Genomic DNA, 55570 nt, shown 5'->3' with positions numbered 1-55570 from the left:
GTCGGTCGTCGGGGAGGCGGGCGACGGCGAGCAGGCCGTCGCCCAGGCCCTGGCTCTGCGCCCGGACGTGGTGCTGATGGACGTACGCATGCCGGGCACGACCGGCGTCGAGGCGACCGGGCGGATCGTGCGGGAGTGGCCGGGTCCGGGGCCGGTGCCGCGCGTGCTGGTGCTGACCACGTTCGACCTGGACGAGTACGTGCACGCGGCCCTGCGTGCCGGGGCCGTCGGTTTTCTGCTGAAGAACAGCCGGCCCGAGCAGCTCGCCGAGGCGCTGCGCGCGGCGGCCGCGGGCGAGCCGGTCCTCGCCCCCACCGTCGCCCGGCGCCTGATCGACACGGTCACGGCGCTGCCGCCCGCGCTCCTGTCGGCGGCGCCCGCACCCGGGCCGGCGGACGTGACGCTGACCGAGCGCGAGGTCCAGGTCCTGGTGCTGGTCGCGCGCGGACTGTCGAACGCCCGGATCGCGGCGGAGCTGGGACTGAGCGAGGCGACGGTGAAGAGCCGGGTCAACCGCATCCTGACCCGGCTGGGCCTGGACAACCGGGTCCAGGCGGCCCTGTACGCCCACCGGTCCGGTCTCGCCTGACCTCCGCCACGGCCGAGCCGATCCGCGTGGCCGGCTCCCCGGGCCGGTGGTCCGAGGGGCGCGCACCACGCCCCGGACGGGCCGGGGTGCGGTGCGCGCCCGGGTACGGCGCGGCCGGGTCAGCCGACGGTGACGGTGAACGGTCCGGCGAGGACCGTGTAGCCGTCGTCGGCGAGGTAGTACACGTCGTACGTGCCCGCGCCGCCGAACGAGCCGGTGGAGAAGGTCAGGGCGCCACTGGCGTTCGGGGCGTAGGCCCAGGTGCGGGACGACTGCTTGCCCGGGGTCTCGCCCGCCGGGTAGACGCCGATCCAGTTCTTGGCGTTCGCCTGGGCCGCCGACGGCACCGCGTAGCGGAAGGTGACGTTGCCGCCGGACGTGACCGCGTTCAGGCCGGCGGTGAGCGTCGGCGTGGTCGCGGTGGACGGGGCGAACGCGGCGTTGAGCGGGGTGGCGTACGTGTCGTTGGCCGTCAGGCCGGGCAGACCGAGGGCGGCCTCGATGGTGCGGGCGATGCCGTAGTGGTCGTAGTGGGCCGGGCTGCTGGTGCCGGACGGGACCGTGCCCTGGGAGCCGACGAGGGTGGTGGCCACGTGGTCGTAGCCCTCGTTCTGGCTCTCGTCCCAGGTCAGGATGAGCAGCGAGCGGTCCTGGGTCCAGGCCGGGGAGGCGAGGACCGGGGCGAGGGTCTGCTTCAGCCAGCCGTCCTGGGTCTTCAGGCTGGTGGCGCTGCCGTTGCCGGAGGCCTCGCCGTCGTAGTAGTCGTCGGCGGCGATCCAGGAGAAGTCCGGCGTGGTGGCGGCGGACTTCAGGTCGGTGGTCAGCTGCGTGGTGTCGAACAGGTGGGCCGCGCAGCGCGACGCGTTGCCGCTGATGTCGGTGTAGTTGATGAAGGGCGCGTCGTCGGGCTGGTAGTAACTGTCGTTGTTGTTCTTGGTGTTGCAGGGCGTGCCCATGCCCTGCTCGTAGGCCTTCCAGGTCTTGCCGGCCGCCTCGACGGTGTCACCGAGGTTGCGCTCGGGGGAGTTGATGTTCGGGAAGTACGTGGCGCCCCGGGCGTAGGTGTCGCCGCCGGCGACGGCGAGGTAGTTCTCGTCGCTCGGGTGGTAGACGGCGTGGTGGTCGGTGAGCGTGGCGCCCTGGGCCATGAGGCTGTGCATGTACGGCGTGTCCGCCGGGTCGTTCATGACCTCGGAGTAGTCGGTGTTCTCCATCATGACCGTGAACACGTGGTCGTAGCCCGGGACGTTGGAGACGGGAGGCGTGGGCGGGGCGGGCGCGGCGACCGGGGTGTCCAGGGTGAGGGAAAGGTTGTCGAGGTAGCCGGTCTCGTGCGACGTCGACAGGAACTCCACCTCCACCTGCACGGACCGGGTGCCGACGGGGACCGCGCCCGTGGTGCTGCGGGCGAGGAACTCGGTGGCGAGGCCGCGGTCGGAGGCGGAGACCGTCGGCAGCTTGGCGGGGGTGCCGAGGGGGTGGCCGGCGCCGTCGTGGAAGTGCAGGCTCACCGCGACGTACCCGCCGTAGGTGGTCCAGCCGCCGAGCCAGCCGGACAGGTCGTAGTGCACAGTGCCCGCGTCGATGGCCGTGGCGGCCGAGCGGACGTCGACGGTCTGGGTCATCGCTCCGTCGCCGAAGTTGCCCGGACCGAAGAAGGCCTTGCCGGGTGCCTGGCCGTCACCGGGCAGGCCGAAGGAGGCGACCGAGTGGCACATGACGTCGGGGCTGCCCGCCTCGGTGGTCCAGCCGGGCACCGTGGTGGCGGCCGACCAGTCACCGGTGCAGTAACCACCGCTCTCCGCATCGCCGTTGACGATGAGATTGCCGCTGTTCCCGGTCGCCTGCGCGGGTGCGGGGGCGGAGACGATCAGTGCGCCGAGGAGGGCGAGCAGCCCGCCGAGGGATCTCCAGCGCAGTCGCATGCGTAGTACCTCGTCCCGTTGGTGAGAATGCCGTGCACGGCTGTCGCCGCGCGGCCTGACCGTGCGCATCGAACGGGACATGAGTAGTGGCCGCCGCTGTCGAGCGGAAGAACCATGACCAAACTTGACCAGACAAGTTCAAGGCAAGCGGGCGGGATTCCCCGGTCACGCCCGGGCCTGCGCGCGGGATCCGCGCGCCGCGCCGGCCACGAACATCGGCCATTTCGTTGAGGTTTGAATAAGAATCCCTACATAATCCTTATTTGCGGTATGCCCCATTTACCCGTTTATCCTGGGCGGCCCGGCACCCCTCCGGCAGAGTCCCCTGCCGACACCCGATGCCGAAAGGAGACGGACCCGCCATGCACCGCGCGCAGCTGTCCGCCCTCATCTCCCGAATCCGCCGGGCCGGTGCCGCCGAGGCCGCGCGGGCGACCGTCGCGGCCGGGCTGACCTGGCAGACCTGTGTGACGCTGCTGCACGTCTCCGCCCCGTACGCGGGCGCCGTCGCGGCCCTGCTCGTGGTCGAGACGACGGTGGTGGCGACGGTCGGCGCCGCCGGGCGCTACGCCGCCGGATGCCTGCTCGGCGTCCTCCTGGCGGTGCCCGGAGCGCTGTACGCCGGGCCCGGCATGGCCGGACTCGCACTCGTCGTCTTCGTCTCCGCGCTGCTGGCCCGGCACGGGTTCCTCGGCCACCACGGCGTGCACGTCCCGATGACCGCCGTGCTCACGTTCGCCCTGGTGCACGGCCGCCACCCCGGCGAGCTGGTCACCCATCTCGCGGAGATCGCGGTCGGCGTCGCCTTCGGCCTGGGCTGCAGCGCGCTGCTCATCCCCGCCGTGCGCGTGCGGTCGGCCGAGCGGGCGCTGGAGGACCTGCGGCTGCTGGTCGCCCGGCACCTCGACGGCCTGGCCGACGCGGTCGTACGCCGCGAACGGCCGCGGACCGTGCTCGGACCGTCCTGGGAGGACGACCTCGGCACGGTACTCGGCCGGGCCCGCACCGCCGTGGACGAGGCACACGAGAGCATGCGCTGGAACCTGCGGCCGACCGCCCGGCGCCGCCGCTGGCACCTGGACGACCGGGTACTGGGGACGCTCACCGGCGTCGCCGGGCAGGTGACGACGACGGGCCGGCTCCTCGACACGGAGTCTGGCGCGGCCGAGGACCGCGGCTTCTCGCGGCCGTACGCGCGCCTGCTGCGGACGACCGCCCTGTGCGCCTACTCCTGCCGGGGCGGCCGGCCGCACCCCGCGCTGCCCGCCGCCCGGCACGCCCTCGCCCGGCTCGGCACCCCCGCCCGCGACCACCCACCCACGGCAGGCACGGAGCAGCGCCTCCTACGGCCCCTGGAGTCGGCCCTGACCTCCCTGTCCGAACCTGCGCCCGCCCCCGCCCGCCGGTCCCTCCGGATCCTCCACCCGCTACGGCACACCCCGCGACGATGACCCATCCCACCCATCACACCCCGGACCACCCCGCCGACCTGCGGGAAACCACCACCGGAGCCGTCGTACCGCGCCCACCGCGGGCCACCCCGTCGCCCTGGCCGCGCCGGTTCCGCCCGCGCGGACTCCTCGTCCCCGCTCCGGTGCTGCTCATGGCGGTCGTCACGGTCATCGACGTGCTCACCCCGGACTGGCTGCACATCGCGCCCGTACTGGCGGCGGTCCCCGTGCTGGCGGCCGTACTGCTCTCCCGGCGGGCCACGGCCATGCTCGCGGGCACCGTGCTCGTGATCACGGTGCTGCTCCAGTGGGAGGCGGGCAGCCTCGGGCATCCGGACGCGGTCGTCACCCTCGCCAGCCTGTTCGTCGTGGGCCTCACCTCGCTGGCCGCGTGCACGCTGCGGCAGCGCCGGGAACGGCAGCTGCGCCAGGTGCGCTCCGTCGCCGAGACCGCGCAGCGCGCCCTGATGCATCCGCTCCCCCGGCGGATCGGCTCGCTCGCGCTGTCCGGGGTGTACCTGCCGGCGGAGTCGGAGGCCCGGATCGGCGGCGACTTCTACGAGGCCCTGCGCACCCCGTACGGCACCCGGATCCTGATCGGCGACGTGCGAGGCAAGGGACTGCCGGCCGTCGGCGCCACCTCGACCCTGCTCAGCGCGTTCCGCGAACTCGCCTACCGCGAACCGTCGTTGACGCGGGCGGCGGAGCAACTGGACGCGCGGGCCCGCCGGCACATCGCCGCACTGGACGGCGCACCGGACCCGGAGTCGTCCGCCGGCCCCGAGCCGGGCGCCCTGTTCACGGAGCGGTTCGCGACGGCGCTGCTGGTGGAGTTCCCGCCCGGCGAGGCCGTGGCCCGCATCGTGCACTGCGGCCACCCCGAGCCCTACGTCGTGCGCGGGAGCGAGGTGTGCCTGTGCGCGCCCGAACAGCCGGGCGCGCCGCTCGGACTCGGCGATCTGCTGGACACCCCGCTCGCCGCGCAGGACGTACCGTTCCGCCCGGGTGACCGTCTCGTCCTCTACACCGACGGCTTCATCGAGGGTCGCGACCGCCGGGGCCGCTTCCACGATCTGGCGGCCCGGGTGCGCGCGCACGCGGGCCGGCCGCTGGAGGCGATGGTGGCCGCCCTGCGCCGTGACCTCCTGCACCACGTCGACGGCGACCTCGGCGACGACGCGGCCCTGGTGGCCCTGGAACGACTGGCGTGACGGCGCCGGTCAGCGGGCCACAGCGGCTGCCAGGGCGCCCGCGGCCAGGGCGAGGAACAGCCCCGGGAAGGCGATGGTGCGCAACACCCGCGCCCTGACGTGGGCGATCACCGCCCCGACGTAGAAGAGCACGAGACCGGCACCGGCCGCGATCCCGAGGGGGCGCGCTCCGAGCAGCCCGAGGAGCAGCCCGGCCGCTCCGGCGGCCTTCAGCGCGGCGAGCGCGGGGAGCCAGGTGCGCGGTACGCCGACCTCGGCCGAGTTGGCGAGCACGAACCGCGCCCGCGCGACGTCGGCGGCGGCGATGCCCGCGTTGGCCAGCACGGCCGCACAGGTGAGCGTCACATCGGTGATGTCCATGTCCCCACCCTCACCGGGCGCTCGCCGTGCCGTCCAATACCAGCATCTATAACTCAAAGGAATGGTTAGCCTGTGGGCATGGACATCGACACGCGTCTGCTGCGCTCGTTCCTGGCGGTCGCCGAGGAGGGCAGCCTCACCCGTGCCGCCGAGCGCGTGTTCGTGTCCCAGCCGGCGCTGACCAAGCAGATCCGGCAGCTGGAGAACCAGCTCGGGGTGCGGCTCTTCGACCGCTCGCACGCCGGGATGGCAGCGACCGACGCGGGGCGTGAACTCGCGCGCCGCACCCCGCGGTTGCTCGCCGCCTGGGACGACGCCCTGCGGGCCGCACGGGCGACCGGCCGACGGTCCGCGCGGGTGCTGCGGGTGGGGTTCGTGGCCAGCGCCGCCAACGAGGCGACGCAGGACGTCGTCGCCGAGTTCGCCCGCCGTCGGCCCGGCTGGCGGGCCGAGCTGCGGCAGGCGTCCTGGACGAACCCGAGCGCGGGGCTGGCCGACGGCGAGGTGGACGCGGCACTGCTCCGGCTGCCGTTCCCGGGCCAGGACGCGCTGCGTGTGGAGGTGCTCTTCCGTGAGGCGCGCTGGGTGGCGCTGCCGAGCGGGCATCCGCTGGCGGGGCGCGACGAGATCGCCTTCCGGGAGCTGTGGGACGAGCCGTTCGTCGCCGCTCCGGAGCAGACCGGGGCGTGGCGCGACCACTGGCTGGCCGCCGACGAGCGGGAGGGCCGGCCGGTCAGGATCGGCGCGGTCACCGAGCAGCCCGACGACTGGCTGAGCGCCATCGCGAGCGGCTACGGCATCGCCCTCGCGCCCGAGTCCGCCGCGCGCTTCTACGCCCGCCCCGGCGTGGTCTACCGGCCGGTCACCGGGGTGAGTCCGACCCGGGTGGGCGTGGCCTGGGCACCGGCCGACGACCGCAGTCCGGTCGTACGGGACTTCGTGCGCTGCTGCCTCGACCTCGCGCGCACGCCGTGACCCGTGCGGGAGCGGGAGTCGGTGCTTCCTGTCGTTCTCGCCCAGCTTCCCCACGAGGTCCTGCGCCTTGTCGACGGCGGTGTCGATCTTGGCGCTGTGCTTGCCGTCGGCGCGGTCGTCGATGAAGTCACCGGCCTTCTCCAGACCGCCGGCGATCTTGTCGCCGTGCTCCTCGGGCGGCGTTCGCGGCACTGCGGCGGCGTGTCGGGAGCAATCGGGAGGCGTGGGCGGGGTGTTGGGTGGATCCGACGCCGCGCCAGGGCCGTCGCTCGAGCCGGCGCGGACACGCGATCCCCGTCCGCACGGCGAGGGGCCACCGTGCGGACGGGGTACACACCGGGTCGGCCGGCAGGCAGGCGTGCGGGTGAGGTCGGCCCGTAGGGGGCGCCGAGGGGTCGGGCCCGCGGGAGCAGGGGCCCCAACCCGAACGAGACGGGGACCTGTTCGGTCCGTTCCGATGGAGGACGTGTCAGCCGGACGGCGCGGTGGCGTGGCCCGTCTGTGCGGAGATCATGCCCGCGCACAGGCCACGGCCCGCCAGGGTCTGCGCGATGCGCGGGATCGCGGCGAGCGTGTTGGGCGGCCACTCGTGCAGGAGGATCACCTGGCCGTCGGTCAGCCGGGAGACGGCCTGCACGATGGCGTCGGTGCTCGCACCGTTCCAGTCCTGCGAGTCGGCGTCCCAGATCACCTGCCTCAGGCCGTACTTGGCGGCCACCCCCTGCACCGTGCCGTCGGTCTCGCCGTACGGGGGGCGGAACAGCTTCGGCGTCCCGCCGCCGGCCGCCGCGATCGCCTGCTGGGTGCGGGAGATCTCGGAGTCGATCCGCGCCTGGCTCAGCCGGGTCAGATGCGGATGCGTGTAGCTGTGGTCGCCGATCCACATCCCGGCGGCAGCCTCGGACCGGACCTGCGCGGGGTAGGCGGCCGCGTACTGCCCCTCGTTGAACATCGTGGCCCGCAGGCCGTACCGCCCGAGGGCCGCCAGCAGCGCCGGAGTGTGCGCGTCGGACGGGCCGTCGTCGAAGGTGAGTCCGACATACGCGGAGCAGGTGGCCGCGTGCGACGGGGCGGCTCCGACGATGAGCGTAGCGGCGAGGGCCAGTGCGGCGACGGCGGCGGTCACCGCCGGACGTAACGCGAGCTGTCGTGCGGTCCTCACGACGACACCGTGATATTGGAGTTGCCGCTGCTCTGGTACCCCTCGGTCGCGAGGATCATGTAGTACGCGAAGCTGCCGAGGGGCATCCCGGCGCGGGCCCAGGCGTCGAAGTGGTTGCCGGTGGTGATGGTGCCGCCGGTGCGCTTCGACTGCCGCACGCTCCAGTACTGGTTGAAGGTCCTGGTGCCCTCGACGGACGGGGCGTTGTACCGCGTCGTCTGGTAGATGTCGTACGTTCCGCCGTCACTGGTGACACTGCCCTTGTACGTCCCCGTGGGCCGGTAGGTGCCCCAGTTGTCGACGATGTAGTACTCCACGAGCGGGTTCGACGTCCAGCCGTAGAGCGACAGGTAGCCGTTGCCGGACGGGTTGAAGCTGCCGGAGTAGGTCACGTTCCTGCGGGCGCCGGTGCTCCAGCCCTTGCCGGCCACGAAGTTGCCGGTGTTGCGCCAGCTGGTGCTGTAGTTGCCACCGGAGCCCAGGGTCATCGAGACCGTGCCCTGCGCGTCGGTCCAGAACGAGTAGTAGAAGCCGTTGTCGGTGCCGGTCTGGTTCGTGGTGACGACCGTGGCGGCACGGGCGGTGCCGGGCAGGGCCAGTCCGGCCGCGGTGCCGAGCAGCAGCGCGCAGGCGGCCCTGCGGCTCGTCGCATGGTCGAGCGGATTCATGTCGTACGTCCTCCTTGTGCGACGGGTGGGGTGTGACGTGATGGGGAGTGTTGGCCTGACCATGCCATCTGTCAACACTTTCGGTCGATATTTCGAAACATTCGTCTGCGTCCTAGCGCGACCGTCGCTACGTGTCCGCTGATGAATCGGCATGAGTGAGGAGATCCCTCAAGGAACATCCCGGAGCACTCCATGGAGACGCCGAAGTCCCCACACTGGGTTTCGAATGTTTCGACGACACAGGAGCTGCGCCGCGTGACGGCCGGACCCGAGGCCCACGGGCCCGGCCATGTCCGGCGCTGCCCCTTCGAGAGCGACCCCGCCGACAGGCCCTTGCTCGGCACCGTACGATCCGCCGCACCGTGGCGCAGGCCGACGAGGAGATCGCCGAGACGCTGGAGCGGGCGCTGCGCCGACGGGGCGACGAAGTGACCGACCGATCGCCGCGTCCGCCCGACCCGTCCTCCGTCGGCGGCCACCGGCTGCTCGCCCGGCTGGGCGAGGGCGGCATGCGCGTGGTCCGGCCGGGCCGTACGGAGTCCGGGGCGCTCGCCGCCGTCACGGTGGTCCAGGCGCGGTTCGCGCACGACGAGGAGTCCCGCGTCCGGTTCCGGCGTGAGGTGCGGGCCGCCCGGAAGACGGCGAGTCCGTGGCCGGTGCGGGTGACCGGCGAGGACGCCGAGGCCGAACAGCCCTGGCCGGCAACGGCGTTCGAGCCGGGCCCCGCCCACGCGGACGCCGTCCGCCGGCACGGTCCACTGCCGGCGCGCAGCCGGTCGTCCACTGCGGGCGCTCGCCCGGCGGGCCGCCGCCCGCGCCCGGGCCTGCGCGCTGCCGGGTCACGGGCACGGCCGCCGCGACGGAGCCGGTGCCGGTCCTCACCCCGCGTTCCTCCGGCGCGGCGGACGAGGGCTGGCGGTTCTCGGCCACCTTGATCGACCCGGACCGCCTCTACTCGGCCGCCGGATTCGTCCGGGCCTACGAGAGGCGGTTCGCCGTGCACAGGGTTCCGGCCGGTGCCGCCGGGGCCTTCGACGCGGCGGGCCCGATCACCACCGCCATGGCCGCCGTCGGCACCGGCCGCGTGGACCCGGGCACGGTGGCGCCGGTGTCCCTCGGCCGGTACCAGTCACATCCGTCGCCCGGCGTCCGTCAGTGCAGCGGAAGACGGAGAGCGGAACGGGCGGGAGGTCGTACGTGTGGATGTGTACGAGGCGGTGACGAGCCGGCGGGCGGTGCGGGCCTTCACGGGCGAGCCGGTTCCGCGTGCGGTGCTGGAACGGGTCCTGGCCGCCGCCGCGCGCTCGCCCTCGGGCGGCAACCTCCAGCCGTGGCGCGTCTACGTGCTCACCGGTGCCCCGCTGGCGGAGCTGAGGAAACGCACCGCGAAGCGGGTCGCCGCCGGTGATCCCGGTGACGAGCGCGCGTACCGGATGTATCCGCCGGACCCGAAGGCGCCGTACGGGCAGCGCCGGTCGGCGGCGGCCGCCCAGCGTTTCGGGGCGCTCGGGATCCGACGCGAGGACGCGGCGGCCCGCCGGGCGGAGGTCGCCGCCAACTGGCGGTGCTTCGGCGCCCCTTGTCTGCTGCTGTGCTACATCGACCGCGCCATGGGCGCGCCACAGTGGGCCGACGTCGGGATGTATCTCCAGACGGTGATGGTGCTGCTGCGGGCCGAGGGGCTGCACAGCTGTGCGCAGATGGCCTGGTCGGTGTACCACCGCACGGTCGCCGAGGTCGTCGCGCCGGCGGAGGACCTGATCCTGTTCGCGGGCCTGTCGATCGGCCACGAGGACGTGTCGGTGCCATACGCCCGCATCGACCGGGCGCCGCTCGCGCAGACGGTCACGTTCCTGGACGACGACGGGCCGGCGCCGCCCGTTCGCCCGGCCCGCTCCTGAGCACGCGCGGGCGCGTTGCACGAGCCGCTTCCCCGCCCGGAGCTTACGGTTTCCCTCAATGTGACCGACCGTCAGCACAGGTGGCGGAGAGGAGCCGTGAGCGGTGGAGGGCGATACGGGCCGGCGGGCGGCGGAGCCGGGCGGACGGCGGCGGGCGGGGAGCGTGCTGGGCAGCCGGCCCGGGTACACGGTGCGACTGCCGACCTCCGCGCGCACCCGGCCGGAGCCGGTGGCCGAGCGGACGGTGCCGTGGCTGCGGGTCGCCGCCGCCTACGCCTGGCGGCTCGTTCTGGTCGGCATCGTCGTCTACGGCGTCTTCAGCGTCCTCGGCAGCTTCGAGCTCATCGCGGTGGCCCTCTTCCTCGCGCTGATCGTGACCTCGGTGCTGCGCCCGCTGACGGATCTGCTCGACAGGGTGCTGCCGCGTAAGCTGGCCGTCGCCGTCGCACTGGTGGGCAGCATCCTGGTCCTGCTGGCGCTGCTCGCCCTGGTGGGCAACGCGGTGGCGGGCGAGTCGGGGCGATTGGCGGGCGAGTTCCGGGGCGGTGTGCACCGGATCGAGCAGTGGTTGCGGCGGCCGCCGTTCCGGCTGAGCCCCGGCCGGTTGTCCGAGTTGCAGAGCCAGGTGACGCACTACATCTCGACCCACCGTTCCACCCTGTTCAGCAACGCCGTCAGCGGGCTGAGCCGGGCGGTGGAGGTGGTCACCGCAGGCGCGCTCGCGCTGTTCGCCTCGGTGTTCTTCATCCACTCCGGCGAGCGTCTGTGGGGCTGGATGCGGGACGAGCTGCTGCCGAGCGCCGCCCGTCCCGCCTGGGACCGGGCGGGACGGGCGGCCTGGCGGGCCTTCGCCGGTTACACGCGCGGCATCATCATCGTGGCGGCCACCAATGCCGTGCTCGTCGGAATCGCGCTGCTCGCCCTGCGGGTGCCGCTGGCGCTGCCGCTCACCCTGCTGGAGTTCTTCGCCGCGTTCGTGCCGCTGGTGGGCTCTCCGGTGGCGCTGGCCGTCGCCACGGTCGTCGCGCTGGCGGGACGCGGACCGCTGACGGCCGCGGCCGTCCTGGCGCTGATCGTGGTGATCGGCCAGTTGGAGGGGCATGTGCTGCATCCGCTGGTGATGAGCTGGGCGGTTCGGCTGCATCCGCTGGTCGTCGCCGTGTCGGTCATCGCGGGGAGCATCGTCGCGGGAGTGATCGGCGCGGTCGTGGCCGTACCGCTGATCTCGGTCGTCTGGGCGGTACTGCGGGCGCTGCGAGCGGTGCCGCCGCCCGGCCCGACTCACCTTTGAGGCAGGGGATGCACCGACGATCCGAACACGGGATCAGTTGTTCGCTGGAACAGGTGATCGTCGCTCAGGAGATCGCCGAGGCGGCAGTGACACAACCATACTTACGGTGTGCGAGCGACGGGCTGCAGACCGTGGTCGACGCACAGGTCCCACATTCGGAAACACCGCAAGGAGCAGTACGACCATGAACCTTCTCACCGACATCCTCGCCGGACTCGCCCACTTCGTCGGGTGGCTGGTCTGACGCCGCGAGGCGTGTGACGAAGCGCGGCGCCGTCTCCTCGTCCCAAGGAGGCGGCGCCGCCGTGGTATTGGCACACAGCTACACGTGTAACGGACGGTTGCAGGGACCACGCACCCTCCCCCGCTCTTTCCGCAGGTCAAGGTTACACGTGCAACAACACACTACTCCCGGACCGCCGGCACCGGCGCGACTCCGGGCCGCCCGTGCCGAGTTGGACACGGATCCGGGCATTCCCTCATCAGAATGAGGGGCGCATATCGGGCACGGCGAGGGGCAGTCACGATCACGTTGTCGTCACCTCCGAAAGGACCGCGTACATGCGCCTTCGTACCGCCCTGGCCTGCGCCGTCGGCTCCCTGGCTCTGATCGTGACCCTGCCGACGCCGGCCTTCGCGGCGACCGGATCCTTCCAGTACTCGTACACCGGCCTCGGCGGAGCCCGGCACGTCGAGAACTTGACCGACCCGCCGAGCGGGGCGTGCCTCAACCTCCCCGGGACGGCCGAGGAACCCGGCTACGCGCCCAAGAACCGGACGGACGCCACCGCCATCGTCTTCCTCGACCCGGACTGCGAAGGCGACACCTACTACGTCATGAACCCCGGGAAGGTCCTGGGCGACCGTCTCAAGCTCCGCTCGGTCGTCTTCTCCTGACTGCGCCGTGACGGGGGTGGATCCGTCCTGCCCCCGTCACGGCAACAGCCCGGAGAACGCGGTCAGTCCGGTGTCGGAGTCCGCTCACCCCGTCGAAAGGACCTTCAGCCGGTCGGTCGAGCCGTTGAACCGGTCGCGGTCCCCGACGGTGTTCCCGGTCGAGGTGTACTGCCACATCGTGTACGTCTTCCAGCCCGCCGGCAGTGTCCCGGCGCTCGAGGAGTAATGGGCGATCCACAGCGGGTTGTTCGCCGCGAAGCCGCCGTAGTTCCCGGTGCACTCGGTCCACCAGTTGGTCGCCGTGTAGATGACGGCGTAGCGTCCCGTGCGGGACTTGTACCGGTTCAGGAAGTCGCGGATCCAACTGACCATCGCGCTCTTGGACTTGCCGTAGCAGTCGTCGCCGTACGGGTTCCACTCGATGTCGAGCGCGCCGGGCAGGGTCTTGCCGTCCTTGGACCAGCCGCCGCCGTGGCCGACGAAGTAGTCGGCCTGAGCGGCGCCGCCGGAGGAGTCCGGGGTCGCGAAGTGGTACGCGCCCCGGATCATGCCGGTGCTGTACGGACCGTTGTACTGCTGGGTGAAAGAGGGGTTCCGGTAGCTCGTCCCCTCGGTGGCCTTGGTGTACGCCCATCTGACCCCGCCGCTCCACAGGGTGGACCAGGCCACGTTGCCCTGATAGCTGGAGACGTCCACCCCCTCGGTCTGGGTCGCGCGGGGCACGGTCGACGAGTCGTCCGTGTTGCCGTCGCCTGCGTCGGAGGTGCTGCCGTCGTGGGCGAGGACGCCCATGCCCATGTACGCGGTGCCGCGCGGCGGTACGTAGGGGGCCGGCGCGGACAGCGCCGATGGGACGGACGCGCACAGGAGAAGGCCGGTCAGGGCCCCTGTGAGGGCCGGACGGGTCAGGCTGCGCTGGAAGAGGATGGAGGTTCGCACGTCTGTCATCTGACACGCAGTCGGGCGGCCCCGCACGCCGGAAGCCGCCCAACACGGCCATCCCGGGCCCTGCTTGGTCCATACGGGTGGCCCGACGATCGTACGGCGGACGGTCGCAGAGGTGGCCCGAGCCGCCTCCGCGACCGCCCGCCGCGGGATCGGTCACGACCGGCCGTCGTCAGCCGTCGCCGGCTGTCGTCGGCCGCCGGGCTGTCGTCAGCCGTCGATACGGTGCTGCGCCCAGAAGGACGCGAGGTCGGTGCTGGTGGCCGCCTGGGCCGCCGCCTTGAACTCGGCCGTGGTCGACACGCCGTACCAGTGCGCGCTCGCGTAGTCCTTCAGCAGCTTGGTCATGGCGGTGTCGCCGAGGACGCGGCGCAGGTCGTGCAGGGCGCACTTGCCGTAGCCGTAGACGACGGTGGAGTAGCGCGAGGAGTGGGCGTCCCAGTAGGCCATGGAGTTGGTGATCTTCTCGTCGGACGAGGCCCAGGAGACGCTGTTCCAGCAGTTGCTGCCGGCCTTGCCGAGGGCGAGGTCGGTGGCGTAGTCGGTGAACGCCTCGTCCAGCCAGGGGCTGTTGTACTCGTCGTCGCCGACGATGCCGTACCACCACTGGTGCCCGATCTCGTGCGTGAGCGCGGTGTTGCTGACCACGTCCAGGACGAACCCCGGATACTCCATGCCGCCGAACCAGTAGTTGTTGTCGAGCACGGCGTCCAGCTCGCCGTAGGGGTAGGCGCCGAAGCGGCCCGCGTGGGCGTCCACGGCGCTCTTCGCGGTGCTGAGCATGGACTGGGCGTCGGCGGAGCTGATGCCCGGGACGGAGTAGACGTTCACCGCGACGCCTGCGTTCGAGGTGCCGGAGATCTTGGTGAAGGGTCCGGCGGCCCAGGCGAAGTCACGCACCGCGGACGCCGTCGCCGTCGTCACCGTACGGCCGCCCGCGCCGGGGGTGTCGGCGGAGGTGCCGGTGGCCGGGACCAGCAGGCTGCTGGGGTGGTCCAGGGTCACCTTGAAGTCGGCGGCCAGGGAGTAGAAGGACTCGCCGTTGTTCGTGTACGGATCCAGGTGCCAGCCGGAGCTGTCGCGGACGGCGAGGACGGGCAGGGCGTTGCCGATGAAGCTGTAGGCGCCGTCGTGGCCGAAGCGGTCGGCGCCGCTGGGCACCGTGATGCCGAGGTCGAAGCCGATGGTGGCGCTCTGGCCCTGGGCGAGCGGCGCCGGCAGGTCGACCTTGAGGGCGGTGCAGCCCACGGTGGGCGCCTCCGCGGTGCCGCCGGTGACGCCCGTGACCTGGATCGGCATGGCGTCGCACGTGCCGTGGTAGTTGTCCCACAGCCGCAGATAGACCTCGTTCAGGGCGGCGGCCGAGGCGTTGGTGAAGGTCACGCTCTCGTGCCCGGTCCACCGGGTGCCGGTCGTGTCGCCGCTGAGGTTCACGGTGTACGACGGCGTGGCCGGGGTGCGGGTGGAGTCGCCCGGCGGTGCGGTGCCGCCGGAGGTGTCGAGCGCGATGTCGTCCAGCACGAAGCTGGTCTGGAGGCTGGCGTCCTCGGTGCCGGTGAAGGAGAGGGTGACGGTCTGTCCGGCGTACGCCGACACGTCGAACGACTTCTTCACGTAGCCGGTGTTCTTGTCGAGATTCGAGTACGTGGCCAGCTTCGTGCTGCCGATCCTGGCCGTGAGCGTGTCGTAGGCGACGGACGACGTGGTCTCGGCGGTGTCGATGTGCAGCCAGAAGGTGAGGGTGGCCTTGTCGCACCCGGCCGGGACGGTGACGCTCTGGCTCACACTGTCGGTGTGGGTGCTGCCGGTGCCGTCCAGCCAGGCGTAGGAGCTGCCGCCGTGGGCGGTCTGTCCGGAGCGGCTGGTGATCGTGCCGGCCGAGGATGGCGTCCACGACGATGTGCCGTTCTCGAAGCCGCCGTTGCCGACGACCTGTGCCGGAGTGCAGGCGGCGGCCGGGCGCGGGGCCCGGTGCGGGGCCGGCCGGGCTGCGGCGGCGGGGCTTGCGGGGAGGACGAGGGCGGCCAGCGCGGCGACGGTGAGCGCACCGGCGCCGAGGGCCTTGTGGGGGGTCGGTCTCACACGCTGCTCCTTTGCGGCGGCCGGGATCCCGGCCTGCTCGATGGCGGCCGGCCGGCTGGGGTGCGCCGGCGCGGCCGCGGAGGGGCGAACCGTCGGACTGTCGAATCGTCGAATCGTCGAATCGTCAAAAGACTGTCAGATTTGACCGGACCATGCCAGAAGGCGCCTGAGTGGCGTCGGGACGTCCCGGATCAGGCCGTGCGCACCGTCACGAACAGCGCCGACAGACGCGTGCCGTCCGGCGCCTGCCAGCAGCGGGACACATGGCCGACGGCGCCCTCGGGGGACACCGGCGGGTCCTCCTGCGGGACGGGGGTCAGGACCCGGTGCACCTGGAGGACCGTGCCGTGCGGAGCGGGAAGGCGGGTGCCGTGCTCGTCGTCGACCGGGGCCGGGGTGAAGCTGTCCAGGGCGAAGGGAACTCCGGTGCGGGACCGGGCCACCTCGTGGTCGGGGGCGCTGTCGATGCTCTGGGCCTGCGCCTGGGCCCGGCCGTCGATGAGCCTCAGGAGCTCGGCGGCCAGCACCGGGTCGTGGCAGCCGTCGTAGGCCCAGCGCCTGCCCAGCACACCGTGCTCCATCGTGCCGACCAGGGCGTGCTCCGCGCCGGCCAGCGGTGCGCCGCGGTACGTCAACGGGACGAGGTAGGCGGTCGGTTCGGGGGTGGAGGTGTCCGTGGCCACCATGAACTCGATCCCGACCTCGCCCGCCGGGTCGTCCAGCCGGAAGCCGCCGGACTTGGTCAGCACCGGGGCGTCCGGACCGCCGCGGTACCAGGGGCGGGAGGGCAGCCAGTCGGTGAGCAGCTCCAGCTTCGTGGGCTTGAGCGTGGTGTGGTGGATGATGGCCATGAGGCGCCTCTCCTCCGTCGCGCGGTCGCTGTCCCCGCAGCTTCGCACACCGTTCCCGCAGGCCACCCACCGGGCCGGGCCAACGCCGGCGTCAACTCCGGCCAAGGATTGGCGAGTTCCCCCGTCACCGGCCCGCACACCCCCGCGCCGCGCTCGTGCGCGGTCCGTACGGCGAGCGGGACGAGGGACTCGGGGACGCCGTAGGCGAGACGGCAGAACCGCTGCGGCGGCCGGCGGCCCGTCCAGGCCGGCCGGGTGAACGCCCCCGACGTAGGTGGACCAGTGCCCTTCGAAGGTGACGGTGAGGTCGGCGAGGCGGGCATAGCCGGGGCCGGGTGGACGCCCGGGTTCAGGACGACGGTGGTCGCGCCCAGTCGGCGGATCTCCCGCACCAGCCGGCGGCAGGCGGGCAGGCCCTCACGGATGGCGGTCACCCGGTCGAGGAACCGGCCGTCGGCGGCGGACCAGGCCAGGTGCCGCCGCACGTCCTCGGTGATCCGGTCCCGGTCCCGGATGCCGTAGCCGGTGTCGACGTACCCGAGTAGCCGGGCGCCGGCCGCCCGCAGTGACCCGGCGACGCCCGTGAACGCGGGGTCCGGGGCGGCCCCCGGTCCGTCGGCCGGGTTGAGGACGACCGCGTAGGTGCGGGCGGCCACGGCGATCAGCCGGTGCCAGGCGCCGGGGTCCTCGGCCGGGTGCACGTACAGCGGGATCAGGAGGCTCATGGCACCGGTCCGCTGTCCGCCATGGCCGCCCACAGCGCGTCGAGGGCGTCGGTCAGGCCGTGGACGGGTCGGCGGCCGAGGGCGCGCTCCGGTCAACCGGGCCGCGTACGTGGACACCTACGGCCCCACGGTCGGCCACGACATGTGCAAGTCGCCCGCGGACCGCTGGATCGAGCCGCTCCGGCCCGCCGCGCCCGCCGCCCCGGCCCACCCCAACGCCAGGGGCGAACAGGCCATGGCCCAAGCGGTCCTGGACCGGCTGGACCGGCACCGCGGGCGCGGCTGAGCGCACGGCGGCCTCCGCGCCCGCGTCGGCGGAGGCCGCCGCCTCGGCGGTCAGCCGCCCAGTGCGCCGCGCACCACGGCCTCGGCCTCCTCCTGGACCCGGGCGAGGTGAGCGGGGCCGAGGAAGGACTCGGCGTAGACCTTGTAGACGTCCTCGGTGCCCGAAGGGCGGGCCGCGAACCAGGCGTTGTCCGTGGTGACCTTGATCCCGCCGATCGCGGCGCCGTTGCCGGGCGCCTCGGTGAGCACGGCCGTGACGGGCTCGCCGCCGAGGGTGTCAGCGGTGACCTGGGCCGGGGACAACGTGCCCAGCAGCGCCTTCTGTTCGCGGGTCGCGGGCGCGTCGACGCGGGCGTAGGCGGGCGTGCCGAAGCGGACGGTCAGGCCGGCGTAGTGCTCCGACGGGGTCCGGTCCGTGACGGCCGTGATCTCGGAGGCGAGCAGGGCGAGGAGGATGCCGTCCTTGTCGGTGGTCCACACCGAGCCGTCGCGGCGCAGGAAGGACGCGCCGGCCGACTCCTCGCCACCGAACCCCAGTGAGCCGCCGGCCAGTCCGTCCACGAACCACTTGAACCCGACCGGGACTTCGACCAGCGGCCGGCCGAGGTCGGCGGCGACCCGGTCGATCATCGTGGAGGAGACGAGCGTCTTCCCGACGCCCGCGGCGGCGGGCCAGCGCTCGCGGTGCCGGTAGAGGTAGTCGATGGCGACCGCGAGGTAGTGGTTGGGGTTCATCAGGCCCGCGTCCGGGGTGACGATGCCGTGCCGGTCGGCGTCGGCGTCGTTGCCGGTGGCGATGCGGAAGCGGTCGCGCTGCTCGATGAGGGAGGCCATCGCGTGGGGCGAGGAGCAGTCCATGCGGATCTGGCCGTCCCAGTCCAGCGTCATGAACCGCCAGGTGGGGTCGGTGTGCGGATGGACCACGGTCAGGTCGATGCGGTGCTCTTCGGCGATGCGGCCCCAGTAGGCGACGGAGGCGCCGCCGAGCGGGTCGGCGCCGATGCGCACGCCGGCCGCGCGGATCGCGTCCAGGTCCAGCACGCTCGGCAGATCGCCGACGTAGGCGCCGAGGAAGTCGTACCGTCCGGTCGTCCCGGCGGCGAGAGCACGGGCGTACGGCAGCCGGCGCACGTCCTTCAGGCCGCCGGTGATGATCTGGTTGGCCCGGTCCTGGATCCAGGAGGTGGCGTCGGAGGCGGCCGGGCCGCCGCTCGGCGGGTTGTACTTGAAGCCGCCGTCGGCGGGCGGGTTGTGCGAGGGGGTGACCACGACGCCGTCGGCGAGACCGGAGGCGCGGCCGCGGTTGTGGGTGAGGACGGCGTGCGAGACGGCCGGGGTGGGCGTGTAGCCGTCGGCGCTGTCGATCAGGACGCTCACGCCGTTGGCCGCGAACACCTCCAGCGCGGTGACCTTCGCGGGCTCCGACAGGGCGTGGGTGTCGGCACCCAGGAAGAGCGGGCCGTCGGTGCCCTGCTCCGCGCGGTACTCGCAGATGGCCTGGCTCGTGGCCGCGATGTGGTCCTCGTTGAAGGCGCTCGCCAGGGACGAGCCCCGGTGCCCGGAGGTGCCGAACGCGACCCGCTGTCCCGGGTCGGCCGGATCCGGGTGGAGCGCGTAGTACGCCGTGACCAGCCGGGCCACGTCGACCAGGTCCTCGGGCTCGGCCGGCCGGCCCGCTCGCTCGTGCGACATGAGTCCTTGTTCCTCCGCGTCGCTGTGATCGATGCCGGTGTGATCGATCGCTCGCCGCCCATCCTTCCCCGTCAGGACCCTGGCCCGCGAGTACACCCCGCCGCGTGCGCCGCGCTCCGCCGGTCCTCGCCCGGGAGCGGCGCGGCAGGCCGCCGGGCCGCGCTCCGGTGTCCCGGGAGCCGCGTCCGGCGGCCTGCCGGCTGATGGTGTGTCAGCCGATGTGGTAACTGTCCCCGTACGTCTTCCAGTCGAGCGGGGTGTTCAGGTCGAGGTTGCCCTTGCGCAGGAAGACCCGCTGCTCGGTGTCGACACGGCTGGTGTCGCTGTGTGCCTCCTCCTGCTTCATGGCCCACACCCGGGCGTCGAGGAAGGCGTTCAGGTACGTCGTCTCGTCGCCGCCCTGCGCCGGCGGCTCGGCGCTGCGCAGCGCGCGCTTGCGGATGTTGCTGAAGCTGGTGGGGTCGCCGCCGTCGCCGTGCATGACGATGGCGTCGTAGTAGCAGAACTGGCCGAGCGCGCGCAGGCCGTCCGTCTTGCCCTGGGCGACCGCGGGGTTGAAGTAGACGCGGTCGCGCTCGTCGTTCTGGCACTGCTGGAAGACGGTGTCCTTGGCCGCCCTGCGCCAGTCGTCGGGGTAGTCCGGGTCGAGGCCGGCGTGCGAGTCGCTGCCGTTGACCTTGCGCAGGGCGGGCAGGTACTTCGCGAGGACGTTGCCGGACTTGCGGTCGGCGTAGAGCTGGACGAGGTCGAGCATGTCGCCGGTGCCGGAACAGAAGCCGATGATGCCGGCGGTGTAGCCGCGGCCGTCGCCGATGTCCTCGATGTACTTGTACTGGGCCTTCCAGTCGAGCGAGGAGTTCTCCGCGCTCGACACGAGTTCCATGGCGATCTCCTTCTTCGCCGGATCGTCGAGGCCCGCTCCGGCCGCCCGGGCCGCGCGGGTGGAGGGGGCCGCGCTCGCGCGCTGGGTGCCGATCAGGGCACCGGAGGCGACGGCGGCGCCGAGCACGGCGACGAGAGTGCGGCGGGAGACGGTGGCGGGGGATGATTCGCGGTCTGCGTGCACCACAGGGACTCCAAGTCGATGCGGGGGGTGGGGAGTTGGTCCGTACCGCTACTGGTAGGAAAGTTTCCTATCAGAGGCGTGGCGGGCCGGTAACCCGACTCGCGTGAAGTTCGTAGGATCGAACAACCGTGAGCGACGAGGCAGGTCGTCCGCACCCGATTCAGAAACGGAATCACTCAATCCCATCCGGCACGGCGGTTGGACGCGCACGACACGCGGAAGCGAGGGTGGACCTGCCCCCCTCCGCACCCGGAGCGGCGGCCCCTACGGCACCACCCGGAGAGACCCGATGACCCACGTCGCGGACCCCGCCCGCTACGACGGCACCATGCGCTACCGGCGCACCGGCCGCTCGGGACTGGACCTGCCGGTCCTGTCGCTCGGCTACTGGCACAACTTCGGCGACGACCGCCCCTTCGAGACCCAGCGCGAGATCGCGCTGCGCGCCTTCGACCTCGGGATCACCCACCACGACCTGGCCAACAACTACGGTCCGCCGTACGGCGCCGCCGAGGAGAACTTCGGCCGGCTGCTGAAGCGGGACCTGGCGCCGTACCGGGACGAGCTGGTGATCTCCACCAAGGCCGGCTGGGACATGTGGCCCGGCCCCTACGGGCAGGGCGGCGGCTCGCGCAAGTACGTGCTGGCCTCGCTGGACCAGTCGCTGCGCCGGATGGGCGTGGACTACGTGGACATCTTCTACTCCCACCGGCTGGACGCCTCCACGCCGCTGGAGGAGACGATGGGCGCGCTCGACACCGCCGTCCGCCAGGGCAAGGCCCTCTACGTGGGCATCTCCTCCTACGACGCCGAGCGCACCCGGCAGGCGGCCGCGATCCTGCGTGAGCTGGGCACCCCGCTGCTGATCCACCAGCCGTCGTACAGCATGGTCAACCGCTGGATCGAGACCGACGGGCTGCTGGACACCGCCGAGGAGGAGGGCTTCGGGGTCATCGGCTTCACGGCGCTCGCCCAGGGGCTGCTGACGGACCGTTACCTCGACGGCGTGCCACGGGACTCGCGGGCCGCACAGGGCACGTCGTTCGACACGTCCTGGCTGACGGACGACATGCTGGACCGGCTGCGGTCACTGAACGACATCGCGGCCCGGCGCGGCCAGACCCTCGCCCAGCTGGCGCTGGCGTGGGCGCTGCGGGACGAGCGGGTGACGTCGCTCGTGATCGGCGCCTCGCGGACCGAGCAGCTGGAGCAGAACGTGGCGGCCCTGGAGAACCCGGACTTCAGCGCCGAGGAGCTGGCCGAGATCGACAAGTACGCGACCGACGGCGGCGTGGACCTGTGGCGGGAGGCCCGGCTCGGCACCCTCGGCTGACTCGACGCACGCCGGGTGAGGTGGGATGGAGGCGGGCGAGATGCGTCACTGTGTGACGTACGCCACAGACATGCCGCATATCTCGGACATACTGGAAGCGGCCTGACAGCGTTGTCACCGCTCGCGGCGACGCCGCCACCCCTCCCCGCGACTTCCGAGGAGCCGCACAGCTCATGGCCTACGGAGCCCACCGCAGCCCCCTCCTGCCTCCCCGCCCCGACCTGGACCTCGCCCGCGACTGCGAGGTGTGCCTCGGCTGGGGAACCGTCGTCAGCCGTGACGGCGAGCACGACCTGTGCCACGCCTGCCAGCTCGCCCCCGAGGACGACGAGACCTCCTCGCACCACGGCGCGTAACGGCACACCACCCCCGCCCCCGCCCGACCCGGGGCCCATTCGGCCGTCCCACACATGCCGGGATAAAGTTCCGATAATGGTTTCGCCAAGAAATCGCCAAACGGACAGGGGGGCAGCCATGGGCGCCGCACGCACGAGCAGAACGCCGTTGCCGGGCATCGGCGTCCGGTACGACCTGACGACCCGCGAACACCGCGGACTGTCGGTGGTGGCCCACCGGGACGGGTCGAGAACGCTGAGCGCGTACCAGGGCGACGACCCCGACGCCTGTGCGCTGTCGGTCCACCTCACGGGCCAGGAGGCGGAGGCGCTGGCCGGCACCCTGACGCCCGCCCACCGCAGCCCGAACCTGCTGTCCACGACGGAGCTGGGCCTGGTGGCCGAGCGGATCGAGCTGTCCTCCGTCTCGTACTGGAACGGCCGGCTGCTCGGCGACACCCGGATGCGCACCGAGACCGGTGTGTCGATCGTGGCCGTACTGCGCCGCGCCGAGGCCATCCCCTCCCCCGGACCCGGCTTCCGGCTGGCCGGCGGGGACACGCTGATCGTGATCGGCACCCGCGAGGGCGCCGACGCCGCCGCCGCGATACTCGGGCGGGAGTGAGCGCGTGCACTCCTCCGCGGTCTTCCTGATCGAGTTCGGTGCCATCATCCTCGGCCTCGGCCTGCTCGGCCGGCTCGCCGCCCGCCTGCGGTTCTCGCCGATACCCCTGTACCTGCTGGCCGGGCTGGCCTTCGGCGAGGGCGGGCTGCTGCCGCTCGGCGCCAGCGAGGAGTTCGTGGCGATCGGCGCCGAGATCGGCGTGATCCTGCTATTGCTCATGCTGGGCCTGGAGTACACGGCCAGCGACCTGGTCTCCAACCTCCGGACCCAGTACCCGGCCGGTCTCGTCGACATGGCCCTCAACGCCCTGCCCGGCGCCGCGACGGCCCTGCTGCTGGGCTGGGGTCCGATCGCCGCCGTCGTACTGGCCGGCATCACCTGGATCTCGTCCTCCGGCGTCATCGCCAAGGTCCTCGGCGACCTCGGCCGCATCGGCAACCGGGAGACCCCGGTGATCCTCAGCATCCTGGTGCTGGAGGACCTGTCCATGGCGGTGTATCTGCCGGTCGTCACGGCGCTGCTGGCGGGCACCGGCTTCGCCGCCGGAAGCCTCACCCTGGGCATCGCGCTCGGCGTGGCCGGCCTGGTCCTGCTGGTGGCGGTGCGCTTCGGGCGGCACATCTCCCGCTTCGTCTCCACCGACGACCCGGAGAAGCTGCTGCTCGTCGTGCTCGGGCTGACGCTGCTGGTCGCCGGTGTGGCGCAGCAGCTCCAGGTGTCGGCGGCCGTCGGCGCGTTCCTCGTCGGCATCGCCCTGTCCGGCGAGGTCGCCGAGGGCGCCCACCACCTGCTCGCGCCGCTGCGGGACCTGTTCGCGGCGGTGTTCTTCGTCTTCTTCGGTCTGCACACGGACCCGGCGAGCATCCCGCCGGTGCTGCTGCCCGCGCTCGCGCTGGCCGTGGTCACCGCGCTCACCAAGATCGCGACGGGGTACTGGGCGGCCCGGCGTGCGGGCGTCTCGGTCAAGGGCCGCTGGCGGGCGGGCGGCACGCTGGTCGCGCGCGGCGAGTTCTCCATCGTCATCGCCGGTCTCGCCGTCACCGCCGGGATCGACTCCGACCTCGGCCCGCTGGCCACGGCGTACGTGCTGATCCTCGTCGTCCTCGGCCCGCTGACCGCCCGCTGCACGGAGCCGCTCGCCCGTCGGCTGACCGCCCTGCGGTCCGGATCCACGGCACCGGGCGAGGAGCCGCGCCCCGTCGCGGCGGACGCGACCGCGGCCGTAGCGGACGAGGACACCGTGGCCCGCTCCTGACCCGTCGCCGCCCGGGGCGGGCCGGCCGGACGTACCGTGGTGTCATGTCCGCCCCTCCGCTCCCGGGCCCGCTGGCTCATCTGGCGCCGCTGCTCGAACACTACGGCTACTGGGCGGTCGGGGCGGTGGTCCTGGTCGAGGACTTCGGGGTGCCCGCGCCCGGCGAGACGATCCTGCTCGCGGCGGGGGTGTACGCGGGCGCGGGGCGGCTGAACGTCGTGGCAGTGGCGGTCATCGCCTTCGTCGCGGCCGTCGTCGGGGACAACATCGGCTATCTGATCGGCCGGGTCGGCGGGCGGGCCTTCGTGCACCGGTGGGGGAAGTACGTCTTCCTGACGCCGGAGCGGTTCGCCGCCGCCGAGGAGTTCTTCGCCCGGCACGGCGGCAAGATCGTGACCGTGGCCCGGTTCATCGAGGGGCTGCGCCAGGCCAACGGCATCATCGCGGGCACCACCGGCATGCCCTGGCCGCGCTTCCTCGCCTTCAACGCGCTCGGCGCGGCGCTGTGGGTGGGCCTGTGGACGACCCTCGCCTACCTGGCGGGCAGTCACATCACCACCATCTACGCCGAGGTCAACCGCTATCTGCTCTACGTCGTGATCGCCGTCGCCGTCGTCCTCGCGGGCCTCGTCGTGCGCCATGTCGTACGCAGACGGCGCGCGAGGACCGCGTAGTGATTCCTCAACCACCGCTCCCGGCAAGGGCCTTGGTCCAGTCCGCGACGGACAGCACGTCCGCCTGGCGAGGGAAGACCTTCTCCGTGAGGACGCGGTGGACCTCCGGGTCCGCGTTGAGGCAGGCGTCGTCGAGGACGGTGAGGCGGAAGTCGAGGTCCGCGGCCTGGCGCACGGTGGACAGGACGACGCCGCTGGTGGCGATGCCGGTGAGCACCAGATGCTCGATGCCGCCCGACCGGAGGACCAGGTCGAGGTCGCTGCCCGCGAACGCGCTCACCCGGCGCTTGGTGACGACGACGTCCTCGGGGCGCGGTGCGACGTCGGGGTGGATCTCGGCGCCGGGGTCGCCCGTGGCGAACCGGCCGGATCCGGCGACGGCGCCGAACGACGTGTTGCGCGGGCTGACTTCGGGGTGGCCGGGCCGGAAGCCGACCACGACGTAGATCACCGGCAACCCGGCCGTGCGGGCGGCGGCGACGGCCTCGCCGAGGCGGCCGAGGTAGTCACCGGAGGTGTCGAAACGGTCGAGGACGGAGCGCTGGACGTCCATCACGAGGAGCGCGCTGTGCGGCACGAGGGCTGTCCTTTCGTGTCGTGCCCGGACGTCGGGGTGTCGTCGTCGGCGCGCTCGTGGCCGCCGCGCAGCGCGGAGGCGAGCGCGGAGACCAGGGCCATGCCGGCGGCGACGCCGAAGACGATGGTCAGGCCGTGATGGAAGGGCCCGGAGACCAGCTCCGGGAAGAAGGTGTGGCCGGTCAGGGTGGCGCGCTGGGCCGCGGTCAGCTGCTCCAGGGTGCCGCCGGAGCCGAGCAGATGGCCGATGGGGTTGTTGCCCAGGAAGGTGGCGAACAGGGTGCTGACCGGGGGCAGCGAGGCCACCTCGTGGGCGGTGCCGGCGGGGACGCCGTGGGCGTGGAGCCCGGCGGCGAGCGTCCTCGGCAGGGTGCCGGCGAGCCCGGACACCATGAGCGAGAAGAAGACCCCGATGGACAGGGCCGTGCCCGAGTTCTGGAAGGTGGAGCGCATCCCCGAGGCCACGCCCCGGTAGCGGGCCGGCACGCTGCCCATGATGGAGGAGGTGTTGGGCGCGGAGAACATGCCCTGGCCCAGGCCGTTGAGCAGCAGCAGTGTCGCGAAGGCGCCGTAGTCGAAGTCGACGGGCAGGGCGAGCAGGCCGAGGAAGGACGCGGCGACGAGGAGCAGCCCGGCGGTGGAGAACAGCCGGGCGCCGAACCGGTCGGACAGGTAGCCGGAGACGGGCCCCGCGATCAGGAAGCCGAGGGTGAGCGGGAGCATGAAGATGCCGGCCCACAGCGGGGTGTCCTCGAAGTCGTAGCCGTGCAGCGGCAGCCAGATGCCCTGGAGCCAGATGATCAGCATGAACTGGAGCCCGCCGCGGGCGATGGCGGTCAGCAGGGCGGCCAGGTTGCCCGCGGCGAACGCCCGCACCGTGAACAGGGACAGCCGGAACATCGGCTCGGGGACGCGGGTCTCGACGTAGCCGAAGACCAGCAGCAGGAACAGTCCGCCGAACAGGCCGCTCAGGACCCAGGGGTTGGTCCAGCCGGTGGAGTGGCCGCCGTACGGCTGGATGCCGTAGGTGATGCCGGCGAGCAGGATGCCGGCGCCGCAGGCGAAGGTGATGTTGCCGAGCCAGTCGACCCGGCCGCGGCCGCCGACGGAGGTCTCGCGCAGGCTCAGATACGACCAGATCGTGCCGGTGATGCTGACCGGGACGCTCACCCAGAACACCGCCCGCCAGTCGACCGCGGCCAGCAGACCGCCGGCGAGCAGGCCGAGGAACTGCCCGGCGAGCGCGGTGATCTGGTTGATGCCGAGGGCCATGCCGCGCTGCCGGGCCGGGAAGGCGTCGGTGAGGATCGCGGCCGAGTTGGCGGTGAGCATGGACCCGCCGAAGGCCTGCACGATGCGCCACAGGATGAGCCAGAGCGCGCCCGCGCCGGCCCGGAAGGGGTCGAGGGACAGCGCGACGGAGGCGCACGCGAAGACCAGGAAGCCGAGGTTGTAGATGCGGACCCGGCCGAACATGTCGCCGAGCCGGCCGAGGACGACGACCAGGACGGCCGAGACCAGCAGATAGCCGAGGATCATCCACAGCAGATAGCCGATGTTCCCGGCCGCGAGCGGGTCGAGGCCGATCCCGCGGAAGATCGCCGGCAGCGAGATGATCACGATGGAAGCGTCCATCGTGGCGATCAGCACGCCGAGCGTGGTGTTGGAGAGGGCCACCCACTTGTAGCCGGGGCCCGGGGGTGTGTCTCGCAGCCGCGCGGAGCGCGCGAGCAGCCGCCCGCGTATGCCGCCGCCGTCGCCGGGTGCGCCCGCCGCCGCGGGCCGTGCGCCGCTCACAGTCGTTCCGCCAGCCGGTCGAGCAGGGGCAGGACGTCCTGCAGGGCCTGCCGTTCCTGCGGGGTGAACTCGTCCAGGGCGTGGGCGAGCCGGGTCACGGACTCGGAGCGGCGCTGCTCCAGCATGGTCCGGCCCTCGTCGGTGACGGAGACGATGGCCCGGCGTCCGTCCGCGGAGTCGGGCGCGCGGCTGACGAGCCCGCGCTGTTCGAGTCCGGCGAGTGTGGCCGCCATGGCCTGCGGCCGGACCCGCTCCAGGTCGGCGAGCGAGCCCGGCGAGTCCGGACCGGTCCGGGCGAGCCGGGCCAGCACCGAGACCCCTGACAGTGACACGTCCCCGACCGCGTGCGCCTGCCGCAGCCGCCGGACGGTGCGGCCCATGGCCAGCCGGAGCCCGACGGCGAGTGCAACCGTATCCATGCTGCTTACGATAGGTTTAACAGTCTGAACTGTTCAACCAAGTGTAAGTAATTCACCGCGAGGCCCGCACCTGCTCGCGGGGCGTCGTCGGGGCGGGGCGGGCTGCCGGACGCAGGGTGAGGGTCAGTACGGAGAGGACGGCGAAGATGACGGCGGCGGCGACACCGACGGTGTGCAGGCTCGCGGTGAACGCCTCCCGCGCGGTGTGCAGCAGTTCCGCTCCCCGGCCCGCCGGAAGACGCCGGCTCGCCGCGACCGCGCCGGCCAGTGAGTCGGACGTGCCGTGGGTGCGGTCGCGGTAGACCACTGCGGCCAGCACACCGAGCAGTGCGAAGCCGAGCGAGCCGCCGAAGTAGTTGCCGGTCTCCGACATCGACGCCGCCGAGCCGGCCCGCTCCGGCGGTACGGACCCGACGACCAGTCCGGTGCCGAGCGCGAACAGCGGGCCGGTGCCGAGGGCCAGGACGGCGATCCCGGTCATCACCAGCGGCAGCGCGAGCGACCCGTGGACGCCGGTCAGGAGCAGACTGCCCAGCGCCGATGCCGCGAGCCCGCCCGCGATCGCGGTCGTGTGCCGCATCCGCCGGGCGAGCAGGGGCGCGGTCAGGGTGCCGACCGCCACGCCCAGCCCCATGGGCGCGAACAGCACCGCCGACGCGAGCGGCGAGTGTCCGAGCACGCTCTGCAGGTACTGGGTCACCACCAGACCGGTGCCGGCCATGGCGACACCGGCGAGGACCAGCGCGACGAGGACGGCCGTGAAGGGTCGGCTGCGCAGCAGCCGCAGGTCCAACAAAGGCTCCGGCAGCCGCAGTTGACGACGGACGAACAGCGCTCCGACGGCGGCTCCCCCGACGAGGGCCGCCGCCGCGGCGGCCGGTGCGCCCTGGAGGCTCAGCTGCTTGACGCCGTAGACCAGCAGCAGCGCGGACACCAGCGACAGCCCGACGCTCGCCGGATCCAGCCGCCCGGCGCGGTCGCCGCGGAACTCCGGCAGCAGGACCGGACCGGCGAGCAGCAGCACGGCCATCGCCGGAACGGCGCCGAGGAACACCGAGCCCCACCAGAAGTGCTGGAGCAGGAGGCCGGCCAGCACCGGGCCGAGCGCACCGCCGGTGAACTGGCAGCTCGCCCAGATCGCGATGGCCTGACCGCGCTGTCGTTCGTCGCGGAACATGTTGGTGATCAGGGCGAGGGTGGACGGTGCCAGCGTCGCACCGGCGACGCCCAGCAGCGCGCGCACGGCGATCAGCATCAGCGGGCCGGCCGCGAACGCGGCGGCGACCGACAGCGCCGCGAAGGCCGCCGCGCCGGTCAGGAGCAGTCGCCGGCGCCCGATCCGGTCGCCGAGCGTGCCCATCGTGATGACGAGGCCCGCCACCATGAGCCCGTAACTGTCGCTGATCCAGAGCTGCTCGACGTTGCTCGCGCCCAGGTCGGCGCTCAGTCGTGGCAGCGCGAGCAGCAGCGCCGTCATGTCCATCGCGACGATCGAGGTCGGCAGCATGAGGACGGCCAGTCCCAGCCATGCCCGGTTGACCCGCATCTCGGATTCTCCTTGTTCTGTCGGTGTCTCGCCGGTCCGTCGGAGCGGGCGGCGGCTTCTTGACATGGGTGCGGAGGAGTTCTCCGTGGCGGGGGAAAACTCGTGGGAATCTTCGAGCGAGGGATGTCAAGAAGCCGACGGCGGCTCCGACCAACCGGTCGAAGGGCCCCGACCGGGGCTCGCGCAGCACGAGGAGCACGAGGAGTACGCGATGAAGTTCGTGATCAGTCTGCACATCAACCCGGCCGTGATGGACGCGCTGACCGACGAGGAGAAGGCGGCGATCGGTGCGGGCCACACCAGGTTCATCCAGGAGCTGAAGGAGTCCGGCGAACTGCTGGCCACGCAGGCGCTGGTGGACCCGTCGCAGGCCGTCGTGGTGTCCGTGCGGGACGGCCAGCCGGTGGTGACCGACGGCCCCTTCCTGGAGGCCAAGGAGTTCCTGGGCGGCTTCTACCTGATCGACTGCGAGGACAAGGAGCGGGCGATCGAGCTGGCGGCCCGGATCCCGGACACCCGGATCGCGGGCCTGGGGGTCGAGGTGCGGCAGGTGATGTTCTACGAGGGACAATTGGAGGCATGACAGCACCGGCCATCGAGGACCTGCTGCGTGACCTCACCCCGCGGGTCCTCGGTGCGCTGGTGCGCCGGTACGGCCGGTTCGAGGGATGCGAGGACGCCGTACAGGAGGCCGTCCTCGCCGCCTCCGTGCAGTGGCCCGCCGAGGGAGTGCCGGACCATCCGCGCGGCTGGCTGACGACGGTCGCGTCCCGGCGGCTCGTCGACCAGCTGCGCAGCGACCACGCGCGCCGCGAGCGGGAGTCGTCGCTGGCCGCCGAGGTGGCCCCCGCGGACGTGCCGGACACCGACGACACGCTCGTCCTGCTGTTCCTGTGCTGTCATCCGACCCTGACCGCGGCCTCCCAGACCGCGCTGACGCTGCGCGCGGTGGGCGGCCTGACCACGGCCGAGATCGCGCGCGCGTTCCTGGTGCCGGAGGCCACGATGGCGGCCCGGATCAGCCGGGCCAAGCAGCGCATCCGGGCCGCCGGCAGCTCGTTCGCCCTGCCCGAGGGCGCGGAGCGCGAGGAGCGGCTGCGGGTCGTGCTGCACGTGCTCTACCTGATCTTCAACGAGGGGTACACCGCTTCCTCGGGCGGCGAGCTGGTCCGCGCCGACCTCGCCCGCGAGGCGATCCGGCTGACCAGGACGGTGCACGCGCAGTTGCCTGAGGACGGCGAGGTGACCGGGCTGCTCGCGCTGATGCTGCTCACCCACGCCCGCCGCGAGGCACGGACGACACGGGCCGGTGACCTGGTGCCGCTGGCCGAACAGGACCGCGAGCGGTGGGACCGCGCGCTGATCGACGAGGGCCTGGACCTGGTGAAGGCGGCGCTGGCCGGCCCGGACCTGGGGCCGTACCAGCTCCAGGCCGCGATCGCCGCCACGCACGCCGACGCGGCCACCGCCGAGGAGACCGACTGGGCGCAGGTGCACGCCCTGTACCTGATCCTGGAGCGGATCGCGCCCAACCCGATGGTCACCCTGAACCGCGCGATCGCGCTCGCCGAGACCGAGGGACCGCAGGCCGGGCTGGACCTGCTGTCCGGCCTGGACGGCGACGGGCGGATGGCCGGGCATCACCGGCTGCTGTCCGTACGGGCGCATCTGCTGGAGCGGACCGGCGACACGGCCGGGGCGTACGAGCACTACCGCCGCGCCGCGAAGGCCACGGCGAGCCTCGCCGAGCAGCGCTATCTGGAGTCCCGGGCGAACGAGGTCGCCGCCCGCCCGGCACCGCCGGTGCCGTGACGGCCCGGTGCCGGGCGGGAGAGAGCCGGCCGACCGGGTGCGGGCCCGGGTCGTCAGAAGGATTCCGGGTGCCGCGGCGTCTCGTCCCGGCCGTCGGTCTTCGAGGGCGGCAGCCGTGGCGGAGCCTCGCCCGCGGTGAGGTGTTCGAGGACCTCGACCAGTTCCTGGCAGGCCTTCTCCACCGACTGGCGGGTGTTGTGCTGCTCGGTGATCACGGCGGACAGCAGCAGCGCGGTCAGCGCCATCGAGCCGTTGAACGCCTGGAGCTTCGCCATGACCTCGAGACGGCTCAGCCCGGTGAAGGCGCCGACGTTGTCCGTCGCGGCGACGGTGGCCAGCACGGAGGTGAGCAACGCGCACAGCGCGCTGCCCACGAGCTGGAAGCGCAGGGCGGCCCAGATCAGCAGCGGGTAGACGAGGAAGAGCAGGCTGAGCGAGCTGTAGACGGAGACCGGCACCAGCGCGCAGGCGACGACGGTCAGCGCGACCGCCTCCTTCCAGCGGGCCAGCGGCGGCGGCCAGCGGGCACCGTGCAGCAACAGCAGCAGCGGGGTGACGATGAGGACACCCATCGCGTCGCCCACCCACCAGGCCAGCCACACCGGCGGGAAGCTCGACGCGTCCAGCCGGTCCGTGACGACGAGGAGCCCGACGCCCACGGTCGAGCTGATCAGCATGGCGCCGAGCGCGCCGAGGAACACCAGGGCGAGTCCGTCGCGCAGCCGGCCGAGGTCGCTGCGGAAGCGGACCCGGCGCAGCAGCAGCGCCGCGCACACCGGTGCGCCGGTCTGGCCGGCGAGGGTGCCCAGCACGTCCAGGCGGGGCATGGTGATCGACATGACGACGAAGAGGGCACCGATCGTGATGCCGGGCCAGCAGCGCATCCCGAGGATCAGCAGGGCGGCGACGGCGACGCCGCTGGCGGGATAGATGGGGGTGACGACGGCGCCCTCGACGACCAGCTCACGCACGAGTCCGAGCCGACCGGCGCCGAAGTAGCAGGCTGCGACGGCCAGTACCTGGACGGCAGCATGGCCGCCCGACCGGCGCTGAACCTCGTTACCCACCACACCAGCAATCTCACACCGCCACCCCCGCCTCTGCGAGGCGGGAGCCGCCGCCGTCCGGCCCGATGGCCTAACCGCACCGACACCCGACGGCGGCGCGGACCGGTGCCCCGACAGCGGCGCGGACTGCCGCCCCGGCGGCCGACCGGATCGCCGAGCCGCGCGCGGCTGGACCGACACCACGAACCCCGCCCGGCCGGCTCGGGCCGTCGCCGTCGGCATGATCGCGGGTGCGCCGCTCACGGGTCCGGCCGGACCGGGGCGGTGGTCGGAGGCGGGCGAGGTCGGGGCGGGGCGGCGGGCGGAGGCGCGCGAAGTCCCTCCACGGCGACGGCGGGCGGGCGGAGTCCGGCGAGGGCCGCCCCGGCGGACGGCCGGACCGTACGACCCGGCCGGGCCAGGCCAGGCCCGGCACAGGGCCGTACCCGCCGACGCCGGAAACCGTCACCGCCCGAACCGAGGGCCGCGCACCTCGCCGACGGCACACCACGGCCGGAAGCGGGCCTGCCGGGCCCGAGGTCGACACCGTACCGGCCGGGGCAGGGTCCGCCGGGTGATGGCGGGGGTGTGGGGTCGGTCGGGGGCGGGGGCGGGGCGGTCACATGTGGATGCAGGGGCCGTCCAGGCCGACGACGAGGACGGCGGCGTCGTCCTCGTGGCCGACGCTCTCGGCTCCCTTGATCACGGCGGCGGCCAGCGCGTGTGCCTCCAGGCTCGCGACGGCGGCGATGCCGGCGAGGCGGACGACCTGGTCGAGCCCGTCCTCGATGGTCAGCGACGGTCCCTCCACCACGCCGTCGGTGACCAGGACGAAGACGCCGCCCGTGGTCAGCCGGTGCCGGGTCACCGGGTACTCCATGCCCGACTCGATGCCGAGCGGCGGGCCTCCCTCGTCGTCGACGACGCCGGACTTGCCGTCCGCCGTGGCCCACACGAAGGGTATGTGGCCGGCGCGGGCGCTCTCCAGCACGCCGGTGGTGAGGTTGAGGCGCATGAAGGTGCAGGTGGCGAAGAGGTCGCTGCCCAGGGAGAGCAGCAGCTCGTTGGTGCGGGCGAGGAGTTCGCCCGGGTCGCTGGTGACGGAGGCCAGGGCGCGCAGTCCGGCCCGCACCTGGCCCATGAACGCGGCGGCCTCGATGTTGTGCCCCTGCACGTCACCGATGGACAGCCCGATCCGGCCGTCGGGCAGGGCGAAGGCGTCGTACCAGTCGCCGCCCACGTTGAGACCGAGGTTGGCCGGTGTGTAGCGCACGGCGAGATGCAGGCCCGGGGCGGTGGGCAGGTCCCGCGGGAGCATGCCGCGCTGGAGGGCGATGGCCAGCTCGACCTGGCTGCGTTGCAGCTCCGCGCGCTCGCGCGCCTGGGCGGTGAGCGAGCCGAGTCGGGCCAACAGCTCGTCGCCTTCGTCCGTGGAGCGCTTGCGGGGCATCGATCACTTCCGGCGATGCGGTGGCCCTCGAAGGCCGACCGCCTGAATTTTCGGCAAACGCCTAGATTTTACCGATATCTCATGATCATGCTCTCGGACAGAGCCGGTGGTGCGGGTCAACGTCCGGATCCGCACCGTCCCCCGGTCGATGGATGTGCCCGTGTCGGGGCCTCGGGCGCGCCGGACCGGAGTGGGAGATTACGGCTGCGGCCCAGGCCGCCCCGCCTCTCACGCTCCCCCGGCTCTCCGGCTGCCCTCTTCCCTCGTTCCCCGCCTCGTCCCTGTTTCACCCCGAACTCGCCCCCACGGAGGGACTCCATCATGCGCCTGTGCCGTCCGCTCGTCGCCGTTCTCGGCGGACTCGCCCTCGCCCTGACCACCACCGGCTCCGCGCTCGCCGCGGACGACGCGTTCCTGTGGATCGGTCCCAAGGGCAAGCTGTACGCCCTCGACAACCCGCCGGCGCGCAAGTGCCTGAACATGGCCCAGGAGGCCCGCGCCGCCCGCAACGCCACGAAGAAGCCCCTGGTCGTCTACACGCACAAGCAGTGCAAGGGGACGGCGACGCGGCTCGCCCCCGGCAAGTCGGCGCCCAGCGGCTCGCGCTTCGCCAGCATCGTGTTCGATCCGCGCTGACGGGCTCCGACACCGGCACCACACACCGAAAACGGGTGGCACGCGTCCGCGCCCGGGCGTTGGCGTGCCGCCCGTGTCCAGTCCCGAGGCATCCAGGCGCTAGCCACCGGCCGTCCGGTGGCGTTCTCGTCGTTCCCTTCCCTCCCGCACCCCGCAGGCCTCGTTCGCCTGTCCGGGCCTGAGGGGTCATGAGGCGTACGCCCTCAGCGGATCGCCGTTCCGCACGCGATGACCTGTGTGCTCGGCCGGATGCCCGATCTCGACTCTCGACTGCACTCACCGGTCGTGCACCGGCACGGGTCCGCGTTCTCGCCACCCGTCCGCGACACGGTGCGTGGAGTCTTCGTGCCTTTCGCTCTCTACCTGCTGGCCCTGGCCGTCTTCGCCCAGGGCACGTCCGAGTTCATGCTGTCCGGACTGGTGCCGGACATCGCCCGCGACCTCGGGGTCCCCGTCCCCGCCGCGGGCACACTCACGTCCGCCTTCGCCGTCGGCATGATCGTGGGGGCGCCGCTGACGGCGCTGCTCGGCCGACGCCGCCCGACGCGGCAGACCCTGCTGGTGTTCCTGGGCGTGTTTCTGCTCGCTCATGTGGTCGGGGCCCTCACCTCCGGCTTCGCCGTCCTGCTGGCCACCCGGGTCCTCGCGGCCCTGGCCTGCGCCGGTTTCCTGGCCGTCGGGCTGACCGCCGCGACCGGGATGGTCGCGCCGGACGCCAAGGGCCGGGCCACCTCGATCCTGCTCGGCGGGACCGCGCTCGCCTGTGTGGTGGGCGTACCCGCAGGCGCCGCGCTCGGCCGGCTGCTCGGCTGGCGTTCCGCGTTCTGGGCGGTCGCCCTGCTGCCCGCGCCGGCACTCGCCGCGATCGCCCGGTCGGTGCCGGGCGGCGTCCGGAGCGAGCCGGAGCGGCCCGGCACCGGGGCCCGCGCGGAGCTGCGGGCGCTGCGCCGACCCCGGCTGCTGCTGGCCCTGGGGCTCGGCGCGCTGGTCAACGGCGCCACCTTCTGCACCTTCACCTGCCTCGCACCGCTGACCACGGAGGTGACCGGCCTCGATGCCGGGTGGGTGCCGGGTGTACTGGCGCTGTTCGGGGCCGGCGCGTTCGCCGGGGTGACGTCGGCGGGCCGGCTGGCGGACCGACCGGTGGCCATGGCCGGTGCTGCGGGCGGGCGGGGCCGCGCTGCTCGCCGGCTGGGTGCTGCTGGCCCTGGTCGCCGGGCACACGACGGCGACCGTCCTGCTCGTCCCGTTGCTCGGGATGCTGGCGCTCGGCGTCGGTTCGACGCTGATCACCCGGGCCCTGTACGAGTCCGCGGACGCCCCGTCCCGCGGGGCAGCCCTCGCGACGTCGGCACTGAACGTCGGCGCCGCCCTCGGCCCGGTACTGGGCGGGGCGGCGATCGACAGCGGGCTCGGCTACCGCGCCCCGGCCTGGGTCAGCGCCCTGCTGACAGTGCCCGCACTCGTCGCACTGACCGTGTCCGTGCGCGCCGGGCACGACCGGCAGCCCACGTGACGATGGGCGCGGCCGTCCTGCGATGGCCGGTGACACACAGCACGCACGGGCACACCACCGCCCCGAAGCCGGGCACCCCGCCGCTCACGCCCGCGCCCGCCGCACCGACCGCGGCGAGCGGGGCCGGCGGCGCGGGCGTCCGGCGGTGGATCACAGCGGGGAGTGGGCCACCGCCGTCAGGAAGGCGCCGAAGAGCAGGGACACGACGGTGAGGGCGCCGTAGACGAGCACCGCGTGGGCGGGGCGGACCCGCCAGGTCCGTGTCAGGGCGCGGGCCATGGGGATGAGCAGCGGGAAGGCCGGCAGCAGGAACCGCGGCTTGGAGGAGAAGGAGCCGGATCCGCCGACCACGAGCAGGATCAGCACCCCCGCGAAGACGACGAGCGCCAGCGGGGCGCGCTCCAGGCACAGCAGCGCGAACAGCAGGACGCCCGCCGCGACGATCACCAGGGCCATCGGGTAGACGACTCCCCCGCCGTGCAGCAGCAGTGACTTGACGAACTTGGCCGAGCCGACGCCGAAGTCGAACTTGGAGTCCCAGGCACTCTGCACCTTGAAGTAGCCGCCGAGCAGGTTTCCGGTCTGGCTGCCCACCCACAGCACATAGCCGAGCCAGCCCAGCGGGGCGAGTACGGCGCCGGCCCACAGGCTCACCGGGACCCGGCCGCGCCGGCGCCACGCCTCATGGGCGGCGGCCAGCGAGACGGCCAGCGCGATCGCGAAGCCGCTGGGCCGGGCCAGGCCCGCGAGCGCGGCCAGCGTTCCGGCCCACAGCCAGTTGCGCTTGAGCACGTGGTACAGGGACCAGATGGCCAGTGCGGCGAACAGCGACTCGGTGTAGGCGATGGTCAGCTCGACGGCGTGCGGCATCACGGCCCACAGGGCGACCAGCGCGGTGGCGACGCCGCGCCCGTAGAGCAGGTGGCCGATGGCGTAGACACCGTACGCCGCCACGCCCGCGCAGATCCAGGAGATGAGCAGCGCGGCCTGGCCGGGGGTCAGCGGCAGGACGGTGGTCAGCGCCCTGATCATGCCGGGGTACAGCGGGAAGAACGCCCAGTCGGCCTGGACGGCGCCCTGCGGGGTGATCCAGATCTTGTGGCCGTACCCCTGGGCGGCGATGTGCAGATACCAGCGGGAGTCCCAGGAGTGGGCGAGGGTTTTGACGAGTGGATGGCCCCGCAGGGCGTTGGTGAGGATCACTGTGAGGACCCCGGCGAACCGGACGGCCACGAACAGCGCGAGGGCCGGCAGCGCGCCCTCGGGAGTTCCACGCCGCGCGATCCGCGGCAGGGCCGGCAACGCCGACAGACGGGCGGGAGGGGACGGGGCGGCCGACTCGGGCCGGGGTACAGAAGAGGTACTCACGCTCATGACCTTGAACACGCCTGGTAAGACGTGCAATCCGCGACCCGGGTTTCTTACACACTTCCACCCTGATTCAGGAAATTGCCCCTTCTCTCAGAATCAGGACAAAAAGCCGTCAACCAGCAAACTCACCGGCCGCCGATCGATCACCGACCGAGGCGCCCGGGGAGGGCGAGACAGCGTGTGGTAAACATATGAGCGCTGCCTAGCTCGAAAGATGGATGTTGTGACTGTCAACGACGACTCGTTCACCAACTGGAAGATCCGCGAGGAGATCGCGGAGTCGATGATCCCGCTCATCGGGAAGCTGCACCGCGAGCGGGACGTGACCGTCCTGCTGCACAGCCGCTCCCTGGTGAACAAGTCGGTGGTCAGCATCCTCAAGACGCACCGCTTCGCCCGGCAGATCGCCGGCGCGGAGCTGTCGGTCACCGAGACCATGCCCTTCCTGCAGGCCCTGACCGCGCTCGACCTCGGCCCCGCCCAGATCGACCTCGGCCTGCTGGCCGCCACGTACAAGGCCGACGACCGGGGCCTGAGCGTCGCCGAGTTCACCGCCGAGGCCGTCGCCGGCGCCACCGGCGGCAACAAGATCGAGCGCCGCGAGGCACGGGACGTCGTCCTGTACGGCTTCGGCCGCATCGGCCGGCTCGTCGCACGCCTGCTGATCGAGAAGGCCGGTTCCGGCAACGGTCTGATGCTGCGCGCCATCGTCGTGCGCGGCGGCGGTGCCGAGGACATCGTCAAGCGCGCCTCCCTGCTGCGCCGCGACTCCATCCACGGCCAGTTCCAGGGCACCATCACCGTGGACGAGGACACCAGCACGATCGTGGCCAACGGCAACGCGATCAAGGTGATCTACGCAGACGACCCGACGGCCGTCGACTACACCGAGTACGGCATCCGGGACGCCATCCTCATCGACAACACCGGCAAGTGGCGCGACCGCGAGGGCCTGTCCAAGCACCTGCGCCCCGGCATCGACAAGGTCGTCCTGACCGCGCCGGGCAAGGGCGACGTCCCGAACATCGTGCACGGCGTCAACCACGACACGATCAAGCCGGACGAGCAGATCCTGTCCTGCGCCTCCTGCACCACCAACGCCATCGTCCCGCCGCTGAAGGCGATGGACGACGAGTACGGCGTGCTGCGCGGGCACGTGGAGACCGTCCACTCGTTCACGAACGACCAGAACCTGCTGGACAACTACCACAAGGCCGAGCGCCGTGGCCGTTCCGCGCCGCTCAACATGGTGATCACCGAGACCGGTGCCGCCTCCGCCGTCGCCAAGGCGCTGCCGGACCTGAAGGCGAAGATCAGCGGCAGCTCGATCCGCGTTCCGGTGCCGGACGTCTCGATCGCGATCCTCAACCTGCAGCTGGCCCGCGAGACCACCCCCGAGGAGGTCCACGACTACCTGCGCGAGGTCTCGCTGACCTCGCCGCTGCGCCGCCAGATCGACTTCACCACGGCGCCCGACGCGGTCTCCAGCGACTTCATCGGCTCGCGCCACGCCTCGATCGTGGACGGCGGGGCCCTCAAGGTCGACGGTGACAACGCGATCCTCTACCTCTGGTACGACAACGAGTTCGGCTACTCCTGCCAGGTCGTCCGCGTCGTCCAGCACGTCTCGGGCGTCGAGTACCCGACGTTCCCGGCCACGGCGGTCTGACCGCCGACGGGACAGCGCGCGTACGGCGGAGGCCGCCGACCGGGATTCCGGTCGGCGGCCTCCGCCGCGCCGAGGGCACGTGCGCTCAGGCCCCGGTCCCGGCCTTCGCCGAGGTGGCGCAGGCTCCCGCCGCGCACGCCGTGAGCCACTGGTCGAAGTCGGCGTCGTACCGCGTTCCGATGCCGTCGTGGTAGACGGCGTAACCGCCCGCGTAGTCACCGACGCGGAAGCGCGCGAGCATCCGCTGCACGTCGTCGGGGTGGCGCTCCGCCATGTAGCGCACGGCGAGATAGCCCCAGGGGTAGGTGCGGGTCGTGTCGCTGTTGGCGTAGGTGTTCTCGAAGAGAGTGCTCAGCTTGTACGTGTGCTTGGCCGCCTCCTGGATCGCCTGGTCGTCGGCGACGCCCCGGTAGCCGTAGGAGACGTACTCGGCGAGGCCCTCGATCCACCACACGTCGGGCACGGACGTCTGCTGGGTGAAGTCGCCCTTCATGTCGTCGCGGGCGTCGAGGAAGTGCGTGTACTCGTGGTTGAGGTTCCAGATCCGGGCCGTGAAGCCGTCGTCGGAGTCCTTCTGGTACATGACGGACGTGGGCTGGTTGGCCGGGTCGGACGGATCGCCGTCCAGCGTGATGCCGCCGTTGTCGGTGCTGACGCCATAGATGGCACCGGCGTAGGTCCGGTAGTCGGCGCGGCTCGCGAAGACCACGAGCTGGATGGTGGAGACGTACTGGCCGGGTATGGCGCCGCCGGCCTTGACCAGGTTGCGGAAGTAGGCGTCCTGGTTCTGCACGCTCGCGCACACGGCGGCCAGGTCGTCCGCCGTCAGGGACTCGGCGCGGATCGTGTGGGCCGCGTCGCAGCGGTGGGTGACCGGCAGGGCGGCGGCGGTGAGCTTGGCGGGCAGGTCGCAGACGTCGTAGTACGCGCAGTCGCCGCCGTCGTAGGCGTTCGCCTGCGTGGCCACCGCGACCCAGAGTCCGGCCGTCGGGCCGGTGATCTCCGACTCGTCCAGCAGGTCCTTGGCCAACGGCCGTACGGTGGCCTGGAGTTCGGGATGCTCCACGTAACGGGCCAGGTTCATACCGGCGTTGGAGTCCAGGTAGGCCTGGTCGGTGCCGAGCAGGTCGGTGTGGTCCAGGGCGAAGTCGTGCAGGGTGTCGGTGATCGACGGGTCGGATGTGACCGCCTGGACGTAGTCGGGGTTCCAGTTGCCGCGCCACAGCGGGGTGTAGACGTCGTTGACCGCCCTGACCATGCTGTCCACCGTGTCGTACGAGCTGTCGTAGTCCTCCAACAGCCTCTGGTAGACCGGGAGATAGCGGCCCTGCTGGTCGGCGCTGTCGGTGAGGACGACGGTCTCGCCGAGGATGTCGCCGTTGGCGGCCGTGACGTCGTACGCGTGCGAGCGGGCGAAGAAGGTGTCCAGGCCGGCGGTGACTGCGGTGGTCAGCCGGGAGGTGTACGGGCCCGTGTCCGAGGGGTCGTTGAACTGTACGTAGTAGCCGGCGCGCAGGAACAGCACCAGCTGCTCCAGACTGCCGGTGTTGTCGCCCCGGTAGTGCGCGGCCGTGCGGGTGAACGCGTCCGCCACCGTGAGCATCCGGGACTCGGGGAAGACGGCGTGCGCGTCCTGACCGGTGACCGCGAAGAGCGTGTTCACGCAGTCCGTCGTCGAGGCCTTCACGAAGGCGACGAGGGCGGCTCCGGTACGGCTGCCGAAGTCGCCCGGGGTGCAGGAGGACGCCTTGGCGGTCGCTCGGGGTGCGTGTCTCAACATCGGCTGCTGCGGAGGGAGTTGGGCCGGACTGAGCCGCCGGGTCCGGCTTGCCGGGAGTTCGGTGGCGGTGGTGGCGGCGCCGGTGGGCGAGGGTACCGAGGTGTGGGCGCGGGGCGTGGCGGCGGTACGGGGGTGCGGCTGGGGCGCGGCCGGCGCGGGTGCGGACAGCAGGCCGACCACGGTGACACAGACGGCGGTCACGCCGGTCAGGCGTGCGACGGTACGCCCGTGCCCGCGTCCGGGCAGCGCGAAGCGATTGCGCATCGAGGTTCCTCCACGAAGTGGTGCGCCTCGGTGGGGGGTTGAGGCGTGTGAGGCACTGTGTCAGCGGGGCGACGAGGCGACAATGCCGTGTGACATAGCACATGGCACCGGCCGCCTCATAACACCGCGAGACGCTCTTGACGTGCCGCTACGCCCCGGTGACGCTCCAGGTGCGGGAGGCCCAGGCCCGCAGATGCGGCGCCTGGGCGACGAGGTCGCGGTACGCGGCCGTGGCGGACTGGGCCAGCGCCTCCAGGACCTCGTCGGTGACGCTGTCCGGCCGCCAGGCGAGCACGTAGCGGCACCACAGGGGGGAGCCGACGAGCGGCTTGACCACGACGTGCGGGCCCGGCCGCAGCGTCGGCTGCACCAGGGACACCCCGAGTCCGTCGGCGATCATGCTCTGGAGCTGGCTCTGGTCGCCGAGGAACTCGTGCACGGTGACCGGGGTGAAACCGGCCGCCGCGCACGCGTCGTAGAACACCCCGGGCCAGCCGGCGCCGTCGTCCGGGGTCACGAACCACGCGTCCTCGGCCAGGTCCGCGAGCTGCACCTGGGCGCTCTGGCGCAGCCGGTGCCGGGCGGGCAGGGCGACGAACGTCGGCTCGGTGACGATGCCGCGGTGCCGCACGGCGTCCGAGTGGCGCAGTTCCATGCCCGGGTAGTCGGCGGCTATCGCGGCGTCCACCGCACCCTCCTCCAGCAGTTCCACGATCCGTGAGGAGGCGTAGACGCTGTTCACCGCGAGGGACAGCCCGGGCAGCCGGGTGCGGACTCGGGAGACCGTACCCGACAGCATGGGCGAGTTGGTCGCGGCCACGCGCAGGGTACGGCGGGGCCGCGCGGGGGTCGGCCGGTGGCCGATCGCGTCGGCGCGGGCCAGCACGTCACGGGCCTGGGCGACCACCTCGGCACCGTAGGAGGTCGGGCGCGCGCCGCTCGTGCCGCGGTCGAAGAGCGGCTCGCCGAAGTGGCGCTCGATGCGGCGCAGCTGGGTGCTCACGGCGGGCTGCGAGTAGCCGAGCTGTGCCGCCGCGCGCCCCACACTGCCCGCGTCGGCGATCGCGCACAGCACCCGCAGATGCCGCAGCTCCAGCTCCATCGCGCCCCTCCTCGTATCGGCCGCACCGCCCCGGCTCACACCGGGCGGACGAAGCGTTCCATTGTGCCCTGCCAGGCACAAGCCGCAGGTCAGCCGACGTCGTGCGACGGCGCGTGCGAGGGAGAGAGAAAGGAGAGAGAAAAGGGGACGGAGCGGTCGTCAGCCGCCCCGCCGCCTCAGTACGCCCGGCCCACCACCGCGACGGTCCCCGGCTCGTCCTCGCCCGCCGGCACCGAACCGTCCGCCGCGACCAGGCACCGTACCGACACGCCCTGCTCGGCCAGCCGGGCCTCGCCGTCGGGGCCGAGCGTGGCCCAGGGGATGCGGGCCCAGCCGGTCCGCGCGGCCTCGACGGCCTCCGCCACACCGGTCACCTCGACCGTGCGGTCCACGCGGCGCCGGCGGGACTGCGCGAGCAGCAGCGCCTGGTCGTCCGCCAGCGCCCCGGGCAGCAGCGCGGGCAGCGCCGCGGTGGCCACCGGCTCCTTGGTACCCGGGATGCGACGGACCAGCATCGCGGTGCCGTTCTCCAGGTCGCGCGGGCCCACCTCGATCCGTACGGGGACGCCCTTCAGCTCCCAGTCGACCGCGCGCCGGCCGAACGGCACGTCCGTGCGGTCGTCCACGTGGACGCGTACGCCCGCCTCCGTCAGCCGCTCGCCGAGCGCGCGGACGGCGGACAGCACCTCCTCGTCGCCCTTCACCGCCAGGACCACCGCCTGGACCGGGGCCAGCCGGGGCGGGACGCGCAGCCCGTCGTCGTCGCCGTGGGTCATCACCAGCGCGCCGATCATGCGGGTCGTGGAGCCCCAGGAGGTCTGCCAGACGTGCTCCTGCCGCCCGTCCTTCGTCACATAGCGCGTGTGGAAGGCCTTGGCGAAGTTCTGGCCCAGCTCATGGCTGGTGACCATCTGGAGCGCCTTGCCGTCGCCCATCATGCTCTCCAGCGTGAGCGTGTTGACCGCGCCGGCGAACCGCTCCCGGGCCGTCTTGCGTCCGGGGACGAAGTCCATGGCGAGGACGTCGCGCAGGAAGTCGCCGTAGACCTCGCTCTGGACGCGCGCCGCGAAGTCCCGGGCCTCCTCGTACGTCGCGTGGGCGGTGTGGCCCTCCTGCCACAGGAACTCCGTCGTCCGCAGGAACAGCCGCGGACGCAGCTCCCAACGCACCGCGTTCGCCCACTGGTTGATGAGCAGGGGCAGATCGCGGTAGCTCTGCACCCACTTGGCGAAGTACTCGTTGACGATCGTCTCGGAGGTGGGGCGGACCACGACGGGCTCCTCCAGCTCCTTGCCGCCCGCATGGGTGACGACCGCCAGCTCGGGCGCGAAACCCTCGACGTGCTCGGCCTCCCGTGTCAGATACGACTCCGGGATCAGCAGCGGGAAGTAGGCGTTCCGGGTGCCGGTCGCCTTGATCCGGGCGTCCATGTCCTGCTGCATCCGCTCCCACAGGCCGTACCCGTACGGTCGGATGACCATGGTGCCGCGCACCGGGCCGTTGTCGGCCAGCTCCGCCTTGGTGATCAGGTCCTGGTACCAGCGCGGGAAGTCGTCCGCCCGGGGCGTGAGAACGGGTGCTTTTGCCATGCCGGGCAGGCTAGGACGGCCGGTCGGCGCCGCGCGAACCATTTCCCGCCCCCTTGACCGGGTCGGGGCGCGCTGTCATTTTTTTACCCCGACCGGCCTACAGCACACCATGATTTGCCTAAATGTTTTAGGCATGTGCATAATCGATTACGGCAGAGAGGGGAAGGCTCATGGTTCGCGCAGGTCTGAGCACCGAGCGCCTGGTCCGTGCGGGGGCCGAGCTGGCCGACGAGGTCGGTTTTGAACAGGTGACCGTGTCCGCGCTGGCCCGGCGGTTCGACGTCAAGGTCGCGAGCCTGTACTCGCACCTGAAGAGCTCCCAGGACCTCAAGACCCGGATCGCCCTGCTCGCCCTGGAGGAACTGGCCGACCGCGCCGCCGAGGCGCTCGCCGGCCGGGCCGGCAAGGACGCCCTGACCGCGTTCGCCGACGTGTACCGCGACTACGCCCGCGCGCACCCCGGCCGCTACGCCGCGACCCGCCATCCGCTCGACGCCGAAGCAGCGGCGGCGAGCGCGGGCGGCCGGCACGCCCAGATGACCCGGGCGATCCTGCGCGGCTACGACCTGACCGAACCCGACCAGACGCATGCGGTGCGCCTCCTCGGCAGCGTCTTCCACGGCTACGTCAGCCTGGAGCTGGCCGGCGGATTCAGCCACAGCACCCCCGACTCCCAGGAGTCCTGGACGCGCGTCCTGGACGCCCTCGACGCCCTGCTGCGCAACTGGCCCACTCCCTGACCTTCCCGGCTACTCCCCGAAACGCAGGCCGACACATGCACTCCATCCCGCTGCACCCCGAACTCCTGCGCGGCGCGCTGGACGTGGAACGCACCGCGCACGGAGTCCTGCCGCACCGGCTGCCCGCCCGCGCCCGCGCGCAGTGCGCCGACCCGCAGCTCGCCATGGTGGAGTCCCAGCCCTCCGGCGTACGGCTGGCCCTGCGCACCCGCGCGACCGTCGTCGAGCTGGACACCCTGGCGACCAAGCGGGTCTACGTCGGCGCGCCGCCGCGCCCGGACGGCGTGTACGACCTGCTCGTCGACGGACGGCTCGCCGGCAGCGGCCGGGTCGAGGGCGGCAACACACTCACGATCGACATGACGACCGGCGGCGTCGAGCTCCGGCCGGGCCCGGTCGGCACCGTCCGCTTCGCGGGCCTGCCCGGCACGGTCAAGGACGTGGAGATCTGGCTGCCGCACAACGAGACGACCGAGCTCGTCGCGCTGCGGGCCGACGCCCCCGTCGAGCCGGTGCCGGACCGGGGCCGCGCGGTGTGGCTGCACCACGGCAGTTCGATCAGCCACGGCTCCGACGCCGCGAGCCCCACGACCACCTGGCCGGCGCTCGCCGCGGCCCTGGGCGGGGTCGAGCTGATCAACCTGGGGCTGGGCGGCAGCGCCCTGCTCGACCCGTTCACCGCGCGCACGCTGCGCGACACCCCCGCCGACCTGATCAGCGTCAAGCTCGGCATCAACGTGGTGAACGCCGACCTGATGCGGCTGCGCGCGTTCGGCCCGGCCGTGCACGGCTTCCTCGACACCGTCCGCGAGGGCCACCCCGACACACCGCTGCTCGTCGTCTCGCCCATCCTGTGCCCGATACACGAGGACACGCCGGGTCCCAGCGCCCCGGACTTCTCCGCCATGAGCGAGGGCCGGCTGCGGTTCCGGGCCGTCGGGGACCCGGCGGAGACGGCGAGCGGAAAGCTCACGCTGAACGTCATCCGCGCGGAGCTGGACCGGATCGTGCGCGAGCGCGCCGCCGAGGACCGGAACCTGCACTACCTGGACGGCCGTGACCTGTACGGCGAGGCCGACTTCGGCGAACTGCCGCTGCCCGACGACCTGCACCCGGACGCCGCCGCGCACCGCCGGATCGGCGAGCGCTTCGCCGCGCGGGCGTTCACCGCGGGCGGGCCCTTCGGGGACGGCGCCGTCTGACCGCGCCGTCCGGCCGTACGGGCCGCCCTTGTACGGGCTGCCAAGTGGCGGACCTGTCACACCAGGTGGGCGAAGACCACCAGGTTGTCGGTGTAGTCCTTCGCCGCGTGGTCGTACGGACCGGTGCAGGTGATGAGCCGGACCTCGGCGCGCGGCACGTCGCCGTACACGCGCTTGCTGGGGAACTCGTCCTTGGCGAAGGTCTTGGCGTCGTCCACGACGAAGTCCGCGTCCTGTCCGTCGGCACGCTCCACGGTGAACTCGTCACCGGGCGCCAGATCGTCGAGATTGGCGAAGACGGCAGGGGAGGTCGTGGTGTCGAGGTGCCCGGCGATGATCGCGGCACCCTGCTCGCCGGGCGCGACGCCCTTGGAGTACCAACCGACCAGATTGGTGTCGCCGGCCGGCGGCGGCTGGAGCTTGCCGTCACCGCCGAGGGACAGGGTGGTGAAGGGGGCGTCCACGTCGATCTTCGGGATGATCAGGCGGGTCGGTGCGGACCGGGGCAGTGACGGACCGGTCTGCTGTGCACGGGACCGCTGCGGCTCGCCGGTCGCGGGGGTGTCCTGGCCGGTGGCCGGGGAGGCACCGCGATCGCTGGTCGAGGACGAACCGCGGTCGGTGGTCGAGTAGCCACCCCGGTCGGTGGTCGAGGAGGCGCCCGCACCGGAGGCCCGGGAAGTCTGCGAGGAGTCACCGGTCTTGTGGTGGCCGCCGAACACACTGGTGAACAGGACGACGATCGCCACCAACCACAGCGTCAGCCGTCCACCGCGACCGGAACTCCGCCCGTCCGCAGGTGACGGGGGGGAGGTATTTGCTGCCATCGGACACCACCTCGCTCGGATACGGCAGCACAGGGATCAGAACAAGGGCGCCGGTGCCGAGGCCCGGCGCTCGTGGGGGGACGCGCGGGACGTCCCCGGGCGGCGGGCCGCCGACGCGAGGGGCACGTCGGCGGCGGCCGCTGCCTCAGGAAACGAGCCGCCGGATCAGGACCCCTGACCGGCCTTCCGGCGGCGCACCACGTACATGGCGCCCGCGCCCAGCGCGAGTACGGCCAGACCGCCCGCGGTCACACCCGAATCGGCGAGCGCACCACCACCGGTGTGCATGCCACCGTGCGGCTCGTCACGACCCCGGTCGCTCTCGCCACCTCGGTCGCTACCCCCACGCTCACTGCCACCTCGGTCACTGCCACCTCGGTCGCTACCGCCACGCTCACTGCCGCCACGGTCACTGCCACCTCGGTCACTACCGCCACGCTCACTGCCGCCACGGTCGCTACCGCCACGCTCACTGCCGCCACGGTCGCTGCCACTCCGGTCGCTACCGCCACCGTCGCCGCCGCTACGGTCCCCGCCCTGGTCGTCAGCGGTCACCATGGCCAGCGCACCACCACCGGTGTGCACGCCACCGTGCGGCTCGCCACGACCCCGGTCGTCACCACGGCCCCGGTCGTTGTCACCGCCACGGTCGTTGCCGCCACGGTCGTCGCCACGGCCGCGGTCGCTGTCGCCACCTCGGTCGTTGCCGCCACGTCCGCGGTCACCACCGTCGCCGCCACGGTCACGGTCCCCGCCCTGGCCGTCACCGGTCACCATGGCCAGCGCACCACCACCGGTGTGCACGCCACCGTGCGGCTCGCCACGACCCCGGTCGTCACCACGGCCCCGGTCGTTGTCACCGCCACGGTCGTCACCCCGGCCGTGGTCGTCACCGCCCCGGCCGTGGTCGTCACCGCCTCCGTCGCGGTCTCCACCGTGGCCGTCGCCGCGCACCAGGGCGAGTGCTCCGCCACCTGTGTGAATTCCTCCGCGCAGATCGCCGTGTCCGCGACCGTTTCCACGGTCGCCTCCGCGATCATTGTCATTGTCGCGGCCGTTGTCGTTGCCTCGGCCGTTGTCGCGGCCATTGCCGTGACCGCTGTCGTGGCCGCCGTCACGGCCTCGGTCGTCGCCGCGACCGTGGTCGCGGCTGTAGGAAGAGTCGTCGCGGCCACCGTCGTCGCCCAGGTGGGCGACCGCGAGCGCGGCGCCGGGCGTGGCGAAGGCGAGGGCGGCCGTGACGGCCGCCGTGGCCAGAAGCCTGCGGGCAGAACGCATAGCGAAGTCCTTCCGTCGCGGCCAGGCAGCGGATACCTCATCAGCTGAATGGACCCGGCCTCGACATGAACCACCGTCAGCGAGGGCCCGGACTCGCACCATCTGAGCCGCCCAATGGAGTCATCGAGCCACCCGTCTGACCCAGTGATCACCTTCTTCGAGCGGCCGTCCGGGGGAACACGTCGGCGTGGCGCCACCACCGCGCGGCGCTCGCGCACTCTCGAACTTCCCCGAACCTCTTGTTATGACCAGCGTCATAACGCAGGCTGGTGCCCACAGGCAGATGTGACAGGTACAGCATGCCGAGGCGGCGGGAGGCTTCAGTGGCGGACGGGATGGCGCGGGCCCTGTGGGAGCGGTACGAGCCGGTGCACGATCTCGTGTACTTCGCACCGGAGGTGCGCCGGGCGGCGGACGCACTCGGACTGCGGGGGTACTGGATGGGGTACTTCGCGCTGCGCGCCGCGCCGCTCGGCGCCGTGTCCCCGTCCGTGGTGACGAGTTGCTTCTACGTCTTCCACCCCGCGCGAGTGGCCCGGGCCCTGCCGGACGCCTGGGGGTACGCGGCCCCGGCCGAGGTGCTGACCACCCGTCTGGACGCCCTGGACGCGGCGATGACCGCCCTGTTCGGCGCGGACACCGTCGGCTCCGCCGAGTTCGCCGAGGCGGCCGACCTGGCGTGGGAGGCCGCCGCGGCGGCGGACACCACGGGCCGGGTGCTGGCCGCCGCCAACCAGACGCTGGAGCGCCCCGGGCGCCCGGCCGCGCGGCTGTGGCAGGGCCTGACGACGCTGCGTGAGCACCGTGGCGACTCGCATGTCGCCGTGCTGGTGAGTCAGGGGCTTGGCCCGGTCGAGGCGATGGTGCTCAAGGCCGCGGACGGGGAGTCGGACGGGGAGTTCCTGCGCGAGACGCGCCAGTGGGAACGGACCGACTGGGCGGCGGCCGGGGCCCGGCTGCGCGAGCGGGGCCTGCTCGCGGCGGACGGGTCGCTCACCACGGCCGGGGCGGCGCTGCGCACGGAGGTCGAGGCGCTGACCGACACGGCCGCCGAGGGTCCCTGGACGGCGCTCGGCCCCGATCGCAGCGCCCGCCTCGCCGCACTGCTGGACCCCCTGGCCGACGCCGTCATGGCCTCGGGCCTGCTGCCGCCGGGCAACCCGGTGGGCCTGCCCCGGAAGGCGTAGCCCGCCGCCCGCCGATGAGAACGCCGGGTGCTCCGGGCCACCGGCCGAGTCCGGGGCGATCCGCCGGCGCCCCCGCCCGGGACCCCGGGTCGAAGACGCCGCGCGGGCGGACGGTGTCTGTTACCAGGTGACCGGCAGGCGTTCGGGGATCCGCTTCATGAAGCCCGTGCGCCAGACCAGTTGGCCGGGCGGGACGGCGAGGGCGAGGTGGGGAAGGCGGGCGAGCAGGACCTCCAGGGCGATACGGGCGTGCGCGCGGCCGAGCGCGGTCGCCGGGCAGTAGTGGGCGCCGCCGCCGAAGGAGAGGTGCTCGGCGGCGTTGTCGCGGTGGACGTCGAAGCGGTGCGGGTCGGGGAACTTGTCGGGATCCAGGTTGGCGCCCTCGACCAGCACCAGGACCAGTTCGCCGGCGCGGATCCCGACGTCGCCGAGCCGGACGTCGGCCAGGGCGAGGCGCGGCAGGGCGTCGCCGATGGAGAGGTTGACCCGCAGCAGTTCCTCGACGCCGGGGCCGATCAGGTCCGGGCGCGCCCGCAGGAGGTCGCGGGCGATGGGGTGGGTGAGCAGGTGGACCAGGGCCATCGTGAGGAAGCCGGAGGTGGAGATCACGCCGGCGCCGAACAGGGTGACGCCGACCGTGGCCAGCATCTCGTCGGTGAGGTGCGCGTAGTCGGGGTCGTCGCGCAGGGCGGCCAGTTCGCCCATCAGGCCCGTCGTCGCGTGCGTCGCCGGGTCGTCGAGCAGGGCCGTCATCCGGGCGATGTCCCGGTCCCAGTTGATCCGCGCACCGGTGACCGGGCAGGGCGCGTTCATGAAGGCGATGTCGAGGCTTCGCGAGAAGGCCGGGGCCTCGGTCTGCGGGATGCCGAGGATGCGGCAGTGCATGCCCGCCGAGTACGGCTCGCAGAACGCGCCGCGCAGGTCGGCCGTGGGGCCGTCGGCCAGCAGCCGGTCCACCAGCCGGTGTGCCTCCTCGCGCAGCCACTCCAGCAGGCCCGGCGACTTCGGGTTGAGCGCCTTCAGCACGGCGCGGCGCAGTCCGGCGCCGGTGATGTTGCCCATGTTGTTGACGACCTCGGGCGGGATCGTGAGCGCGTACTGCCGGGGCACTCCGGGGGCGGAGGTGTCCTTCAGGGAGAACCGGTCGTCCTTCAGCACCTGCGCGCACAGCTCGTACGACGACACGAGCCAGGCCTCGTCACCGGCGATCGTCCGCACGCGCCGTACAGGGGTGGCGGCGCGTATGTCCTCGACCTCGGCGGGGACCTGGGTGCCGTTCCAGGAGAAGGGGAAGTCCAGCAGGGACGGGTGGCCGGCGCGGGTGCCGGTGGCGGTGGTCATGCGGCGGTTCCTTCGACGGCGGCGGGGGTGACGACGGCGTGGCCCTGGTTGCGCGAGGCGCGCAGACCGGCGCCGCGGGAGTACAACAGCTCGGCCATCGGCAGCAGTTGGTGGTAGCAGTTGAGCGAGGAGGGCACCTGGAGGATCGCGGGGGTGTCCAGGAACAGCGGCGCCTCGGCGCACACGTACTCCAGGCACACGGCCCGCAGCCGCTCGGTCGGCTCCTCGCCGCGCGCGGTGAGGAAACGATTCACCAGAGCGTCGCAGACGGCCCGGAAAGCGCCGTCGGTGCTCAGTCGCGCCGCCAGCTGCCGGTGGATCTCCTGATAGGCGGGGTTGGTGCGGAACTCCGACATCGGGTGCCAGTCCAGCCGCCCGCCGTCCGGGTCCGCCCCGTTCACCGCGTCCCGCACCTTGGCGCGCACACCGCGCAGGTTCTTCACCGCCTTGCGCCGGGCCTCGTCCGGCGGATAGCCCGACGCCTCGTACATCTCGGCGACGTACAGGTCGGTGTAGACGAAGTCGACCTGGTCGAAGTGGTCCAGCCCCCAGCGGGCGAGGGCGTGCAGGCGGCGGGCCGAGAAGTAGCTGTTGCCCGGGGAGACACCGATCACCGCGTGCGCGCCCTCGTCCAGGATGACCTCGCAGTGGGAGGTGTACGGCTGGACTTCGAAGAGGTCGGCCAGCAGCACGGATGCTGTGGTCACAGAGGGAATCCTCCGCCGCGCGCTAGTCCCTGCGGGGCCCGGTGCCCCTGGTGTGGCTGCGCGGCGCCCTCACGCTAGTCGTACGGAATCAGTACGTGCAGTTACTGCCTGGTTTTGGCTGGAAACAGTCGTAGCAATGCTCGAAGTTCCGTGCCCCGTGCAACTGTTGAACGCCGTACTCTGGGACCGTGGTCACCCGAGACGAGGCGCACGAGGATCCGCGCCGGGCGGCGTCCCGGCTCACCGGTCGCCCGGTCACCGGGGCGCGGGCGGGATCCGGCTCACCCGCCGAGGTCACACTGGACGGGGGCACCCGGGTGATGGTCAAGCGCGGCGACGCGCCCGGGGCCGTACGGGCCGAGGTGGCCGGGCTGCGCTGGCTGGCCGCGGCGGGCACGGTCCGGGTGCCGGCGGTGCTCGGGCACGACGAGCGCTGGATGGTCACCGAGCGGGTGCACACCGGGCATCCGGACCCCGAGGCAGCGCTGCGTTTCGGCCAGGGCCTGGCGGCCCTGCACGCCGCGGGTGCCACGGATTTCGGGGCGCCGCCGCCCGACGGCCCCGAGGACGCGTTCATCGGCCTCGCCCCCATGCGCAACGCGCCCGGCACCGACTGGCCCCGCTGGTACGCCGAGCACCGCGTGCTGCCGTACGTGCGCGGCGCGGTCGACCGCGGCACGCTCCGGCCGGGCGAGGCGGCCGTGTTCGAGCGGGTCTGCGCGCGGCTGCCGGAGCTGGCCGGCCCCGCCGAGCCGCCCGCCCGGCTGCACGGCGACCTGTGGAACGGCAACGTGCTGTGGGGCGCCGACGGCGAGGTCCGGCTCATCGACCCGGCCGCGCACGGCGGACACCGGGAGACCGACCTGGCGATGCTCGCGCTGTTCGGCTGTCCGCACCTGGACCGGGTGCTCGCCGGGTACGACGGGACGGCACCGCTCGCCGACGGATGGCGTGAACGGGTGGGCGTGCACCAGCTGTTCCCGCTGCTGGTGCACGCCGTGCTGTTCGGGCGCGGTTACGCGGAACAGGCCCTGACGGTGGCGCGGAGCGCGCTCGCGCGGTGAGCGAGGTGGGCGTGGGAAGCGCAGTGAGCGCATTGAGCGCGGTGGGGCGGCGCTACTCCCCCGCGTCCGGGGCGGTGATCTCGCCGGACTTGATGTAGCGGGCGAGGTTCAGCCCGTCGCCGTACTCCTCGCGCAGGCCCTCCGCCCACAGCACGCTCTGGGTGCCCTCGTGCTTGACCATGCCCGGGCTCACCCCGACCCGGAACCCGCCGGGCAGCGGCTTTCCGTCCCGGTAGGGCAGGAAGTCGAGCGGGGTCGGGCCGTCGGAGGCGTAGACCGCGCAGTCGGAGAGGACCGCGACCGGGTACTGGCCGGTGGCGCGCGCGGTGGCCAGCATCTTGCGGTGCATGTTGACCCGGGCCTTGGAGATGACCGCGGCGCGGATGTCCGGGCGCCAGGTCGGGCGGTCCAGCGCCGGCCACCGCTCCCCCGGCCGCCATCCGGAGCGGCCGCGCTCGCGCAGCTTGCCGATGCCGCCCTTGACCGTGGCCTTGATCGCCGAGAGCACGAGGGCGAGCTGCGGGTCGCGGCCCTTGTGCCGCTCCATCGCGGCGAGGTATTCCTCGGGCGCCATGCCGGTGGTGACGCCGAGGTCGGCCATCGTGGCGATGTACGCGTCGCGCAGCCTGGTGTACCAGGCGTCCAGGTACGGGCCGTGCTCGGGACGGACGTACGCCTCCAACGGCGCGACCTCGTAACCGAGTTCGAGGGCGTACGCCACGGTCGGTGTCGCGAACCAGGCGGGCCCCTCGGGCGGCTCGCCGTCCGGGGTGAAGGGGTTCGGCAGGCGTTCGTCGAGCCGTACGTGGGAGAGGTCGACCAGCCAGGAGCCCGGCAGCGCCGGGTCGAACCCGGGGTTGTGCACGTGCGCCGGGGCGCCGAGGCCGACGACGGTACGGTTGGCCGCCGCGGCGAACGCCATGTTGACGTCGATGCCGACGAGATACGGCCGCATGCACTCCTCGTCGGTCAGCGGCCGGGCCCAGTCGTAGGCCTCCTCGCGGAGCATCTCGGCCGGGGTGCGCTCGTGGAAGCGGGGCAGGTGGGCGAGGAGCGGGTGCCCGTCCGGGGCCTCGCAGGGCGCGCAGTCGACGGCCTCGGTCAGGGCGCCCGGGTTCGGGGCGGACACCCACGCACCGGCCGCGTCGCGCACCGCGCGGGTCGGCGGGTGCAGGGCGGTCATCAGCTCCAGGCCCGTCACGGCCGTGGAACCGCACGGGCTGAGGACGCGCGTGGCGTACGTGCCGAGGACGTGGGCGAGTTCCGCGGGGGGCAGGTCGGCCGCGCCGCCCCAGTAACGGCTGTCCAGCGCGTGCCAGGACGGCAGGCAGAAGTGGACGCTGTGGCGCCGGCTGCCCTCGGCGGGGCGGTAGACCCAGGCCCAGGGCCCGAATCCGCGCCGGGTGAGCAGCCAGTCGGCCTTGAGCAGCTGCCGGACCGCCTTGTGCGTGTCGGGGATCCGGCCGGCGAGCCGCTCCTCGTCACTCAGCTTCGGCGGCAGTCCGAAGCGCAGGCACGCCGACTCGGTGAGGACGACGAGCGGATCGGCGTCCTTCCCGGACCGGTGCAGCCGGGGCTGGCCGAGCCGCGCCTCGGTGAGCGTCCACTCCACCAGATCGGGCAGCGAGGCCGCGGGCACGTCGAGCACGAGCCCGCCGACGCAGTACGCGCTCACTCGGCCGTCGTCATCGGCGTCCAGCACCGCGAGGGGGCCGTGTGCGAAGCGGGGGTCGACGGGGCCGGGGGCGCAGGAGGCGCCTGCGGCGGCCGAGGCGGAGCGGGAGGGGGTGCGGGACGCGCCGGGGGCGGCCCTCCTGGGCGCGGGCTTTCGGGCGGCGGGACGGCCGGCCGCGGGGCGCGGGGCCGGTCCGGGCGCGTCGGAACCGGCCGCCGGCCCGGGAAGGGCGTGCTCCGGACCATGCAGTTCCGGGGTCGGCCGATGTGTGTCCCCCGGAGCGGGGGCGGCGCACACCGAGTCACCCGCGGGCGGGGCGGCCGGACGCGGACCGGCCGGCCCGGACGGTTGACCGGCGGCAGCGGCCTGCGCCGTCGGGTGCGCAGCCCCGGTGGCCGGATCGGAAGACGCCACCGTGGTCGCCGGGGTGGTGGGCGCGGGCGGCGGGGCGGACTCGGCTGCCGCAGCCGCGGGCCGGGGCGACGGGGCGTCCGCAACGGACGAGCCGGGCGGCGGCGCGAGCGCCGCGGTCCCCGGTGCGCCGGCCGGGGCCGGGTAGCGCCGGGACAGGCCGTCGAGGAGGCGGCGGTAGGCCTCCAGGCGGTCGCCCTTCGGTTCGGCGCGGCCCGCCTCCCAGGCCTGGATGCTGGGCACGCGGACGCCGAGCGCCTGCGCGACCGCGGCCTCGGTCAGGCCGGCCGCCTCGCGCAGGCGTGTCCGCTCCGCCGGGGCGGGCAGCACGGTGCCGTCGTCCACGGCGGCGAGCAGCGAGTCCACCGCCGAGAACAGTTCGTCGGGCTGGTCCGTCATTTCCACATCCGTCTTTCTACCTGACGCCCTCTTTCTGCCGGACGCCTTCTACCTGACGCCCTGGCGGATCTCCTCGAGCCGGGTCGTCAGCCGCTGATGGCGCTGCGAGGCGGCCTGGGAGGAGTTCAGCCCCTGATGATGCGCGATCTGCCGCCAGTCCATGCCCCGGCGCCGCGCCTCCATCACCACCTGGCTCTCCAGCCGGTCCAGTTGATGACGCAGGCCGTCGACGAGGCTGAGGGCGGCACCGATGTCGTCGGCCGTGACGTCCGCCGGCGTGACGACCGCCACCGCGTCGGCCTGCGCGCGACGGCGGTCCGTCGCTGTGAGCAACCGGCCGAGCAGCGCAGCGTCCTGGGCGACCCGGTGCGCGGGGGCGCCGTCGGCCGCGGCGCCGCCCCCGAGCGCGGTCAGCCGCAACCGGGCCGCGGTGTGAACGTCGTGGACATCGTCGGCGTCATGTGCCATGAGGGCATGCTATCCGGCCCTCACAACGGGCCAACGATGTGTTGTTTCCTTGTGGAGCGCCCTGACGGGACCCTCCCCGACCTGCGATTACGCAGCGTAAGGAAACCATTCACTCGTTCGATTCGTATAAGGACGTGAAAAGCCGAACCAGGGAGAGACCATGCAACCGTTCACGCTCAACTACGCGCGGCCCGCTGTGCAGTTGGACGTCACCACTCCGTATGCGTACGACTCCGGACTGCAATTGAACGTCCTCCCGGACGGGCGCGCCGCCGCCACCGACCACGCCACGCTCAGGGCCCTGGGGACCACGACGTCCACCGCGGGCTCCAAGACGCACTTCGACGACTGAACCGCGGACCCGGGAACATGACCGTACTCATCCTGACCAGTGAAGAGGACGTGACGGCGGACATGGTGGTCCTCCGGCTGGGCGAGGCCGGCGTGCCCGTCCTCCGGCTCGATCCCGCCGATCTGACCAACGGGGTGGCACTGTCGGGCGAGTACGTGCAGGGCGCCTACGACGGACATCTGTCGGTCGGCGGGCGTCTCGTGAGCATGAACGGCCTGCGCTCGGTCTGGGTGCGCAGGCCCGGTGCCGCGGCGGCCCGCGCCGCGCACCCGTCGGCCTGGCTGACGGAGGAGTCCACGCAGGCGCTGTACGGCATGCTGCGGTGCGGCGAGACGCGCTGGATGAACCATCCGGACGCGGCCCGGCGCGCCCGGTACAAGCCGTGGCAGCTGCATCTCGCCCAGTGCGCCGGCCTGCCCGTCCCGGCCACGCTCATCACGACGTTCCCGCAGGCCGCGCGGAAGTTCGCGGAGCGTTTTCCGGATCTGGTGGTCAAGCCGGTCTCCGGGGCGCATCCGCAGGAGCCGCCGCGCGCGGTGCCGACCAGCCGGGTCGCGCCGGACACGGACTTCTCGGCGGTCGCCTTCGGCCCGACGCTGCTCCAGCGGCGGATCGCCAAGCGGGCCGACATCCGGCTCACCGTCGTCGGCGACACCCTGCTGGCCGCGCGCAAACCCACCGCCCCCGACGCCCATCCGGACGACGTGGACGTCCGCTTCGCCCCCTCGCTCTCCCCCTGGCTGCCCGCGGACGTGCCGGCGCGCGTCGCGGAGGGCGTACGGCGGTACATGGAGGGCGCGCAACTGGCTTACGGCGCGTTCGACTTCGCCGAGGACGCGGACGGGATCTGGTGGTTCCTGGAGTGCAACCAGTCGGGTCAGTTCGGGTTCGTCGAGATGGACACAGGTCAGCCCATCGCCGCGACGATCGCCAACTGGCTCGCGGGGGAAGGCGGTTCGGGTCACAGGTGTGCGGAGGGCGGCCGGAGCGCAGCATCTTGAGGGTGCGGGGAGCATCGGCTCGGAGAGAGACATCTCACGTGCCTAAG

At 72.7% G+C, this 55570-nt stretch carries 48 protein-coding genes and 5 pseudogenes (1 of these 53 cut by a window edge); 26 read left to right on the top strand and 27 right to left on the bottom strand.

Annotated elements, in window-relative coordinates:
- Positions 1 to 589: the 3' portion of a response regulator gene (locus BIV23_RS43210; protein WP_071386464.1), read on the top strand. 83 nt of this gene lie to the left of the window's left edge; the window shows 589 of its 672 coding nt (coding positions 84-672); its start codon lies off the left edge, out of view; it ends in the stop codon at positions 587 to 589.
- Positions 590 to 708: 119 nt separating this feature from the next.
- Here the strand turns inward: BIV23_RS43210 and BIV23_RS43205 are convergent, their stop codons facing one another.
- Positions 709 to 2514, bottom strand: a complete 1806-nt coding sequence (locus BIV23_RS43205) for an alkaline phosphatase family protein (protein WP_071386463.1) — start codon at positions 2512 to 2514, stop codon at positions 709 to 711.
- Positions 2515 to 2876: 362 nt separating this feature from the next.
- On the opposite strand from BIV23_RS43205, the gene BIV23_RS43200 reads away from it, so the two are divergent.
- Together BIV23_RS43200 and BIV23_RS53450 are read left to right on the top strand one after the other, a co-directional pair.
- Entirely contained in the window at positions 2877 to 3965 is a 1089-nt protein-coding gene (locus BIV23_RS43200; RefSeq protein WP_071386462.1) for an aromatic acid exporter family protein, read from the top strand.
- Positions 3962 to 5176 (top strand): PP2C family protein-serine/threonine phosphatase, encoded by a 1215-nt coding sequence (locus BIV23_RS53450; RefSeq protein ID WP_079173780.1) that lies wholly within the window; start codon positions 3962 to 3964, stop codon positions 5174 to 5176. Before BIV23_RS43200 ends, BIV23_RS53450 begins: the two co-directional genes overlap by 4 nt.
- Positions 5177 to 5185: 9 nt before the next feature.
- Here BIV23_RS53450 and BIV23_RS43190 read toward each other — a convergent pair whose 3' ends face one another.
- Positions 5186 to 5536 carry a DoxX family protein gene (locus tag BIV23_RS43190; protein WP_071386461.1) on the bottom strand — a complete coding sequence of 117 codons (351 nt, stop codon included), beginning with the start codon at positions 5534 to 5536 and terminating at the stop codon, positions 5186 to 5188.
- Between the two features lie 78 nt (positions 5537 to 5614).
- Between BIV23_RS43190 and BIV23_RS43185 the strand changes: the two genes are divergently transcribed.
- Positions 5615 to 6511, top strand: coding sequence for a LysR family transcriptional regulator (locus BIV23_RS43185; RefSeq protein ID WP_071386481.1), 897 nt, complete (start codon positions 5615 to 5617; stop codon positions 6509 to 6511).
- A gap of 36 nt (positions 6512 to 6547) precedes the next feature.
- Here BIV23_RS43185 and BIV23_RS51295 read toward each other — a convergent pair.
- From BIV23_RS51295 to BIV23_RS43175, 3 genes and pseudogenes are all read right to left on the bottom strand, one after another.
- Positions 6548 to 6703 (bottom strand): annotated as a pseudogene (locus BIV23_RS51295) (antitoxin); the annotation flags it as partial.
- Between the two features lie 280 nt (positions 6704 to 6983).
- Positions 6984 to 7673, bottom strand: a pseudogene (locus BIV23_RS43180) (polysaccharide deacetylase family protein); the annotation flags it as partial.
- Positions 7670 to 8341, bottom strand: coding sequence for a glycoside hydrolase family 11 protein (locus BIV23_RS43175; RefSeq protein WP_071386459.1), 672 nt, complete (start codon positions 8339 to 8341; stop codon positions 7670 to 7672). The gene BIV23_RS43175 and the pseudogene BIV23_RS43180, both read right to left, overlap by 4 nt.
- A gap of 362 nt (positions 8342 to 8703) precedes the next feature.
- Between BIV23_RS43175 and BIV23_RS49400 the strand changes: the two genes are divergently transcribed.
- The 4 genes from BIV23_RS49400 (at position 8704) to BIV23_RS43155 (ending at position 12430) form a co-directional block, all read left to right on the top strand.
- Positions 8704 to 9276: a protein kinase family protein gene (locus BIV23_RS49400; RefSeq protein ID WP_071386458.1), complete on the top strand. Its 573-nt coding sequence runs from the start codon at positions 8704 to 8706 to the stop codon at positions 9274 to 9276.
- Between the two features lie 264 nt (positions 9277 to 9540).
- The gene (locus BIV23_RS43165; protein WP_071386457.1) at positions 9541 to 10242 is read left to right on the top strand and encodes a nitroreductase; all 702 of its coding nucleotides are present in this window, start codon (positions 9541 to 9543) and stop codon (positions 10240 to 10242) included.
- Between the two features lie 103 nt (positions 10243 to 10345).
- Positions 10346 to 11533: an AI-2E family transporter gene (locus BIV23_RS43160; RefSeq protein ID WP_071386456.1), complete on the top strand. Its 1188-nt coding sequence runs from the start codon at positions 10346 to 10348 to the stop codon at positions 11531 to 11533.
- Positions 11534 to 12094: 561 nt separating this feature from the next.
- The gene (locus BIV23_RS43155; protein ID WP_071386455.1) at positions 12095 to 12430 is read left to right on the top strand and encodes a hypothetical protein; all 336 of its coding nucleotides are present in this window, start codon (positions 12095 to 12097) and stop codon (positions 12428 to 12430) included.
- Between the two features lie 84 nt (positions 12431 to 12514).
- On the opposite strand, the gene BIV23_RS43150 is transcribed toward BIV23_RS43155, so the two are convergent.
- The 4 genes and pseudogenes from BIV23_RS43150 to BIV23_RS47935 form a co-directional block, all read right to left on the bottom strand.
- Entirely contained in the window at positions 12515 to 13378 is an 864-nt protein-coding gene (locus tag BIV23_RS43150) for a lysozyme (RefSeq protein ID WP_079173778.1), read from the bottom strand.
- Between the two features lie 207 nt (positions 13379 to 13585).
- Positions 13586 to 15457, bottom strand: a complete 1872-nt coding sequence (locus BIV23_RS43145) for a M1 family aminopeptidase (RefSeq protein ID WP_071386454.1) — start codon at positions 15455 to 15457, stop codon at positions 13586 to 13588.
- 191 nt (positions 15458 to 15648) lie between these two features.
- A complete protein-coding gene (locus tag BIV23_RS43140; RefSeq protein WP_071386453.1) occupies positions 15649 to 16308 on the bottom strand; it encodes a maltokinase N-terminal cap-like domain-containing protein in 660 nt (219 codons plus the stop codon).
- 77 nt (positions 16309 to 16385) lie between these two features.
- Positions 16386 to 17033: pseudogene (locus BIV23_RS47935) on the bottom strand (spherulation-specific family 4 protein); the annotation flags it as partial.
- 85 nt (positions 17034 to 17118) lie between these two features.
- Here BIV23_RS47935 and BIV23_RS47930 point away from each other — a divergent pair.
- A pseudogene (locus tag BIV23_RS47930) lies at positions 17119 to 17319 on the top strand (SGNH/GDSL hydrolase family protein); the annotation flags it as partial.
- 50 nt (positions 17320 to 17369) lie between these two features.
- On the opposite strand, the gene pgm reads toward BIV23_RS47930, so the two are convergent.
- Positions 17370 to 19010, bottom strand: a complete 1641-nt coding sequence (gene pgm / locus BIV23_RS43130; RefSeq protein ID WP_071386451.1) for a phosphoglucomutase (alpha-D-glucose-1,6-bisphosphate-dependent) — start codon at positions 19008 to 19010, stop codon at positions 17370 to 17372.
- A gap of 211 nt (positions 19011 to 19221) precedes the next feature.
- Positions 19222 to 20079: a chitosanase gene (locus tag BIV23_RS43125; protein ID WP_071386450.1), complete on the bottom strand. Its 858-nt coding sequence runs from the start codon at positions 20077 to 20079 to the stop codon at positions 19222 to 19224.
- Positions 20080 to 20365: 286 nt separating this feature from the next.
- Between BIV23_RS43125 and mgrA the strand changes: the two genes are divergently transcribed.
- The 5 genes from mgrA (at position 20366) to BIV23_RS43100 (ending at position 24298) form a co-directional block, all read left to right on the top strand.
- Positions 20366 to 21409 carry an L-glyceraldehyde 3-phosphate reductase gene (gene mgrA, locus BIV23_RS43120; protein ID WP_071386449.1) on the top strand — a complete coding sequence of 348 codons (1044 nt, stop codon included), beginning with the start codon at positions 20366 to 20368 and terminating at the stop codon, positions 21407 to 21409.
- A 173-nt stretch (positions 21410 to 21582) separates the two neighbouring features.
- Positions 21583 to 21765, top strand: coding sequence for a hypothetical protein (locus tag BIV23_RS43115; RefSeq protein WP_071386448.1), 183 nt, complete (start codon positions 21583 to 21585; stop codon positions 21763 to 21765).
- 118 nt (positions 21766 to 21883) lie between these two features.
- The gene (locus BIV23_RS43110; protein WP_071386447.1) at positions 21884 to 22369 is read left to right on the top strand and encodes a cation:proton antiporter regulatory subunit; all 486 of its coding nucleotides are present in this window, start codon (positions 21884 to 21886) and stop codon (positions 22367 to 22369) included.
- Between the two features lie 4 nt (positions 22370 to 22373).
- Complete coding sequence (locus BIV23_RS43105) at positions 22374 to 23624, top strand: cation:proton antiporter (RefSeq protein WP_071386446.1); 1251 nt, start codon at positions 22374 to 22376, stop codon at positions 23622 to 23624.
- Between the two features lie 44 nt (positions 23625 to 23668).
- Positions 23669 to 24298 carry a DedA family protein gene (locus tag BIV23_RS43100; protein ID WP_071386445.1) on the top strand — a complete coding sequence of 210 codons (630 nt, stop codon included), beginning with the start codon at positions 23669 to 23671 and terminating at the stop codon, positions 24296 to 24298.
- A gap of 7 nt (positions 24299 to 24305) precedes the next feature.
- Here the strand turns inward: BIV23_RS43100 and BIV23_RS43095 are convergent, their stop codons facing one another.
- The 4 genes from BIV23_RS43095 to BIV23_RS43080 are packed head-to-tail and all read right to left on the bottom strand — an operon-like array spanning position 24306 to position 28636.
- Complete coding sequence (locus tag BIV23_RS43095; RefSeq protein WP_107471439.1) at positions 24306 to 24875, bottom strand: cysteine hydrolase family protein; 570 nt, start codon at positions 24873 to 24875, stop codon at positions 24306 to 24308.
- Positions 24851 to 26671 carry an MFS transporter gene (locus BIV23_RS43090; RefSeq protein ID WP_425443585.1) on the bottom strand — a complete coding sequence of 607 codons (1821 nt, stop codon included), beginning with the start codon at positions 26669 to 26671 and terminating at the stop codon, positions 24851 to 24853. The genes BIV23_RS43095 and BIV23_RS43090 overlap by 25 nt, the downstream gene beginning before the upstream one ends.
- Positions 26668 to 27090: a MarR family winged helix-turn-helix transcriptional regulator gene (locus BIV23_RS43085; protein ID WP_071386444.1), complete on the bottom strand. Its 423-nt coding sequence runs from the start codon at positions 27088 to 27090 to the stop codon at positions 26668 to 26670. The genes BIV23_RS43090 and BIV23_RS43085 overlap by 4 nt, the downstream gene beginning before the upstream one ends.
- A gap of 52 nt (positions 27091 to 27142) precedes the next feature.
- Positions 27143 to 28636: an MFS transporter gene (locus BIV23_RS43080; RefSeq protein ID WP_071386443.1), complete on the bottom strand. Its 1494-nt coding sequence runs from the start codon at positions 28634 to 28636 to the stop codon at positions 27143 to 27145.
- 211 nt (positions 28637 to 28847) lie between these two features.
- On the opposite strand from BIV23_RS43080, the gene BIV23_RS43075 reads away from it, so the two are divergent.
- Together BIV23_RS43075 and BIV23_RS43070 are read left to right on the top strand one after the other, a co-directional pair.
- Positions 28848 to 29219: a YciI family protein gene (locus BIV23_RS43075; RefSeq protein ID WP_071386442.1), complete on the top strand. Its 372-nt coding sequence runs from the start codon at positions 28848 to 28850 to the stop codon at positions 29217 to 29219.
- Complete coding sequence (locus BIV23_RS43070) at positions 29216 to 30448, top strand: RNA polymerase sigma factor (protein ID WP_071386441.1); 1233 nt, start codon at positions 29216 to 29218, stop codon at positions 30446 to 30448. Before BIV23_RS43075 ends, BIV23_RS43070 begins: the two co-directional genes overlap by 4 nt.
- Positions 30449 to 30501: 53 nt before the next feature.
- On the opposite strand, the gene BIV23_RS43065 is transcribed toward BIV23_RS43070, so the two are convergent.
- Entirely contained in the window at positions 30502 to 31518 is a 1017-nt protein-coding gene (locus BIV23_RS43065) for an MASE1 domain-containing protein (RefSeq protein ID WP_071386440.1), read from the bottom strand.
- Positions 31519 to 32113: 595 nt separating this feature from the next.
- The gene (locus BIV23_RS43060; protein WP_071386439.1) at positions 32114 to 32944 is read right to left on the bottom strand and encodes a PP2C family protein-serine/threonine phosphatase; all 831 of its coding nucleotides are present in this window, start codon (positions 32942 to 32944) and stop codon (positions 32114 to 32116) included.
- A 321-nt stretch (positions 32945 to 33265) separates the two neighbouring features.
- Between BIV23_RS43060 and BIV23_RS43055 the strand changes: the two genes are divergently transcribed.
- Together BIV23_RS43055 and BIV23_RS43050 are read left to right on the top strand one after the other, a co-directional pair.
- Entirely contained in the window at positions 33266 to 33580 is a 315-nt protein-coding gene (locus BIV23_RS43055) for a hypothetical protein (RefSeq protein ID WP_107471438.1), read from the top strand.
- A 345-nt stretch (positions 33581 to 33925) separates the two neighbouring features.
- A pseudogene (locus BIV23_RS43050) lies at positions 33926 to 35096 on the top strand (Cmx/CmrA family chloramphenicol efflux MFS transporter).
- A gap of 150 nt (positions 35097 to 35246) precedes the next feature.
- Here the strand turns inward: BIV23_RS43050 and BIV23_RS43045 are convergent.
- The gene (locus BIV23_RS43045) at positions 35247 to 36470 is read right to left on the bottom strand and encodes a glycosyltransferase family 39 protein (protein ID WP_177240244.1); all 1224 of its coding nucleotides are present in this window, start codon (positions 36468 to 36470) and stop codon (positions 35247 to 35249) included.
- Between the two features lie 220 nt (positions 36471 to 36690).
- Here BIV23_RS43045 and BIV23_RS43040 point away from each other — a divergent pair, with 220 nt between their 5' ends.
- Positions 36691 to 38136, top strand: coding sequence for a glyceraldehyde-3-phosphate dehydrogenase (locus BIV23_RS43040; protein ID WP_071386437.1), 1446 nt, complete (start codon positions 36691 to 36693; stop codon positions 38134 to 38136).
- Positions 38137 to 38221: 85 nt separating this feature from the next.
- Here BIV23_RS43040 and BIV23_RS43035 read toward each other — a convergent pair whose 3' ends face one another.
- From BIV23_RS43035 to proS, 3 genes are all read right to left on the bottom strand, one after another.
- Positions 38222 to 40180: a collagenase gene (locus BIV23_RS43035; RefSeq protein ID WP_071386436.1), complete on the bottom strand. Its 1959-nt coding sequence runs from the start codon at positions 40178 to 40180 to the stop codon at positions 38222 to 38224.
- Between the two features lie 148 nt (positions 40181 to 40328).
- Complete coding sequence (locus BIV23_RS43030) at positions 40329 to 41282, bottom strand: LysR family transcriptional regulator (protein WP_071386435.1); 954 nt, start codon at positions 41280 to 41282, stop codon at positions 40329 to 40331.
- Positions 41283 to 41458: 176 nt separating this feature from the next.
- Positions 41459 to 42871, bottom strand: a complete 1413-nt coding sequence (gene proS / locus BIV23_RS43025) for a proline--tRNA ligase (RefSeq protein WP_071386434.1) — start codon at positions 42869 to 42871, stop codon at positions 41459 to 41461.
- 170 nt (positions 42872 to 43041) lie between these two features.
- On the opposite strand from proS, the gene BIV23_RS43020 reads away from it, so the two are divergent.
- Both BIV23_RS43020 and BIV23_RS43015 read left to right on the top strand, forming a co-directional pair.
- Positions 43042 to 43611 carry a TetR/AcrR family transcriptional regulator gene (locus BIV23_RS43020; RefSeq protein WP_071386433.1) on the top strand — a complete coding sequence of 190 codons (570 nt, stop codon included), beginning with the start codon at positions 43042 to 43044 and terminating at the stop codon, positions 43609 to 43611.
- A 35-nt stretch (positions 43612 to 43646) separates the two neighbouring features.
- Positions 43647 to 44813 carry a GDSL-type esterase/lipase family protein gene (locus BIV23_RS43015; protein WP_071386432.1) on the top strand — a complete coding sequence of 389 codons (1167 nt, stop codon included), beginning with the start codon at positions 43647 to 43649 and terminating at the stop codon, positions 44811 to 44813.
- Positions 44814 to 44869: 56 nt separating this feature from the next.
- Here BIV23_RS43015 and BIV23_RS43010 read toward each other — a convergent pair whose 3' ends face one another.
- Together BIV23_RS43010 and BIV23_RS53445 are read right to left on the bottom strand one after the other, a co-directional pair.
- A complete protein-coding gene (locus BIV23_RS43010; protein ID WP_079173776.1) occupies positions 44870 to 45640 on the bottom strand; it encodes a class F sortase in 771 nt (256 codons plus the stop codon).
- Positions 45641 to 45805: 165 nt separating this feature from the next.
- Complete coding sequence (locus tag BIV23_RS53445) at positions 45806 to 45928, bottom strand: hypothetical protein (protein WP_256256442.1); 123 nt, start codon at positions 45926 to 45928, stop codon at positions 45806 to 45808.
- On the opposite strand from BIV23_RS53445, the gene BIV23_RS43005 reads away from it, so the two are divergent.
- On the top strand, positions 45923 to 46966 hold the full coding sequence (locus BIV23_RS43005; protein ID WP_071386431.1) for a hypothetical protein: 1044 nt from the start codon (positions 45923 to 45925) through the stop codon (positions 46964 to 46966). The genes BIV23_RS53445 and BIV23_RS43005 overlap by 6 nt on opposite strands.
- A 275-nt stretch (positions 46967 to 47241) precedes the next feature.
- Positions 47242 to 48105: an SCO6745 family protein gene (locus BIV23_RS43000; protein WP_071386430.1), complete on the top strand. Its 864-nt coding sequence runs from the start codon at positions 47242 to 47244 to the stop codon at positions 48103 to 48105.
- Positions 48106 to 48225: 120 nt separating this feature from the next.
- Here the strand turns inward: BIV23_RS43000 and BIV23_RS42995 are convergent, their stop codons facing one another.
- Positions 48226 to 49446, bottom strand: a complete 1221-nt coding sequence (locus BIV23_RS42995) for a cytochrome P450 (RefSeq protein ID WP_071386429.1) — start codon at positions 49444 to 49446, stop codon at positions 48226 to 48228.
- On the bottom strand, positions 49443 to 50153 hold the full coding sequence (locus BIV23_RS42990) for a cyclodityrosine synthase (RefSeq protein ID WP_079173775.1): 711 nt from the start codon (positions 50151 to 50153) through the stop codon (positions 49443 to 49445). The genes BIV23_RS42995 and BIV23_RS42990 overlap by 4 nt, the downstream gene beginning before the upstream one ends.
- Positions 50154 to 50341: 188 nt before the next feature.
- Between BIV23_RS42990 and BIV23_RS42985 the strand changes: the two genes are divergently transcribed.
- A complete protein-coding gene (locus BIV23_RS42985) occupies positions 50342 to 51217 on the top strand; it encodes a fructosamine kinase family protein (RefSeq protein ID WP_071386428.1) in 876 nt (291 codons plus the stop codon).
- A 52-nt stretch (positions 51218 to 51269) separates the two neighbouring features.
- Here the strand turns inward: BIV23_RS42985 and tap are convergent, their stop codons facing one another.
- Together tap and BIV23_RS42975 are read right to left on the bottom strand one after the other, a co-directional pair.
- Positions 51270 to 53702, bottom strand: coding sequence for a telomere-associated protein Tap (gene tap / locus BIV23_RS42980; RefSeq protein ID WP_071386427.1), 2433 nt, complete (start codon positions 53700 to 53702; stop codon positions 51270 to 51272).
- A 48-nt stretch (positions 53703 to 53750) separates the two neighbouring features.
- Positions 53751 to 54170 carry a hypothetical protein gene (locus tag BIV23_RS42975; RefSeq protein ID WP_071386426.1) on the bottom strand — a complete coding sequence of 140 codons (420 nt, stop codon included), beginning with the start codon at positions 54168 to 54170 and terminating at the stop codon, positions 53751 to 53753.
- Between the two features lie 160 nt (positions 54171 to 54330).
- Between BIV23_RS42975 and tgmA the strand changes: the two genes are divergently transcribed.
- On the top strand, positions 54331 to 54522 hold the full coding sequence (gene tgmA / locus BIV23_RS42970) for a putative ATP-grasp-modified RiPP (RefSeq protein ID WP_071376133.1): 192 nt from the start codon (positions 54331 to 54333) through the stop codon (positions 54520 to 54522).
- 17 nt (positions 54523 to 54539) lie between these two features.
- The gene (gene tgmB / locus BIV23_RS42965) at positions 54540 to 55523 is read left to right on the top strand and encodes an ATP-grasp ribosomal peptide maturase (protein WP_071386425.1); all 984 of its coding nucleotides are present in this window, start codon (positions 54540 to 54542) and stop codon (positions 55521 to 55523) included.
- Positions 55524 to 55570: the final 47 nt, after the last annotated feature.

The sequence above is a fragment of the Streptomyces monashensis genome (assembly GCF_001866665.1).
In the GTDB taxonomy this organism is placed as follows: Bacteria; Actinomycetota; Actinomycetes; order Streptomycetales; family Streptomycetaceae; genus Streptomyces; species Streptomyces monashensis.
This window is presented reverse-complemented; position numbering and strand designations above follow the sequence as displayed.

What these genes read in the sequence shown, in the direction of transcription:
- BIV23_RS43190 (WP_071386461.1), bottom strand. Translation starts at nt 5,536, where the DNA reads ATGGACATCACCGATGTGACGCTCACCTGTGCGGCCGTGCTGGCCAAC.
- BIV23_RS43100 (WP_071386445.1), top strand. Translation starts at nt 23,669, where the DNA reads ATGTCCGCCCCTCCGCTCCCGGGCCCGCTGGCTCATCTGGCGCCGCTG.
- BIV23_RS43055 (WP_107471438.1), top strand. Translation starts at nt 33,266, where the DNA reads ATGCGCCTGTGCCGTCCGCTCGTCGCCGTTCTCGGCGGACTCGCCCTC.
- BIV23_RS43205 (WP_071386463.1), bottom strand. Translation starts at nt 2,514, where the DNA reads ATGCGACTGCGCTGGAGATCCCTCGGCGGGCTGCTCGCCCTCCTCGGC.
- proS (WP_071386434.1), bottom strand. Translation starts at nt 42,871, where the DNA reads ATGGCAAAAGCACCCGTTCTCACGCCCCGGGCGGACGACTTCCCGCGC.
- BIV23_RS43185 (WP_071386481.1), top strand. Translation starts at nt 5,615, where the DNA reads ATGGACATCGACACGCGTCTGCTGCGCTCGTTCCTGGCGGTCGCCGAG.
- BIV23_RS43175 (WP_071386459.1), bottom strand. Translation starts at nt 8,341, where the DNA reads ATGAATCCGCTCGACCATGCGACGAGCCGCAGGGCCGCCTGCGCGCTG.
- pgm (WP_071386451.1), bottom strand. Translation starts at nt 19,010, where the DNA reads ATGTCGCACGAGCGAGCGGGCCGGCCGGCCGAGCCCGAGGACCTGGTC.
- BIV23_RS43115 (WP_071386448.1), top strand. Translation starts at nt 21,583, where the DNA reads ATGGCCTACGGAGCCCACCGCAGCCCCCTCCTGCCTCCCCGCCCCGAC.
- BIV23_RS43110 (WP_071386447.1), top strand. Translation starts at nt 21,884, where the DNA reads ATGGGCGCCGCACGCACGAGCAGAACGCCGTTGCCGGGCATCGGCGTC.
- BIV23_RS53445 (WP_256256442.1), bottom strand. Translation starts at nt 45,928, where the DNA reads ATGCACACCGGTGGTGGTGCGCTCGCCGATTCGGGTGTGACCGCGGGC.
- BIV23_RS43150 (WP_079173778.1), bottom strand. Translation starts at nt 13,378, where the DNA reads ATGACAGACGTGCGAACCTCCATCCTCTTCCAGCGCAGCCTGACCCGT.
- BIV23_RS43155 (WP_071386455.1), top strand. Translation starts at nt 12,095, where the DNA reads ATGCGCCTTCGTACCGCCCTGGCCTGCGCCGTCGGCTCCCTGGCTCTG.
- BIV23_RS43070 (WP_071386441.1), top strand. Translation starts at nt 29,216, where the DNA reads ATGACAGCACCGGCCATCGAGGACCTGCTGCGTGACCTCACCCCGCGG.
- BIV23_RS43030 (WP_071386435.1), bottom strand. Translation starts at nt 41,282, where the DNA reads ATGGAGCTGGAGCTGCGGCATCTGCGGGTGCTGTGCGCGATCGCCGAC.
- tap (WP_071386427.1), bottom strand. Translation starts at nt 53,702, where the DNA reads ATGACGGACCAGCCCGACGAACTGTTCTCGGCGGTGGACTCGCTGCTC.
- BIV23_RS43060 (WP_071386439.1), bottom strand. Translation starts at nt 32,944, where the DNA reads ATGCCCCGCAAGCGCTCCACGGACGAAGGCGACGAGCTGTTGGCCCGA.
- BIV23_RS43140 (WP_071386453.1), bottom strand. Translation starts at nt 16,308, where the DNA reads ATGGCCATCATCCACCACACCACGCTCAAGCCCACGAAGCTGGAGCTG.
- BIV23_RS42995 (WP_071386429.1), bottom strand. Translation starts at nt 49,446, where the DNA reads ATGACCACCGCCACCGGCACCCGCGCCGGCCACCCGTCCCTGCTGGAC.
- BIV23_RS43020 (WP_071386433.1), top strand. Translation starts at nt 43,042, where the DNA reads ATGGTTCGCGCAGGTCTGAGCACCGAGCGCCTGGTCCGTGCGGGGGCC.
- BIV23_RS53450 (WP_079173780.1), top strand. Translation starts at nt 3,962, where the DNA reads ATGACCCATCCCACCCATCACACCCCGGACCACCCCGCCGACCTGCGG.
- BIV23_RS43010 (WP_079173776.1), bottom strand. Translation starts at nt 45,640, where the DNA reads ATGGCAGCAAATACCTCCCCCCCGTCACCTGCGGACGGGCGGAGTTCC.
- mgrA (WP_071386449.1), top strand. Translation starts at nt 20,366, where the DNA reads ATGACCCACGTCGCGGACCCCGCCCGCTACGACGGCACCATGCGCTAC.
- BIV23_RS43200 (WP_071386462.1), top strand. Translation starts at nt 2,877, where the DNA reads ATGCACCGCGCGCAGCTGTCCGCCCTCATCTCCCGAATCCGCCGGGCC.
- tgmA (WP_071376133.1), top strand. Translation starts at nt 54,331, where the DNA reads ATGCAACCGTTCACGCTCAACTACGCGCGGCCCGCTGTGCAGTTGGAC.
- BIV23_RS43015 (WP_071386432.1), top strand. Translation starts at nt 43,647, where the DNA reads ATGCACTCCATCCCGCTGCACCCCGAACTCCTGCGCGGCGCGCTGGAC.
- BIV23_RS42975 (WP_071386426.1), bottom strand. Translation starts at nt 54,170, where the DNA reads ATGGCACATGACGCCGACGATGTCCACGACGTTCACACCGCGGCCCGG.
- BIV23_RS43085 (WP_071386444.1), bottom strand. Translation starts at nt 27,090, where the DNA reads ATGGATACGGTTGCACTCGCCGTCGGGCTCCGGCTGGCCATGGGCCGC.
- BIV23_RS43035 (WP_071386436.1), bottom strand. Translation starts at nt 40,180, where the DNA reads ATGCGCAATCGCTTCGCGCTGCCCGGACGCGGGCACGGGCGTACCGTC.
- tgmB (WP_071386425.1), top strand. Translation starts at nt 54,540, where the DNA reads ATGACCGTACTCATCCTGACCAGTGAAGAGGACGTGACGGCGGACATG.
- BIV23_RS43080 (WP_071386443.1), bottom strand. Translation starts at nt 28,636, where the DNA reads ATGCGGGTCAACCGGGCATGGCTGGGACTGGCCGTCCTCATGCTGCCG.
- BIV23_RS43045 (WP_177240244.1), bottom strand. Translation starts at nt 36,470, where the DNA reads ATGAGCGTGAGTACCTCTTCTGTACCCCGGCCCGAGTCGGCCGCCCCG.
- BIV23_RS43075 (WP_071386442.1), top strand. Translation starts at nt 28,848, where the DNA reads ATGAAGTTCGTGATCAGTCTGCACATCAACCCGGCCGTGATGGACGCG.